Genomic DNA, 57,671 nt, shown 5'->3' with positions numbered 1-57,671 from the left:
CGCGCGGCCGGCGTAACCGGTAGATGCGTCAGCCGCGAAGCCCGCGATTGTACACGCGACCTGTCTAGACAAGCTTGGGCAGCGTCTCGGCGGTGGTATCGACGACGAGCAGACCGGCACGCAGGCCGGGCTTGACCGCCGGGTTCGGAAACACGATGCGCTCTTCGTCGCGCTGGACCGTGTATTGATAGTCGCCGTCGCGCGCGAGCAGGGTGCCCTTGGCGAGCGGTGTGAAGTTCGGCACGTCGGGCGCGAGCAGCAACTCGAATGCGTCGCTTTGCTTGGTCAGCTGATCGACGACGGTGAACACGCGCGGCAGCGCAGCTTGCGCGTCGCCTCGTGCGTTCATTCGCGTGCCGGCGAGCAGCGCGCGCACCGCGAGATCCGCGCCCTCGAAGCGCGTCAGGTCGTTCTGGCCGAACGGCCGCACCTTGCCGAGTTCGAGCGTGCACGCATCAGCGCCGCACGCTTGCGCGGTGAAGTGCGAATAGGTGTTGCCCTTCGTCGTGTGCAGCAGCACCGCACTGATGCGCGCGTCGCCGAGCCATTCGAACATCGCGCGCGAAAAGGGCTTGCCGGTATGCGGCAACAGCGCGAAGCGCTCGAATACCGACGCGCGGATCGCTGTATGCATGTCGATATGCCAGCGCGCGCCGGGCGCGTCGGACGCGTCCGCGAAAAAGCGCGTCGCGGCCTGTTCGAGCGCGGCCGCGCGCGGCGCTTCGTGACTGTGCGGCAGTTGCAGATGACGGCCGCTGAACAGCCGGTTCAGATCGTCGTCGCGATAGCGGCCGCCGTCGCGCATCGCATCGATGTTGCCGAGAATCACGAGCAGCCGGCACGCGAGCGCCGCGCGGCCCTGTGCGATATCGGCGACGATGCGCGACAGCAGTTCGATCGGCGCGGTCTCGTCGCCGTGCACGCCGGCCGAGACGAGCACGCTGCGGACGCCCGCATGCTGCTGCGCGGGCTCGATGACGAGCACGCCGTCGCCCTGCCACGTCCAGCGCACACCGTTCGCACACGTGCCTTGCGCGTGATGCGCGGCAGGCCGCGAACCCGCGAGCGTCCACGCGAGAAAATCGTCGAGCATCGCGCTCGGGGCGGACATCGCGTAATCAGCGCTGGAAGTCATACAGCGAGCCCAGAGCGAGGATTTGCGTCAGCTCATCGAGCGCGGTGCGCGATTCGACCAGCAGTTGGGGATCGCTGAGATCGGCCGGCGCGAGCCGATCGCGATAGTGCTTTTCGATCCACGCATCGAGTCGGCCGAACAGCGTGTCGTCGATCCACACGCCCGGCGCGACCGCCGCGCGCTCGGTGTCGTCGAGTACGACGCGCAGGCGCAGACAGGCGGGGCCGCCACCGTTCTTCATGCTCTCGCGCAGATCGAACACGAGCACTTCGTCGATCGGACCGCTGTGCGAAGTCAGCTCATCCAGGTACGCGGCGACGCGCGGATTTTCGCGGCACTCCTGCGGCACGACCAGCACCTGCTTGCCATCGGGCCGAGTCAGCAGCTGGCTGTTGAACAGATACGACGTCACCGCATCGGCGACGCTGACCTGCGCGTCGGGCACTTCGATTACGTTAAAGCTCGCGTGAAGGCTCGCTAGCTTCGAGCGCAACTCGTCGTACACCGCTTGCTGATCGACGAACGCGAGCTGATGGCAGAACAGCGTGTTGCGATTGCCGACCGCGATCACGTCGTTATGGAACACGCCGGCGTCGATCACTTCCGGGTTCTGCTGTGCATAGACGGTCGCCGCGTCCTGCAAGCCATGACGATGCGCGACCGCGCGGCTCGCCTCGAACGTCTGACGCGCCGGATAGCGCTTCGGCTCCGGCCCGCGACGATACTCGCTGCGGCCATACACGAAGAATTCGACGCCGCGCGCCCGGTATTGCTCGCAAAAGCGCGTGTGATTCGCCGCGCCCTCGTCGCCGAGCGCGGGCGTGCCGGGCAGCGCCTCGTGCACGACGAAGCGGTCGGTGTCGCTGAACATCGCCCGCAGCGTCCGGCGCGTCGATTCATGCTCGATCGCGCGATGCAGCTTGCTGCACAGATTGGCCGGCGTGAAATGCACGCGGCCGTCGTGCGTATCCGCGGACGGGCTCACCGTCGCCGCGTTCGCGGTCCACATCGCGGATGCTGAACTTGCCGCCGCGAGCAGTTCGGGCGCGTTCTTCGCGACGCGCTCGATCACCGAAGCGTCGTCGCCGGAAAAACCGAGCTCGCGCAACAGACGCATCGACGGACGCTCTTGCGGCGGCAGCACGCCCTGATGAAAGCCGAGGTCCGCCAACTGCTTCATCTTGCGCAGACCCTGGCGCGCGGCGGCCTTCGGATTCGCGACCGACTTCTCGTTGCTCTGCGACGCGACGTTGCCGAACGACAGGCCCGCGTAGTTGTGAGTCGGGCCGACCAGGCCGTCGAAATTGGCTTCAGTGGCTTGCAGCATCGTCGATCCTTAGAATTGAAGACCCGGCGAGACGCTCGCGGGCATGTTCAGTTGCGCGCTTTCGACAGAGGCCATCGGGTACGCGCAGTAATCCGCCGCATAGTACGCGCTCGGCCGATGATTACCCGAGCGGCCTGGCCCGCCGAACGGCGCACCCGACGAAGCGCCATTGGTCGGCCGGTTCCAGTTGACGATGCCCGCGCGGATCGTGCGCTGGAAATGCGTCCACAGCGCTTCGTCGTCGGCGAGCAGGCCCGCGGACAGACCGAACTGCGTATCGTTCGCCTGTTCGAGCGCGTCGTCGAAGTTGCGGTAGCGGATGATCTGCGCGAGCGGGCCGAAGTGCTCCTCGTCGGGCAGGTCCTTCACGTCGGTCACGTCGAGAATCGCGGGCGTCACGAAGCCGAGTTGCGGATCGCGCTGCTCCATCTTCAACAGCGCCTTCGCGCCGCTCGCGAGCAGACGTTGCTGCGCGCTGATCAAACGCGAGGCCGCGCGCGCCGACACCACCGCGCCCATGAACGGCTGCGGCTCGGCGTTGTATTCGCCGACGCCGATGCGCGCGGTGACTTCCGTCAGGCGCGCGAGGAAACGCTCGCCGAACGCATCGTCGGGCACGAAGATGCGGCGCGCGCAGGTGCAGCGCTGCCCCGCCGACAGAAACGCCGATTGAATCGTGTGGTGCACGGCGGCGTCGAGGTCAGCGACCGGGCCGATCACGAGCGGGTTGTTGCCGCCCATCTCGAGTGCGAGCACGATCTCCGGACGGCCGCCGAACTGTTTGTGCAGCAATGTTCCCGTATCCGAACTACCGGTAAAGAACAGTCCATCGATCTGCCAGTGATTCGCGAGCGCGACGCCGGTGTCCTTCTCACCCTGCACCAGATTCAGCACGCCGGCGGGCAGCCCCGCATCGCGCCAGATTTGCACCGTGAGCGCCGCGACGCCGGGCGCCAGTTCGGACGGCTTGAACACGACCGCGTTACCGGCGATCAGCGCGGGCACGATATGCCCGTTCGGCAGATGGCCCGGGAAGTTGTACGGCCCGAACACCGCCACCACGCCATGCGGACGATGCCGCAGCACGGCGGTGCCGTCCGCCATCGCCGAGCGCTTTTCGCCGGTGCGCTCGTTGTACGACTGGATCGAGATCTCGACCTTCGCGGCCATCGACGCCGCTTCGGTGCGCGCTTCCCACAGCGGCTTGCCGGTCTCGCGGCCGATCGCTTCGGCGAGCGCTTCCTTGCGCTCGGTCACGAGCGCGGCGAAGCGGCGCACCACCGCGCAACGCGCGTCGAGCGTCAGCGCCGACCATGCGGCGAACGCGCGGCGCGCGCTGCGTACCGCGCGATCGACGTCGTCCGCCGATGCGCTATTGCCTTGCCACACCACCGCGCCCGTGCCGGGATTGTGCGACGCGAATACCGGTCCTGTGCCGGCGACCCATTCGCCGGCGATGAAAAGCTCGCTCATGATCATCCTTGTTTGTGTTTCACCGGCAGCACCCGCAGCGGATCGCCTGCCTTTACCCGAAGCGCGTCGGCTTCGGCCGCGCTGAGGCGGAACACACCGTTGCGCGCCACGCCCGCCACGACGCCGACACGAAAATCGCCGAGCGACGTATTCGATACCATCGACTTCAGTCCGTCCTGCGCGGCCGGCTCTGCCGCGTCGCCGATCTCAGCCGCGACCAGCACGCTCTCGCGAACGGTACGCAAGTCGGCGATATGGCATTCGAGCACCGGACCCGCATCGAAAATATCGACGTGGTTCTCGTAGCGCAGCCCTTCGGCTTCGAGCATCCGGCGCGCGGGAATCGTGTCGCTATGCGTGAGGCCGACGCAGCGCTGCGCCTCTTCCGGCAACAGCTCCACGTACACCGGATAGCGCGGCATCAGTTCGGCGAGAAACGCCTTGCGGCCGTGCGAGCTCAGATAGTCGGCGGCGTTGAAATCGATCTGGTAAAAGTGCGAGCCGACCGCGCGCCAGAACGGCGACGTGCCCTGCTCGTCGAAATGGCCGCGCAGCTCCGCGCACAGACGCTGCGGAAAGCGCTCGCGAAACTGCGCGAGAAACATGAAGCGCGAGCGCGACAGCAAGCCGCCGACGCCGCTCGTGCGGTAACGCGGGCTCAGGAACAGCGAGCACACTTCCGCATAACCGGTGAGGTCGTGCGAGATATTCAGCGCGTGCATGCGGGTCCAGATGCCGAGATCCTGGCTCGCGTGCACGACCGTGCTCACGCGATAGTTGTAGAACGGCTGCTGCAGTCCCACCTCCGCTTCGATCCCGCAGACACCCGCCACGTCGCCGGTGGCCGTGTCTTCCATCACGAAGAAATAGCCGGCCTCGTGCGGTTCGGCCCGATCTTCCATCGTGCGGCGCGCGCGCTCGACCCGCGCCGCGAGCGCATCGCGATCCGGCTTGAACGTGGTCAGGCCCGGCCCGGTTTCCTGCGCGAGCCGCATCAGCGCATCCACATCGCCTCGTTGCACTACGCGAACGACGATCATTGCGCGTCTCCCGATTGTTCGTCCTGCGGCTGATGCAGCGGCACGCAGCGCACCGTATCGCCTTCCCGTACCCCGAGCGCGGCGAGCGCCGCCTGCGACAACGCGGCGCCCGATTCCTTGCCCGGCGCGAGCTCGCCGAGCACGCAACGGAACTCGCCGGCGGCGCCGTTGTGCGCGATCAGGTACGTTGCACCGTGCGGCGCGGGTGCCTCGCGCACGACGCGCGTCTCGTTGTGCTTTACGCTGACACTGCGATCCATCTGCGCGGTCAGCACGGGACCCGCGTCGAAGATGTCGACGTAGCGATCGGTCTCGAAGCCTTCCTCGAGATGAATCTCGTACGCGAGCAGCGCGTTCGCATCCGGCTCGCCCAGCACGCGCTGCGCCGCTTCGGGCAACAGCGGCACATACACGGGATAGGTCGGCATCACTTCGGCGATGAACGTGCGGCTGCGGCCGCCCGATTCGACTTCGATGTCAGCGAAATCGCGGCCGAAGAACTTGCGGCCCACCGCTTCCCAGAACGGCGACATGCCGTTTTCGTCGGTGACGCCGAGCAGCAGCGAGAACACCTCGGGCGTGAAGCGCTTGCGATTCGCGGCGATGTACATCATCCGCGCGCGCGACATCAGCTGCGCGGCCGCGTCGCCGCGCAGCGACGGGTCGATGTAGTAGCCCGCGAGCCGGCTCTTGCCGGTCAGCTCGTGCGACATCGTCAGCGCGTGAATCTTGCGATTCACATGTAGCTCGCGCGACGCATGAATCAGCGCGTCATTGCGAAACACGTAGAACGGGTCCGCGTAACCGGCCGCCGCGACGATGCTCGCGGTGCCCATCAGCTTGCCGGTGTCCGAATCTTCGAGCACGAACAGATAGAACTCCTCGCCCGGAAAGTCGACCTCCGCGCGAAACGAGTCTTCCGACAACGCGACGCGCGCTTCGAGCGCGCGCCGGTCGTGCGGCAGGGAATGCAGCACCGGTTGCGCGGTGCGCGCCATATGCTCGAGCGCATCGAGATCGGCAAGGCGGGCGGGACGTACGAAGTACATCATCGTTCCTGTTGAATGTGACGCGTGAATCGCCGCATCGGCGTGGGCGTGCGGAGCTGTCCGAACATCAATGCGACGCCGCCTGCGCATTCGCGCCGACGAGTTCGCCGAACGCCTTCTCGAGACGCGCGAAGCCTTCGGCCATATCGTCGAGCGGCATGATCAGCGACGGCACGAAGCGCAGCACGTCCGGGCCTGCCATCAGCATGATCACGCCGTGCTGGCCGGCCGCGGTGACGAAGTCCTTCGCGCGTCCCCGATACGCGTCGTTCAGTTCGGCGCCGATCAGCAGACCCTTGCCGCGCACTTCGCTGAAAAGCCCTAACCGCTGGTTCAACTTCGCGAGATGGCCTTTCAGCACTTCGCTGCGCGAGCGCACGCCTTCTAGCAGCTTCGGGTCGCTGACGAGTTCGACCACTTTTTCGGCGATCGCCGAGCCGAGAGGATTGCCGCCGTAGGTCGTGCCGTGCACGCCGACCTTGAAGTGCGCGGCGAGCTCTTTGGTGGTCAGCATCGCGCCGATCGGGAAGCCGTTGCCGAGCGCCTTAGCGGTGGTCAGGATGTCGGGCGTCACGCCGGTGTCCTGGTACGCGTAGAAGTAGCCGCTGCGGCCCACGCCGGTTTGCACTTCGTCGAAAATCAGCACCGCGTTGTGCTGATCGCACGCTTCGCGCAGTGCTTTGAGGAACGCCGGATCCGCCGGGATCACGCCGCCCTCGCCCTGGATCGGCTCGACGATCACCGCGCAGGTCTGCGCGCCGATCGCCTTCTTCGCCGCTGCGATGTCGTTGTACGGCAGATGCGTGATGCCGGCCGGCACCGGGCCGAAGCCTTCCGAATATTTCGGCTGGCCGCCGACGCTGACGGTAAACAGCGTGCGGCCGTGGAACGACTGCGTAAACGAAATGATTTCGTCTTTCTGCGCGCCGTAACGGTCGAACGCGACGCGGCGCGCGAGCTTCAACGCGGCCTCGTTCGCTTCGGCGCCCGAGTTTGCGAAGAATGCGCGATCGGCGAACGTGAGGCTTTCGAGGCGCTTCGCGAGACGCAGCACCGGCTCGTTCGTGTAGCCATTGCCGATGTGCCACAGCTTGCTGCCCTGCTCATGCAGTACCTTCATTAGCTCCGGATGCGCATGACCGAGCGCGGTGACGGCGATGCCGCCGGCGAAGTCGATATAGTCGCGGCCTTGCGTGTCCCACACGCGCGAGCCGAGACCGCGGTCCGGTACGAAGGCGGCGGGGGCAAACACCGGCACCATGACTTCGTCGAAGGTCTGGCGTGTCACAGTCAGGTCGTTCATGGCTAATCCTTTTACGGGTGACAGGTAATACAGCTAGTGTAGGAAACCGTGCGCGGCGCGTCTTGCGCATACGCGACGCTTTCTATGAGGTTCCGCGCGTCGTCGCGCCACGGCGGGTACTGCGGGTACTTTTCGAGCAGGCGTCTCGTTCGTACTCTGTGAGCGGTTCATGTCGGGTTTGTGTCGCGCTCGTGTCGGGCTTGGGCGGTGCAGCCGCGCAGCCCGCGCCGGACGTGCCTCGGCTTCGCTTTCAGACGGCTTCCAGCTCACGCACGAGCCATGCCCGATTGCTCGCGCCGCTTTGCATCAATCGAGCTCGGGCCGCTCGATCAGCGCGGCCGGCCGGGGCTCGCTCGCGCCGCCGTGCGCGCCGGTCTGCCGCTCGATCCAGTTGCGGCGATCCTCGCGCGGCGTGACGCCGAAGCGCTCCCGATAAGCATTCGAAAAATGCGCCGCCGACGAAAACCCGCAGGCGAGGCTGATCTGCACGACCGATTTGCTGGTGCGCTGCAATTGCATGCGCGCCTTCGACAGCCGCAGCCCCAGATAGTATTTGGACGGCATCGAGCCGAGATACTGGCGAAACAGGCGTTCGAGCTGCCGCCGCGAGACGCCGACGAGGCCGGCGATTTCATCGGTGGTCAGCGGGTCCTCGATATTGGCTTCCATCAGCAGCAGCGCGTCGTTCAGGCGCGGATGACGCTCGCCCGGCGCGGTCACGAACGGAATGCGCTGGCGCTCCTCGCCGGCGCGCAACGTCCCGACGCCGAGCGTATCGGCGATCCGCTCCGCGAGTTCGGGCCCGTGCTCGCGGCCGATCATCGCGAGCATGAAGTCGACGGTCGCCTGACCGCCCGCGCAGGTCGCGCGATCGCGGTCGATTTCGAAGATCTGCTGCGTGACGATCGAGCGTTCGAACTGTTCGGAGAACTGCTGATAGGTTTCCCAGTTCACGCTGACGCGATAGCCGGACAGCTGCCCCGCCATCGCGAGCCACCACACGCCGTGATGAATGCCGGTGACGAGCGGCGTGCGCTGGCCGACGCGCGCGAGGCTCGCGAGAAACAGACGGTAGTCGGCGAACTGCTGGAACCGCTCGCTGACGATGATCAGCCAGTCGCACGCGATCGCGTCGCCGAACGCGGCATCGGCCGGCCATTGCGCGCCGCCTGACAGCGGCACCGCGCGGCCGTCCCACGAACAGACCTGCACGCGATACAGCGCGCGGCCGTCGATTTCATTGGCGAGATTGAGCGCGTCGACGATCGGCCCGACGCCCGACATCGACACGGGCGGCAATGCGACGATCGCGACCTGGGTCGTGCGAGCCGGGCTGGACGTGCGGGCCATCGGGTGTCCGTGAAAGCGGGCCGCGCGTTACTTCAGGCTGCCGGACAGGAACTGCTTCAGGCGCTCGCTGCGCGGCGCGCTCAGCACCTCGGCCGGATTGCCCTCCTCCTCGGTGCGGCCCTGGTGCAGGAACATCACGTGATTCGACACGTTGCGCGCGAAGCCCATTTCGTGTGTGACGACGATCATCGTGCGGCCTTCCTCGGCGAGCTTCTGCATCACCTTCAGCACTTCGCCGACGAGTTCGGGGTCGAGCGCGGAAGTCGGTTCGTCGAACAGCATCACGTCGGGATGCATCGCGAGAGCCCGCGCAATCGCCACCCGCTGCTGCTGGCCGCCCGACAGATGCGACGGATACTGCTTCTCGAGACGCGGCGCGAGACCGACCTTCTCCAGATATTCGCGCGCGCGATCTTCGGCTTCCTTGCGCTTCAGACCGAGCACATGAATCGGTGCCTCGATGATGTTCTCGAGCACGTTCATGTGCGACCACAGATTGAAGTGCTGGAACACCATCGCGAGCTTCGTGCGGATGCGCTGCAACTGTTTGTGGTCAGCGACTTCGAGATTGCCGGCGCGATCGGTCTTCGTCTTCACCGCCTCGCCATCGACGATGATCTGGCCGGCGTTCGGCCGCTCAAGAAAATTGATGCAACGCAGGAAGGTGCTCTTGCCCGAGCCGCTCGCGCCGATGATGCTGATCACGTCGCCCTTGTTCGCGTTCAGCGACACGCCCTTGAGCACCTCGTTGTCGCCATAGCGCTTGTGGATGTCCTGTACGGCGAGCTTGCAAGCTTCGGTTTGCGTGGTATGGAGCAAGATGCTCTCCCAGTGAAGATACGGATCGGTCTGGTGCGCACGCCGCCGTGCGCAAGCGCGCGGCGCCCGCTGCAATGTCGACGCGCGCTCAATGCGTGCGCACCGCGAGATGCGCGAGCCAACGGCGCTCGGCGCGCCGGAACAACGCAACCAGCGCAAACGACACCACGAGGTAAATTAACGCCGCGAGCCCGAACGCGTTGAACGACTGGTAGGTCGCCGAATTCGCATCGCGCGCGACCTTCAGGATGTCGGGCACCGTGGCCGTGAACGCGACCGTGGTCGCGTGCAGCATCAGGATCACTTCGTTACTGTACAACGGCAGCGCGCGACGCAGCGCGGACGGTATCACAATGCGCCGGTACATCGTGAACCAGCTCATGCCATAGGCGCGCGCCGCCTCGACTTCGCCATGCGAGGTCGAGCGGATCGCTCCCGCGAAAATCTCGGTCGTGTACGCGCAGGTGTTCAACGCGAACGCGAGGATCGCGCAGTGAAAGCCGCTGCGAAAGAACGCGTCGAGCAGACTGTGCGAGCGCACGAACGCGAGGCTGTACACGCCGGTGTAGATCAACAGCAGCTGCACGTAGAGCGGCGTGCCGCGAAATACGTAGGTGTACAGACGTACCGGCGTCGACAGCCAGCGCTTCTTCGACACGCGCGCGACCGCGAGCGGCACCGCGCACACGAAGCCGATCGCGATCGACGCGACCAGCAGCCACAGCGTGACCGCGAGACCCGACAGGCGCTGCCCGTCCCAGAACAGATACGCCTTCCAGAATTGATTGAGGATATCGATCATGACGTTCAGAGCTCCGCGTGTCGCACGCCGATCGAATAGCGGCGGTTCAGCCAGATCAGCGCGACGTTCGAGACGGTGGTGATCGCCAGATAGATCAGCGCGGCGACGAGGATGAAGAAGAACATGTTGAAGGTGCTCTTGCCGGCGTCCTGCGCGGCTTTGACGACGTCGGCGAGACCGATGATCGACACGAGCGCGGTGGCCTTCACGAGCACCTGCCAGTTGTTGCCGATGCCGGGCAGCGCGAAGCGCATCATCTGCGGAAACAGGATGCGGGTGAACACGCGCACGCCGCTCATCCCGTACGCGCTGCCCGCTTCGAGCTGGCCGCGCGGCACCGCGAGAAAGGCGCCGCGGAAGGTTTCGGTGAAGTACGCGCCGTAGATGAAGCCGAGCGTCAGCACGCCGGCCACGAATGGATCGATGTCGAACTGCGGCAGATCGAGCGCGTCGGTCAGATCGTTGACCGCCATCTGGATGCTGTAGAACAGCAGCAGCATCAGCACGAGGTCGGGCACCGAGCGGATCAGCGTCGTGTAGCCGGTCGCGATGGCCCGCAGGGGCCGGTTGAACGAGAGTTTCGCCGCCGCGCCCGCGAGGCCGAGCAACACAGCGGCCGCCAGCGACAGGACGGACAGCTCGATCGTCTGCAGCGTGCCGGCGAGCAGCACGGGACCAAAGCCGTATAGGAACACGCGTGTCTCCATCCAGGTTCGTTGAATTGGCGCGGATGGCGGCAGCTTCGTGGGCGGCTCGCTGCTCCGGCATGGCGCGGAGTCTCGCAAGCGAAAATCAATTTCTCAAATACCGGGCGGATGGCTTGCTGCGACGCAGCATGGCGCTGTCGGCGCGCGCGGAACGCTCGTAGCGCTTGGTATCACGAGGGTTATCGTTTTGTCAGGTGTGCGGCGCGCGCCTGGCCGCGCCGCGATTTCGCAAAGTTCGGGTCGCTTTTTCGATAGGCCGCGGCGACGAACAAGCCGCTCATTCGAGCGCGAGCCGAGCGCGAATCGCCGGCAGCATGTGTTCGACCGCCGCGCGCCCCTCCTCGATGGCCGGCGCCGCGCGATGAAAATCGAAGATGCCCATGCCGCCCAGACGCGGCTGGATCAGGATATCGGCCGGTTCGCCCGCGAGCCGGCTGCGCGTGATGCGCACCTGCATGATGTCGATGCTTTGCGCGATCGAGCTCAACATCGACGGCACGTGCGCGCTCGGCTTCGGCGGCACGCGCACGTCGTCGGTGGCGCTCGCTTCGGCTGGCGCCAACCAGCGCGGCCACGGCTTGCCGTTGCGGCGCAGCGCGACCGGCGGCGGCGCGGTGGGATCGAGCGCGGGCGTTTCGATGACCGGGCCGCCGAAGTCGCGGCCGTTCAGGATGTCGTTGTTCAGATCGATCGCGATCACGCAGTCCGCGCGCATGCCGCGCGCGACCGACACCGGCACCGGGTTGCACAGCCCACCGTCGACGAGCCACACGCCGTTGTGCCACACCGGCGTGAAGATGCCCGGAATCGCAATCGACGCGCGCACCGAGTCGACCGTGCTGCCGTCCTGCAGCCAGATTTCGCGGCCCGTGTCGAGCTCGGTCGCGACTGCCGCGAACGGCATGTTCAGTTGCGCGATCGAGCGGCCGGCGAATTTGTCGGCGAATAGCTGGATCACCTTGCGCCCGCCGAGCAGGCCGCCCGAGATGCGCAGATCGAGCAGCCGCACCACGGTCTGCCACGTGAGACGCGACACCCACTCCTCGAGCCAGTCGAGATCGCCGTTCGCATAGACCGCGCCGACCAGCGCGCCGATCGACGTGCCGCAAACGACGTCGGGCTTGATTCCCGCGTCTTGCAGCGCGCGAATCGCGCCGATATGCGCCCAGCCGCGCGCGGCGCCGCCCCCCAACACCAGCCCGATCCGGCTGTATCGACGTCGACGTATCATGCCTACCCCGCTCTTTCGGCCCGCTTGTCCGGCCGTCTTCTATTCGACATTCTTCCCACCTATCGCCCACGGATCACGTCCGAGCGTGACGTGGTGTACACCCTCTCGTTCCGGTCGAAGTGAACGTTGAAGATGCCTTCCTCGGTCACGCCGCGCTCGCGCCATTTCCAGCTCCACACGGTTTCCGGCTTCAGCGGAAACACCGCGACCTCTCCCGGCTTACCAAGCAATCGACGCACCTCGTCCTCGGTCATGCCGGAGCGGATTTTCGCGAAGTTGTCCGCGGTGAGCACCTGCGTAATCGCCTGCAGCTTGCCGTCGCGATCGATGTCGACCATGTAGGTGGTGAGGCCTTGCGGGCCGCGCGGATACTCGAAGCGCTTCGAGCCGTCGGTGAAGGTGCGGGTGGTTTCGGGCTTGCCCATCTGCGCGAGAACTTGCGCTTCGGTCGTGACACCCGGCGTCATGTTCTTGAGCAACAACGCGTCCGGTTTGACCGCGTTGAAGAAGTCCTTGAGTTTTTGCACGGCTTGATCGCTCTGCTGTTGGTCGCAGCCGGTCAGCGCAACGCACGCTATTAGCAGCGTGACGCCCAGCGGTTTGAGGCTCACTTCGATTCCTGTCCGGATGCGCGGCATCTAAAGTTGCTGCGCATGGCCGGTCTGTAGTGTGTACTACAAGGATAACCGCGCGCGGAGAAAACCGCGAGCAACGCAGGCGCGACGAGTGCGGCTACGCACGCAACGTGTTGCGCGCAGCGCTAAAAGATCGGCTGGGATCGTTCGAAATGGGCAAGCCAGAAGCAAAAAGGCGACGCTGAGTGCAGCGTCGCCATGTCGGTCGATACGATCAACCGGAAGTGACGGCGGCTCATCAGCCGCCTTGCGCGAAGCACCGCGGACGACGCGCAGCGGCCTGATCCAGACGAAGCGATGAGCAACCTTGGCTACTCACCTTGCGCCATCGCCGAATGACAAACCGCTGCCTTTTACGGCCGCCCTGGTCCCTCGATAAGCCTTCCAGATGCCGATAATCTAAACGCATCGGAGGCTTTCGACGAGAGCGCGTTTACACCGAATTGGCAGAAGATTCGCGCGGTGCGAAAGGGGCGCAGGCTGGCCGGCCCCTGGATAGCCGGCCTCCGGCAGGCCGGCCCCTTCAAATCACCCGGAAGCCGTGCGTGCCGTCGCGCGCCAGTTGCACGACGAGCCCATGCTCCCACTCCAGATACGCGCTCATCGCTTCGCGCGCGTTCTCCGTGCCCTCATATGGCCGCTGATAACGATCGATCCGCGGCGACGCCATCCGCGTGCCGCCCGACTCTACCGGCAAGCCCGCGTCGATCCACGCGCGCGTGCCGCCGCGCAGCACCTGCACCGGCCGCTCGGTCGCCGCGGCGAGTTCCGGTGCGACGAAGCGCGCGAGCACGTCGCTGCCGCACGTCACCACATAGCGCTTCGCATCGGGCAGCGTGCGCAGCGCGTCGGCGAGCTGGCTGCGGATCACGAACCATGCGCCCGGAATGTGCCGCTTCAGATAATTCGTGCTGCTCGTGAAGTCGAGCACGACGGTTCCCGGCGACTGCAGCAGCGCCGCAAGCTCGGCCGGCTCGATGTCGTCGACGTCGGGTGGTGTGACCGCGTTGCGCGCAAGCGGCGCCACGCCCTTCTCGGCGAAATCGCCCGCCGTCAGGCCGTCGACCACGAACACCTCGATGTTCATCTGGGCGAGCCACGATGCGGTCATGTTCGCGCGCACGCCGTCGCTGTCCGCGAGGATCACACGCGCGCCGCGCACCGTCACGAACAGGTCGGTTTCCTGCACGAGCTGGCCGCCAGGCGCGCTGCGAAAGCCGGGCACGTGGCCCGCCTCGTATTCCTCGGGCGTGCGCACATCGAAGCGATACACGGTGCGCACCGCCTCGTCGGCCCAGCGGCGCGCTTCGTCGCGCGAGGTGCGACGCACGCGCGCCCGGTCGGCAAGCGCGCGCGCGCCGTCGGCCGCCGCGAGACGGGATACGTCGTCGACCGCGCCTTCGACGCGCCGCGTGCTGCCATGCGCGAGCGGCTGGCCGGCGAGCGTCCAGCCCATCGTGCCGTTGCGCAGCGCGGCCACCGGATTGGGTACGCCCGCGTTGATCAGCGACTGCGCGCCGATGATGCTTCGCGTGCGTCCCGCGCAATTGACGATGATGCGCGTGGCCGGATCCGGCGCGAGCTGCCGCGCGCGCAACACCAGCTCCGCGCCCGGCACGCTGATGCTGCCGGGGATGTTCATGGTCTGAAACTCGTCGAAGCGACGCGCGTCGAGCACCACGACATCGGCCTCGCGATCGAGCAGCGCCTGCACCTGCTGCGCGGACAGCGACGGCGTATGACGCACGCTTTCGACCAGTTCGCCGAACGCCTTGCTCGGCACGTTGACATCCTTGAACAACTCGCCGCCCGCTTCGCGCCAGCCCTGCAGACCGCCCTCGAGCAATGCGACGTTGCTATAGCCGAGCTCGTCGAGGCGCTCGGCCGCGCGCCTCGCGAGCCCTTCGCCGGCATCGAACACGACGATCGGCACGGCGAGGCGCGGCAGCCGCAGCGGCGCATCGAGTTCGAGCCGCGACAGTGGCAGATTGGCGGCGAACAACGGATGACTGCGCGCGTGCGGATCTTCCTCACGCACGTCGACGAGCGCGATCTCCTCGCGGTCGAGCAATGCGTGGCACACGTCCTGGAACGACCGGGTACGAAACTCTTTGACGACATTCATGGGATCGGGAACTCCTTCGCTACATTCCAGATTTCGGGCGACGCGTCGCGTCACCGTACCGAATACTTAAACCGTACACTCGAATTCCGATCGGCGCACGGTCACTCGTGGGATTGCTTATTCGACCGCACTGCGAATGCGAAGCACCGCCGCGCGAACACGCTACGCAAGCGCAATTTCCGCGCCACGCATCGCCTCTCGTCGCGGCTCGTCGCGCCTCACCAGCGCTGGCGACCCTTCGGCCGTCAGGGACATCGCCGCGCCGCCAGCAGAAAAGCCGCCGCTTTGCCACAATGCCCCATCGCGCGAAAGCGCCGCCCATCGCTATGAATAGACAATGATCCCCTTCTCGGTTCTCGATCTTTCGCCGGTCACCGCGGGTGCCACGCCCGCTGATGCGTTCAGGAACACACTGTCACTCGCGCAGCACGCGGAAAAACTGAATTACAAGCGTTACTGGCTCGCCGAGCATCACAACATGACCGGCATCGCGAGCGCGGCGACCTCGGTCGTGATCGGCTACGTGGCCGGCGGCACGAAGACGATTCGTGTCGGCTCCGGCGGCATCATGCTGCCGAACCATGCGCCGCTCGTGATCGCCGAACAGTTCGGCACGCTCGCGTCGCTGTATCCGGGCCGGATCGATCTCGGCCTTGGCCGCGCGCCCGGCACCGATCAGACCACCGCCCGCGCGCTGCGCCGCGACCTGCAGGCGAGCGCCGAAACCTTCCCCGACGATGTCGTCGAATTGCAACGCTACTTTGCCGAACCGGTCGCGGGCCAGCGCATTCGCGCGGTGCCGGGCGCGGGCCTGAATGTGCCGCTGTGGCTGCTCGGCTCGTCGCTGTACAGCGCGCAACTGGCCGCGGCGCTCGGGCTGCCGTTCGCGTTCGCGTCGCACTTCGCGCCCGATTACATGATGAGCGCGCTACAGGTGTATCGCTCGCAGTTCCGGCCGTCCGCGACGCTGGCGAAACCGTATGCGATGGTCGGCGTCAATCTGTTCGCCGCCGACACGAACGACGAAGCCGCGCGCCTCTTTACGTCGCTGCAGCAGCAGTTCATCAATCTGCGGCGCGGCACGCCGGGGCAATTGCAGCCGCCGGTCGAGCGGCTCGACGCATCGGAGATGGAGCTGAACAACGTCGCGCGAGCGCTCGCGTGCACGGTGCTCGGCGATCGCGACGCGATCCGCGAAGGTCTGCAATCGATCATCGAGCAGACCGGCGCGAACGAGTTGATGCTGACCGCGCAGATTTACGATCACGAAGCGCGGCTGCGCTCGTTCGAGATCGGCGCCGAGGTGCGCGATGAATTGATGGCGGTCGAATAAACGCTTCGCGAACCGATCGGCCGACACGGCCACGCACGAAAAAAGGGCGGCTCATGGCGAGCCGCCCTTGTCTTTTGCACTGAGTTGGACCAGTCCCAGGAGAAGCCGGCCCCGGCGCCGGCGTGGCTCTAGAAGGCGCTCTTCACAACGCCCCCGTCGGCCCGCAACGCAGCTCCCGTGGTGGCCGACGAAAGCGGACTCGCGATATAGGCCACCAGCGACGCGACTTCCTGCGGCGAACCAAATCGCTTGATCAGCGAAGTGGGACGGACCTTCTCGAAGAACTCTTTTTCGAACGCTTCGAACGTTTTGCCGTCGGCCTTGGCAAGGGTCTCCACGAATTCTCCCACTCCCCGCGATTTCGTTGGCCCCGGCAGCACGCTATTGACCGTAATGCCGGTGCCGGCAACGGCTTCGGCGAGTCCGCGCGCGACCGCCAGCTGCGCGGTTTTCGTCATCCCGTAGTGGATCATTTCAGCTGGGATCTGCACCGCGCTTTCGCTCGAAATGAAAATGATGCGCCCCCAGTTGGCCTGCCTCATCGCAGGCAGATACAGGCGAGCGAGGCGTACCCCGCTCAACACGTTGACATCGAAGAACCGCTGCCAGTCCGCGTCGGGTATCTCTTCAAACGGCTTGGGCTCGAAGATGCCGAGGTTGTTGACCAGAATTTCCACGCCGGGGTAGCGTCGCGCGAGTTCTTCTGCTGAAGCGGCGGTACTGAGATCGCCGGCAAATCCCTGCACGTCGCCGCCCGTCTGCGCTTTGAGCTGCGCGACTACCTCATCCACGGATGACTGCAAGCGGCCGTTCACGATTACACGAGCGCCCTCCTGCGCCAACGTGCTGGCGATAGCGAGACCGATGCCGGCTGTGCTGCCGCTCACCAGTGCGAGTTTGCCTGTCAGGTTCAAGTCCATGGGTGATTTCCTTTCAATGGATGAATTCAAAATCGCGACGTCGGGTACCACCTCGCTTTCGAACAGCAAAAAGACTAGATGATCTGACGGAAATGGCAACGCACATGAGTGACAGGCGGACAGTGACGCAGGCAGGCCCGAAGTACCGTGTACGAGCAGGAAAACGAGGCCATGTCAGCGATTTTCCGACTTCGTTTGGCCAAGTGATGGTCGCGCCCAAGCGCTCGTCACCTGTCGTGCAGATGACTCACCAGGTAATCGATCAACGCACGTGCTCGAGACGGCAAAAATCGATTCGGCGGATAAAGCAGCCAAACCGGGCCCATATAGGGACGTGCCTCGAACTCCCAGTCGCTCAGCACCTGGACGATGTCGCCCGCGGAAATCGCCTGCGCAGCGACAAAATCGGGCAAGCTCGCAATGCCCAGGCCATGCAGCGCGGCATCCAATCGCGCACTCGTATCATTGGCAACGTAGCGCCCCTTCACTTCGACCATCCGTGTTTCGGAGTCGCGGCGGAAATGCCATCGATTGTCGTCGACCGTCTCTCCCAGATAAATGCATAAATGCCGCGCAAGGTCGCGCGGCTCGGCCGGCGTCCCCCGCTCCGCCAGATAAGCAGGCGACGCGCACAGAACCCATTTGACCGCGCCGAGTCGCCGGGCAGCAAGACCCGGCGGAGGCGAACGCGTGAGCCGGATCACCAGATCGACATCGTCACGCAGCGGATCGACGTCGTGGTCGGCGAAGACCAGATGGACATCCACGTCGGGCCACATGCGCAGAAACTCCGGAACAAGCGGATGGATGACAGATCTCGCATATGAAATCGGCGCACTGATGCTGACCTTGCCTCGCGGATCACCCGCCCCTTGTCCAGCGACGTCGACGGCGCCCGAGGCCGCGCCGACCATATCCCGGCAGTACCGGTAAATCTGCGCGCCCGAATCCGTCAACCGGATGCTACGGGTCGAGCGCTCGAGCAGGCGTGTGCCCAACGCATCCTCGAGGCGTTTGATCTGCCGACTGACTGTCGACGGTGTACTGCCCAGTTGCCGCGCGGCGATGGAGAAGTTGCCGGCGTCGACGACCCTCGCAAACATCGCCATGTCGGGTAGCAACGCAAAAAGCTCATTCGGATTCATCGCGATCCTCGGACTGCCTTGGACATTCGTGCATTTCAAACATAAAAGATGTTCCGCCGCCATGGATTATAGTTTTGGGCGCAATACCGGACAATTCGGACCGTGCGAGTGAAAACACAAGGTCCGTCATGTCGAAGCAAAAGAGCGCGTTATGGATATCCGACCTGATGCTGCTTGCGGTCGCGATGGTGTGGGGCACGAGTTATGGGGTCGTTAAAGGCGCGCTCGCGATCTATCCGGTGCTCGGTCTGCTGGCGTTGCGCTTCGGACTAACGTTCGTCGTGTTGTCGCCTGCGTTGCGCCCGCTTCGACACGTTAAAGCGTCCGCCTTGCTGGGCGCGCTCGGTTCCAGCGCAATCCTGCTCAGCATCTTCCTGGCCGAGACGTTCGGGATCGCGCACACACGCGCGTCGAATGCGGCGTTCCTTATCAGTCTGTGTGTCGCGCTGACGCCGCTGGTCGAATGGGTGTTGCTGCGACGAAAGCCGTCGAGTGGCGAATGGATTGCCGTGGCTTTGTCGCTGACGGGCGCCGCGTTCGTCAGCGGAGGCGCGATCATTCCGACCGCAGGCGATGCGCTGATTCTTCTTGCGGCATTGCTGCGCGCGCTGATGGTGTGCGTGACCAAGCGCGTGATGCGCGAATCGAATCTTGCCCCGCTGTCGGTAACGGCGGTCCAGGCAGGCGTCGTTGCACTGGGCAGTGTGCTGGTGGCGTTCGTGTTGCCGTCACAGCATTGGCAGGCGCTGCCGTCGCTCAATGGGCACAGTGACTTCTGGGCGAGCATTGCTTACCTCGTGCTCGCCTGTACGTTGTTCGCATTTTTCGCACAGAATTTTGCCGTCAAGCGCAGTAACCCGACGCGAGTCGCTTTGCTGATGGGCAGCGAGCCCGCGTTCGGTGCGCTATTCGCCTACGTATGGCTCGGGGAGCACGTTTCGACCTCGGCATGGTTTGGCGGAGGTCTGATGGTACTTGCATCGGTGCTGGCGGCGGTGCCACTCAAAAGGGACGCCAACGCGAGGCTCGACATGCATCCCGCCACTTCGGTCGAGAGTTAGCCGATTATTCAGGCCAAGCCTTGTTTCGATGCCTGCGCTCGCCTCGGCTCATGGCCCGGCTCGAGTGACAGATTTCGCACAGCACGCACCGGCCTCTTGCACGGACGGGCACTTGACCGAGCCATACGAACAGAAGACGCAGCAGTCGCCGGACTTCGGAGCAAGCAAGGCTTTGCACCGCGGGCATTCATAGAAGTAGACGCAGGCACCCGCAGTGCGGACAGGTCAACGCGGACTCCAGGATCGGTGAGGTTTGCATTGATCGCGTCTACATCCATATTCCTTGCACCTGTCAATGTTAGGGCCGGCAAACGGTCGCGGGGGGGCTTGCGCAAGGTCCGTGCCGCATTGAAGGCAAGTATCCCGACGCGATACGTGTCACAAATAACCCATTGCGGTGGAATAAAGGCGAGCCGTTGGCGTTCGTAGATTAGGCGTCGCGTGAACGAGCGCGTAGCCGTGGAACCGCGAAACGGAATCGTCGGCCGCGCACAGCGGTTGCTTGCCCGTTTTGCAGAAGGTTTGCCTGTCCTTTTTTGTAACCGCCGCCGGCGTCGCGGGACTTGCCGCTAGCGATCCGCGACTCCCCGGCTCAACGCGTGGCCGCGCGGCAAGTCAGTCGCGTTGGCCGTGCAGGAGAGTTCTACATGAAAGTATCAAGACTGTTATCGGCCGTATCCGTGATCATCGCGCTAGGAGTCGCATCGTTACCGTTGGCCGCGTGCCAGTCCACGGGCGGCGACATGGGCTCGTCGGGGAGCAGCAGCGGCGCCACCAGCAGCGGCGGCTATTGATGCGCGCTCGCGCGGCCGTCAGCGTCGCGTGAACTTCGATACGGAAGTGATATCGCGGCTCCCGTGGCCGCGGCGCTATGCGCGTGCGCTGACGTGCCCTCGGTCAGGGCGGTCAGCCTGACCGGAATAGCCCGATTGGCTTACGCTGATCGGGCTGCTTCCTTTTTGGGAGATCGTCATGGACACGGGACAAAAATCCGCTCGAACCCTCAGCGGTTCGTCGGCACCGCGGCCAACCCGTCCAACAGCGCCTTGTCAAACGTATCCGGGTCCTGCATCTGCGGTGCGTGACCGAGCGCCGCAAACTCCACGAGCGTCGCGTGCGGAATCGCCTTCGCGGCCGCGCGGCCCAGTTCAGGATAATGGCCGAGCTTCGCGCACTTCGGGCGGCGCGTCATCCTTGCCGATCGCGGTCGTGTCCTTCTGACCGATCAGCAGCAGCGTCGGCATGCTGAGTTGCCCCAGTTCATAGAAAACCGGCTGCGTGCAACTGATGGCGCCATAAACTTTTCGCCGACGCCGTCCAAATCCTTATCCGATAAAGGGTTGAGCGCAATTCAGTTGTGCCGGAGGCAGCAAAATGGTTGTTCGCGGACTTCTAGGGAACTCCGCGTGTCTCATTGCGCCAGTTGCCAGCGGAGCACCGGATGCGTCGCGCCAGCAGGCATCGCCCACACCCCCGTCGGGCTGAAGTCGTACCCCACGAACGATGTCGGCGTGCTCATCTGAGTGATGGTCAGCCCGTTCGCCGCGGGAATCGGCGTACCGTATACGACGCCGATTGTGGCGCCCGTGGTGTCGCTGTTCCAATACACATCGTTCGTAATCGCGCCTCCATTGGTCCGCGCGATGCCGGTCGGTCCATACTCCGGCTGGCTCACCGGACCGGTCGCGAATGACTGGGTGATCGTTCGTAAGTTAAAAACGACGAGAGCGGCCCCGCCGCATGGCGCACCGGGAGCCCCTGCGCACAAGCCCGCAAACATCGTAGAGCCGGTAGCATAAGACTGGCTGATCGTGCCACTGTTAGTGCTGACGAGGCCGCCACCACCGTAAGCGAAATAACCCGACGATATGACAGGACCCGTGGCGAACGACTGGCTGATCAGGCCGCTATTCGTGCCCACCAGACCACCGAGCACATACCCGCCGGTCACGGCGGCGCTGCTCGAAGAACGCAGGATCGAGCCGGCGTCGGCGTTGAAGCCCACCAGCCCACCGGCTCCCGAGGTGTCGGGTACAGAGCTTGAGCCAGATCCGCCGTCAAGAACCGTGCCGGACGTGTTCACCCGCAAGACCGTGCCGTTGTTCATGCCGGCCAGCAAGCCCATATCGACAGTCGCCGCCGGGTTGGGAGCCTTGATCGCCGTACCCGCAATGTTGAGGTTGCGTACGACGCCCTCGGTGCCGATCACGCCGAACAGGCCCATCACCTGGAAGAACGGATAAACCACCAACGGCCCGAGCGTTAGCGAGCTGATCGTATTGTCTTGTCCGTCGAATTGCCCCGTGAACGGTGTGCTGATGTTGCCGATTGGAACGAAGGGGCTGTTGCTCGTCGCGCTCGCATCGATGTTCCTGCCGAGCGCGTAATTGCCGGTGGGATCGTTGGCGACGTTCGTCAGGTCGGTCAGGGAGTTGACCAGCCTGTACGGGGTGATCTGCGTAACGAGGCCAGTGAATGCGGGGGCTGTCCACGCCGGGTTGTTCAACTGGTTACCGGCAACGTAGGTGCCGTTCATGTCGTAGAAAGCGCTCAGCGCACCGGTGCTTTTCGACCAGTCGAGCGTGCCATTGTTCGCGACGCTGCCGCCGTTATTGATGCCGGTTGCGTCGGCGCGCAAGGTCAGATTGCCCGCGCCGTTGTTCGCAACCGTCGCGCCGCTCGCGACCGACACGTTGCGGTACGCGTCGAGCGTCAGCGAAGCGGGGCCGCGCCAGCTCAGGTTCGATGCGATGTCGATGTCGCCCGTCGCGCCCATCGCGCCTGTCGTGGTGACATCTACAGATGTGTCCGCATTCAGGCTGCGGCGCAGTGCGCGAGCAGCGGATTGATCGATCGTGAACGCGGGGGTCGACAGATTCCATTCGCCGGCGTGGACGGCGGCCTTGGCGCCGAACGCCAGTTGCGCCGCGTCAGTGTCGACCGTGCCGCCGCTGCCGTCCGCGTTGGTGGCCGTGATCAGGCCCGACTGCTCGACCCGACCTCTGTCGGCGACGAGCCACACGTGGCCTTCACGATTCGCCGTGCCCGTCGCGCGGATGCGCGTGCCGCCGCCTGCGAGCGCATACACGTTCCCATCGGCGGCCTGCAGGCTGACCTGTGCGGCCGTTATTTGCCCCTTGTTGACGACCGTGCCCTGACTGCCCGTCTGCACGAACACCTGCCGGCTGCTCGCCGAGTCGTGCAACAGCACGTCGCCACCGGCGGCCAGTTCCGCCGTGCCGTTGGGCGCCGCCACGGTGCCGGCGTTGATGACTGCGTCTCGCGCAATCAGCAACACATCGCCGCCGCTCGAACTGATCCTGCCGAGATTGATCACGGCTGCGTTCGAGTTGCCCGACAGCGTGAGCGAGCCGCTGTCCCGCATAAACGCGTCGTTGCAGATGTCCAGCGTCGACGCGACGAAACGTCCGCCCGTTGCGATTACGCCCGAAGACCCCACGACGATGCCCTGCGGATTGATCACATAGAGGCTCCCCGTTGCACTGAGCCTGCCGAGAATGGCCGAGGGCGAGCCACCCGTCACCCGGTTCAGCGTCGCGCCCGAACCGTTGTCGAACGTCACGCTGTTGTGCCTGCCGATCGAGAAACTGTTCCAGTCGATCACGCCGCGCGTCGAACCTGGTTGCGTGATCACGAGACCATTCCCCTGACTGGCTATCGTGCCCGCGCCGGCGACGTATGTGCCGCCGTGCGGAAGGACACCCGCCGCGAGCGCCACGGGTGTCAGGGACAGTCCAGTCAGCGAAACGCCGATGGCGAGCCAGATGTGTCTGCGCGACTGCTGTCGACGCAGTGCGCGTCGCGGGGGCCGAGGCAGTTCCGGACGTGACATACAGCCTCCTTTCCGCATGCATGCGGAATGGCCGCCAGCGACCCGCAGAGCCGACCGGAGACGCGTGAGTCGCCGTGTCTGAAGAATAGTCCTCGCGTGGTCTCCCACCAGTCCACGCTGAGCGCGGTAATCATCCGGTCGATGGTAGGCGACCGTCTGCGCTTGCGAGGCTCTTCAAACTTATCGAAAGAGAGCCTAAGGTGCCCCGGCGCGCGCCGGGGCAGCAACATTCACTGCGCGGTGACCTGCCAGCGCAGAACCGGTTGCGTGGCCCCGCTCGGCATCACCCACGGGCCGTTCGGGCTGAAGTCCCAGCCCACAAAGCTGGCTGGATTGCTCATCTGCGCGGACGTGAGCCCGTTTGCCGGGGGCAAATTGCCGCCGCTCGAATTTTGCCCGGTTGTCTCCACGTTCCAATAGACATCGTTATCAGGCGCGCAGCCTATGCAAATGCCGCCGATGAAGCCGGCCAACGAATGCACGGGGCCGGACGCGTACGACTGCGTGATCGTGCCGTTGCCCGCTGCGATCAGTCCTCCCGCGCCGCCGTGCGTCGCGAAACTGGTGACCGGCCCTGTCGAGTACGACTCGGCGATGGCACCCGGATTCGTGAGGACGAGTCCGGCGGCAGTACCGTCGGCGGTGACCGTGGCATTACTTCCCGAGCGGGCGACCAGACCGTAGTTAGTGCCGACGAGGCCCGCGAACGCGTCTCCGGAATCACTGGAGGTCGCGACTATTGACCCGGACGTGAAGACATTCGCAATCGTGCCGTGACTGGCGGCCGCCAACATCCCGGCGCCGGTGGTGAAGGGCTCGTCCGCCGTAACATTCTCTTCCAGTTTCAGATTGCGGACGACACCCGTTGAGCCGATATCTGCAAATACCGCGTCCTCACTCGGGGACAGATGCGAGATCATATTGAATCTACCGTCGAACTGGCCGGTGAACGGCGTCCCCGGATCGGAGCCGAAATGGGGATAGAAGCCAAGCGTGGTGAAAGCTGCGTTGCTCGCGTCGATGTTTTTGCCAAGCGCGTAGCTGCCTGCGAGATTGTTAACGATGTTCTGCAGGTCTGCGACCGAATTGACGAGCTGGTAGCCGGTTATCTGCGTCACGAGCCCGCTGTAGAGCGGCGCGCTCCAGGCCGCATTGGCGATGAGCGTGCCGGGGCTGTAGCTACCGTTCATGTCGTAGAGCGTGCTGACGATGCCCGTACTCTTCGACCAGTCGATGGTCCCAGCGTTGGTCACGCTGCCGCCGTTGTCGATGCCTGATGCGTCGGCGCGCAAGGTCAGATTACCCGTACCGTTGTTTCCCATCGTCGTGCCGTTCGCGACCGAGACATCGCGGTATGCGCCAAGCGTCAGCGAAGCGGGACCCTGCCAGCGCAGGCTCGACGCGACGCCGAGGTCGCCCGTTGCGCCCATCGCGCCTGTCGTGGTGACATCTACAGATGTGTCCGCATTCAGGCTGCGGCGCAGTGCGCGAGCAGCGGATTGATCGATCGTGAACGCGGGGGTCGACAGATTCCATTCGCCGGCGTGGACGGCGGCCTTGGCGCCGAACGCCAGTTGCGCCGCGTCAGTGTCGACCGTGCCGCCGCTGCCGTCCGCGTTGGTGGCCGAGATCAGGCCCGACTGCTCGACCCGACCTCTGTCGGCGACGAGCCACACGTGGCCGTCACGATTCGCCGTGCCCGTCGCGCGGATGCGCGTGCCGCCGCCTGCGAGCGCATACACGTTCCCATCGGCGGCCTGCAGGCTGACCTGTGCGGCCGTTATCCTCCCCTTGTTGACGACCGTGCCCTGACTGCCCGTCTGCACGAACACCTGCCGGCTGCTCGCCGAGTCGTGCAGCAGCACCTGCCCGCCTGCGGCCAGTTCCGCCGTGCCGTTGGGCGCCGCCACGGTGCCGGCGTTGATGACTGCGTCTCGCGCAATCAGCAACACATCGCCGCCGCTCGAACTGATCCTGCCGAGATTGATCACGGCTGCGTTCGAGTTGCCCGACAGCGTGAGCGAGCCGCTGTCCCGCATAAACGCGTCGTTGCAGATGTCCAGCGTCGACGCGACGAAACGTCCGCCCGTTGTGATTACGCCCGAAGACCCCACGACGATGCCCTGCGGATTGATCACATAGAGGCTCCCCGTTGCACTGAGCCTGCCGAGAATGGCCGAGGGCGAGCCACCCGTCACCCGGTTCAGCGTCGCGCCGGCGCCGTTCTCGAACGTCACGCTGTTGTGCCTGCCGATCGAGAAACTGTTCCAGTCGATCACGCCGCGCGTCGAACCCGGTTGCGTGATCAAGAGACCATTCCCCTGGCTGGCTATGGTGCCCGCGCCGGCCACGTAAGTGCCGCCTTGTGGAAGGACGCCCCCTGCGAGCGTCGCATGGACAAAGAACAGCCCGGTGACAGAAATACCGATGGCGAGCCACAAGCGCCCGTCTGACTGCCCACGATGAAGTGCGCGTCGCGCGCTCCGAGTTAGCTTTGGACGCGACATACAGCCCCCTTTCCGCGTGGGGCGCGGGATGGCCGACGACGATCTGCAGAGCCGACCTTAACTGCGTTAGTCGTAGCGTCTGAAGAATAGCTGCTGGACTTGCGGGCGCATGCCGATACCTCTGCTTTTTGCGCCTACTTGACTCGGCGTTAGTGGCCGCTTCTCTTATGGGGTCCCCTGACGCGCCTGAAATCGACGCGAAACTGCTCGACGGGCAGTGTGTTCTCGGCGGCGGTCGATGACCGTTCGCAGTGCGGATGCGACGTCTGGATGTCCGCCCGACGGAGGAGGCGAGTGACGCTTCATGTCCGACTACAGCCTGTCCGCCAGCGTCCTCCCTGGAAATCCGCGAAAAACTATAAAGTAGCTGCCAGGAAGTTTCGCCTGGCGATGTAGGACGCAGGAGTACGGTAGCGGGACAGCAAGCCGGTTTGACGCTCAACGATCGGTCTGTACCGCCGCGAGTCCATCGAGCAGCGCCTTATGAAACGCGTCCGGATCTTGCATCTGCGGCGCGTGCCCAAGCTCTGCAAACTCCACGAGCGTCGCGTGCGGAATTGCCTTCGCGGCCGCGCGGCCCAGTTCCGGATAATGGCCGAGCTTCGCGCGCACTTCGGGCGGCGCGGCATCCTTGCCGATCGCGGTCGTGTCCTTCTGACCGATCAGCAGCAGCGTCGGCATGCTGAGTTGCCCCAGTTCATAGAAAACCGGCTGCGTGTAAATCATGTCATCCAGCAGCGCGGAATTCCACGCAACGATCTGCTTGCCCGGCCCGCGATACATGCCCGCGAGCATCTGCACCCACGGTTCATAGTCCGCGCGCCATTGCCCCGCGTAGTAGGTCGCCTGTTCGTAGCGGCGAATACCGTCGGCGCTGGACTTCAGCTCACGCTGATACCATTGGTCGACCGATAGCGACGGCACGCCCTTCGCCTTCCAGTCCTCGAGTCCAATCGGGTTCACCAGCACCAGCTGCTGCGTTTCACGCGGATACATCAGCCCATAGCGAACCGCGAGCATGCCGCCCGTCGAATGGCCGACCACCGTCACGTCGCTGATGCCGAGCGACTCGAGCAGCGCATGCGTATTGCGCGCGAGCTGCTGGAAGCTGTACTGGTAATGCTCGGGCTTGCTCGATTTGCAAAAACCGATCTGATCCGGTGCGATCACGCGATAGCCGGCGTCACTTAGCCGGCGAATCGTCGTATCCCATGTCGCAGAACAAAAATTCTTGCCGTGCAGCAACACCACGGTGCGGCCGTTCGCATGCGCGGGCTTCACGTCCAGGTAGGCCATCTGCAAAGGCACCCCCTGCGACGTGAATTCGAAGCGCTCGACCGGCGCTGGATAGCTGAAGCCCTGCAGTTCCGGACCGTAGGCCGGGCCGGAATCGTCCAGTGAAGACGCGGCCGCGGCGCTCGCGGCGCCCGGGCTCGCCTCGCTCGCCGGCGTGGCGGCCACGGCAACAGACGCGGCGCCCAGCACGGCACAGGCGCAGACACTCGACAGGGCAAGCAGGAATGGGTGGCGAAGATTCATCGGCATGGTCTGGAAAAAACGCAACAGGGATGCACGAGGCGTGGAGCGCACGATTCTACGATGCACCGCCGAACTCTGGCGCCAGTCGCGCAGCGCGGACACGGCACGCAGCAGCACCGCTGTGGCATGCATATTGCGCCGCCGTGCTCGAGCCTCGTCCGGACACGACCTCGTGGCCAATGTGCTGCGCCGCACCGAAAAATGCGCCATAACAGGCGATCGTTACAGGATGGTCGGCCACGCGGCCCCCGCAATAAACATTTATTCACTCGAGTCCAATCGGTGCTAGAACTGACAAACCGACTCGCGAAAAACAGGCAGCAAAGAACGGCAATGCGGTACGACTGCCAGGCAGCCCAAATCATCAGCGGAGAGGACGCGGCCAGATCATTCCCGGGGGTATACCAATCAGGCAACCATCTTGCATGAGGTCGGCGTGAGTGCTGAAGGGCTCGCGCCGATCGACAGGAGACAAATATGAATACTCCGGCACGGCTGAACGACTTACAGCGCACTACCCTGGCGATCGTCCTCGCCGGCGGACGCGGCACCCGGCTCGGGCCGCTGACGAACAAGCGTGTGAAGCCGGCGGTGCACTTCGGCGGCAAATACCGGATCATCGACTTTGCGCTTTCCAATTGCCTGAATTCCGGCATCCGCCGCATCGCGGTGGTCACGCAGTACAAGGCGCATTCGCTGCTGCGGCATCTGCAGCGCGGCTGGAGCTTCCTGCGCGGCGAGATGGGCGAGTTCATCGATCTGTGGCCCGCGCAGCAGCGCGTCGAAGGCGCGCACTGGTATCGCGGCACCGCCGACGCGGTGTTCCAGAACCTCGACATCATCCGCTCGATCCGTCCGAAGTATGTGGTCGTGCTCGCGGGCGACCACATCTACAAGATGGACTACACGCGCATGATCGCCGATCACGCGGACAGCGGCGCCGACTGCACGGTCGGCTGCATCGAGGTGCCGCGCATGGACGCGGTCGCGTTCGGCGTGATGGCGGTCGACGAAAACCGCCGCGTGACCGGCTTCGTCGAAAAACCGGCCGACCCGCCCGCGATACCCGGCCGTCCCGACACGGCGCTCGCGAGCATGGGCATCTACGTGTTCAACGCCGACTACCTCTACAAGCAGCTCGAGGAGAACATCGCCGCGATCGATACCGACCACGACTTCGGCAAGGACATCCTGCCGCGCGTGGTCACCCAGGGCGTGGCGATCGCGCATCCATTCAGCATGTCGTGCGTGTCGTCGGACCCGAGCGTCGAGCCGTACTGGCGCGACGTCGGCACGATCGACGCGTACTGGGCCGCGAACCTCGACCTCGCCTCGACGATCCCGACCCTCGACCTGTACGACGAGTCGTGGCCGATCTGGACCTACCAGGAGCAGTTGCCGCCTGCGAAGTTCGTACGCGACATGAAGGGGCTGCAGGGTTCGGGCAACAACCTGCTCGTCTGCGGCGGCTGCGTGATCTCGGGCTCGCAGATTTCGCGCTCGGTGCTGTCGTCGAACGTGAAAGTGAGTTCGTTCTGTAATATCAATGAGGCAGTCTTGCTGCCGCAGGTCACAGTCGGCGCGAGTTGCCGCCTGCAAAAGGTGGTGATCGACCGCGGCTGCACGATTCCGGAAGGCACCGTGATCGGCGAAGACCCGGCGCGCGACGCCGAGCGCTTCTATCGCACGGACGATGGCGTCGTGCTGGTCACGCAGGAAGCGCTGCGCAAGCATCCGAAGTAGCGCGCCCGCGGCATGCATGCACCGGCGGCCACGGCGCCGCCGGCCATGCCTTTCCTCGCTTCATCCGGCTTCACCCGCAAACACCGCTGACCTTTGACCAACCCGAGCAACCCTGCCAACCCGACAGAGACCCGGTCTATGACGATTCGCGCCCTGCACGTCGCAAGCGAGCTGTATCCCCTTCTCAAAACGGGCGGTCTCGCCGACGTCGCGGGTGCGCTGCCGTCCGCGCTGATCGAGCGCGGCGCCGACGTGCGCGTGCTGCTGCCCGGCTTTCCGGCGGTACTCGCCGGCTTGCACGATCTTCAACCGGTCGCGCAACTGGGCAACCGCTTCGGCGCGCCGAACGTGACGCTCGAACGCGGCACGCTGCCCACCAACGGGCTCGCGGTCTACGTGATCCGGGCCGCGTCGCTGTACGACCGCCCCGGCAACCCGTATCTGAACGACGAACACGTGCCGTACGGCGACAACGCGCAGCGTTTCGCGCTGCTCGGCTGGGTCGCCGCGCAACTCGCGCAGCAGATGGACCCGACGTGGTCGCCGCAGATCGTCCACGCGCACGATTGGCACGCTGGGCTCGCGCCTGCCTACCTGAAAGCCGCCGAACGCGAGCACGGCCGCGCGCCGGCGCACAGCGTGTTCACGATCCATAACCTCGCGTACCAGGGGATCTTTCCCGCGCATCAGTTCGGCCTGCTCGGCCTGCCGCACGATTTCTTCAACATGCACGGCGTCGAATTCTACGGACAGCTGTCGTTCCTGAAGGCGGGGCTCTATTACGCCGACCGCATCACGACCGTCAGCCCGAACTATGCGCGCGAAATCCAGACGCTCGCGCACGGCGGCGGGCTCGATGCGCTGCTGCGCCATCGCGCGCACGATCTGAGCGGGATTCTGAACGGCGTCGACTACACGGTGTGGAATCCCGCCAGCGATACGCTGCTCGCGACGCGCTTCAGCTCGTCGCGGCTGGCCGGCAAGCTCGCCTGCAAGGAAGCGCTGCAAAAGCGCTTCGGCCTCGCGCATCGAAGCGACGCGCTGCTGTTCGGCGTGGTGAGCCGGCTGACCGAACAGAAAGGCCTCGATCTGCTGCTCGGCGCGGTGCCCGAGATCGTCAAGCGCGGAGGCCAACTGGTCGTATTCGGCACCGGCGATCCGGCGCTCGAGAATGGCCTGAGGATGGTCGCGCAGGCGCATCCGGAATCGGTCGCGGTCGAACTCGGTTTCGACGAAGCGCTCGCGCATACGATCATCGCCGGCAGCGACGTGGTCGCGGTGCCGTCACGCTTCGAGCCGTGCGGGCTCACGCAACTCTATGCGCTCGCCTACGGGTCGCTGCCGCTCGTGCATAGCGTCGGCGGTCTCGCCGATACGGTCGCCGACGCATCGCTCGAAAACCTCGCCGACGATCTCGCCACCGGCTTCGTATTCGACCGCTTCGATCCGGCCGGACTCGCCGCAGCGATCCGCCGCGCATTTGCGCTGTACGGACGCCGCACGGAATGGAAAGCCGCGCAGCGGCGCGCAATGCGCCAGGACTTCGGCTGGGGCGCCTCGGCAGACCGCTATCTGGCTTTGTATCGCGAACTCGTCTGAAGCATCGGCCACGCGGGAAACTGTCAGATTTCGTTAATGTTCAGGCGCGTTTGATGGTTCGGCGCAACAGCACGGGGACGGATCAACTCGCGGCTGTCAAACTCCTGTATCGTTTGCTGACTTGCCGGCTATGCAGTTTGTGCGTTTTTCCTGCACCATCTGTATCAAGCATGTCTGCCGCGCGGCGCCGGGGCCATCGGCCCACCCGCGCGAGACTCCCTTCCCGCTTTGTTGATCGCGCATGACCGGTTGCGCGAGCCTGACCATGACGAAAAACGTTCTGAGCATCCAGTCCCATGTCGTGTTCGGTCACGCCGGCAACAGCGCGGCCGTGTTTCCGATGTGCCGGCTCGGCGTCAACGTGTGGCCGCTCAATACGGTGCAGCTATCGAATCACACGCAATACGGGCACTGGAGCGGCAGCGCGATCGACGCATCGAAGATGGAAGATCTCGTCGACAGCATCGGCGCGATCGGCATGCTGCCGCGCTGCGACGCGGTGCTCTCCGGCTATCTCGGCACGACGGAACAGGCGCAGGCGGTGATCGACATCGTCAAGGCCGTGAAGGCGGCCAATCCCCGCGCCTGGTACTTTTGCGATCCGGTGATGGGCGCCATGGGCGGCTACAAGGTCGATCCCGGCATCCAGGAATTCCTCGTCAACGAAATGCCGCAGGTCGCCGACGGGATCGCGCCGAACCACATCGAATTGCAGCGCCTCGTCGGCCGCGAGATCGAGACGCTCGAGGAAGCCGTCACCGCGTGCCGCGAGGTGCTCGCGCGCGGGCCGAAGCTCGTGCTCGTCAAGCATCTGCTCGATCGCAACAGTCCCGCCGACCGCTTCAACATGCTCGTCGTCACCGAACGCGAAGCGTGGATGGGACAGCGCCCGCTCTATCCGTTCGCGCGCCAGCCGGTCGGCGTCGGCGATCTGACGAGCGCGGTCTTCGTCGCGCGCACGCTGCTCGGCGATTCGATCCGCTCGGCCTTCGAGCACACGCTCGCCGCGGTCAACGCGGTGGTCAAGGCGACCTGGCAGGCCGGGCGCTATGAACTCGAACTCGTGGCGATGCAAAATGAAATCGCCCAGCCGCGCGAGTGGTTCGATGCATGGGTTGCGGAGACGGCTTAGGTCGAGCTCAGGTCACTGACGCGAGTCACCCGTTGCTGGGCGCCGCCACCAGCGTCGCGCCAGCAGCCGTCCTATAATGCGTGCCGCGTGGAACGGGGCTTGCGCCCGCATTCCACGGGATTTTTCAGCATTCGGCATTCAGCAGACGAGGCATTCGATGGACGGTCATATCCGCAGCGAGCGGGAAGAATTTTTTGAGCAGTTGTGCATCAGCGTCGACGCTGACGAAGCGCACGAACAGGAAGCGATCGAGTACTTCGAGAACCAGTTCGACCAGCCCGACTTCGATCCCGCGCAATGGCTCGATATCGCGCTCTACTACTCGCCTGCCGTCGCGCGCGGCATCGTCGAGATGGTGACGGCCGACGACAAGGCACGCAGCAACATCGCCGAAATCATCGCCGACAATCTCGACATCTCGTACGGCGAGGACGAGTGCCAGCAATTCGCCGAGACGATCGAATTCGCACTGAACAACGGCGTGCCGGTCGATCTGGACGTGGTGCTCGACGGCTGCCAGCGCGCCATCGACGATCTCGACACGTGGGCCGACGAAGACACGAAGGCGCCGCTCCTGCGTCTGCGTGAGGAATTGCTGCGTCAGCAAGGCGAGCGCTAGGCGAAAGGCTCGAATCTCTCCGCCCCAACGCTAACTCCGCAACACCGGCCGGCGCGCTTCCGCCGGTTTCTTAAGCATATGCCGTAATCCGCAGCCGCAGCGGAACTTCTCGCGGCAAGCCAGCCTGGATGCCTCACGCACGCTCCTTGTGGACGTGATGCGCACACGGCCCGCTATGCCGAAATGCTCATCCAAAACGCCACGAATTGCCAAGACGACGGCAATTTGGCTTTCTATATTCGCCCCAGATTGACCCGCGAACACGCTGCGAAGCGCAACGCCACTGCGTGTATTCCAGCATTGTGAGCGGCGACCGATCCTTCGTAGCCTTGCGATGCGCGAGGGCTTCCCTCGGCCTCACGTGTCGTATCGCTTTTGTCGCACCGCTTTCATAACAACCGTCGATGCAAGGAGAGACCATGAGTCTTCGCAACACGCTGAAACCGCTGGCCATGCTCGTGGGTGCGATGTTTGCCGTCGCGCCTGTTGCCAGTTTCGCCGACGACCTGCCGGTCAAGATCGGTTTTGCCGCGCCGCTGACGGGCGCCAATGCCGGCTACGGCAAGGATCTGGAAAACGGTGTGCGGCTCGCGATCGACGAGGCCAACGCACAGAAGATCAAGATCGGCGACAAGGTCGCACACTTCGAGATCGTCTCGCAGGACGACCAGGCCGACCCGCGCGTCGGCGTGCAGGCCGCGCAGAAGCTGGTCGACTCCGGCGTCGCGGTGGTGGTCGGCCACTTCAACTCGGGCACGACGATCCCGGCCTCGCAGGTCTACGAGCAGGCCGGCATTCCGGTGCTCGATCCCGCCGCGACGAATCCGATCATCACGGGCCGCGGCTTCGCGAACACCTTCATGGTGATTTCGACCGATGCGCAGAACGCCGGCAACGCAGGCATTTATGCGGTCGAGGTAACGAAGGCCAAGCGCATCGCGATCATCGACGATCGCACCGCGTTCGGCCAGGGCGAAGCCGACGAGTTCGAGAAGGCCGTGAAGGCGCACGGCGGCACGATCGTCGCGCGCGACTACACCGACAACCACGCGGTCGACTTCAGCACGCAGATCACCAAGTTCAAGGGCGCCAATGCGGACCTCGTGTTCTTCGCCGGCCTCGACAGCCAGGCGGCGGGCTTCGCGCGGCGCATGAAGCAGCTCGGCCTGAACGCGCAACTGGTCGGCGGCGGCGGAGTGATGGACGAAGACTTCATCAAGCTCGCCGGCGATGCGTCCGACGGCGCGATGGCCTGGGAATACGGCCGCCCGCTCGCGCAACTGCCGGGTGGCAAGGACTTCAACGCGAAGTTCAAGAAGCGCTTCGGCGCGGATGTGCTGTCGTATGCGCCGTTCGGCTATGACGGCGCATGGGTCGCGATCAAGGCGATGCAGCAGGCCAAATCCGACTCGCCGAACGTGTACCGCCCGGTGCTCAAGTCGATCGACTACGACGGCGTGACCGGCAAGATCTCGTTCGACAACACCGGCGCGTTGAAGAGCGGCGCCTCGACGCTGTATCAGGTGAAGAACGGCGCATGGGTGCCGGTCGTCACGAAGAGCGGCACCTGAGTTCGCCGTCCAGTGAATCGTAGCGGCCCTGCCCGGCTAACGGCCGGCGCGGGGCGCGCTACTGCCTCGCGGCCGCCGCCCTGACGACCACCTCGGCATCCAGATCGCGCTCGATGCGCACGAGGTCGTCGCGAATCGCCGCGAACTCGTTAGCCGTACACATCTGGTGGCCAAACGCGGCGCGCAGATGCCGGTTGACCTGCAACGTGCGCGTCGCCGGATCGAACACGTAGCGCGACGCAAATAAGAGCAACGGGTCCTCGACCGTGCTGTCGGTCGGCAGGTCCGTCACGTGCACGAAGCGCGGCAAACTCATTTCCAGCGTTTCATCGAACTCCCCGCCGATGCATGCCCACGGCTGCGTTCTGACGGGTTCCGCGAGCCACGCCTCGACCTGTGAGTTCATGCCGCCGGCGAGACTCGTCAGCGCCGGCACGGCGGTCGTGCCGTCTGGCCAGATCAGATGCGGCACGCTGCCCTGCATCGACGTCGCGAACGGTCCGCCGGTCACGGCGACGTCGTCGGTCTGCAACTGCGCGGTGCCATGCAAGCCCGTTTTCAGCAGACGGCTCGCGGCAATCTGCTGCGCGCCCTCGCGCGTCGCGCGTCGGAACGTGTTGCGTTCGATCTCCGCGGGATAGCCCCGGTCTTCGACGCGGTACGCGTAATGCGCGGTGCCGTTTTCATCGATGTCGATCTGCACGCGCGCGTTGCGTTCGTGCCGTTGAGTGGCGGGCGTGCGCGCGAGCACGCCGGCGTCGACGAGCAGCACCGGCCGGTCCATCACGCCGCCAGGCAGATAGCCGAACGCGGTGCCGCCCGCCGTCGTGTCCGCGAATTGCGCCAACTCGGGAATCCAGATGATCGCGTGATTGATCGCGCTCGCGCCGTAGCCCGGCACCTCGGGCAACGTGTAGTACGGGCCAAGATTCAGCAGCACCGGCTCGCTGCGAATGCCGACCGCCGCGAGCAACGCACCGTATAGCGCGACGTGGTCCTTGCAGTCGCCATAGCGGTTGCGCAGGATATCGGCCGCCTTGTGCGGAATCGCCGCCGTCTCGCCGAGGAAAAGCGCGACGTAGCGGATGTTCAGACGCATCCAGTCGTATAAAGCGCGGGCTTTGTCGTGCGGATCGCTGAGGCTGGCCGTCAGTTGCTGAGCAAGACTGACGATCGCGGGATCGTCGCGGGTCGCGTCGTTATCGGCGGGACCGCGATAGCGCTCGGCGAAGCTCGCGAAGTCCGCTACCGTCGACACCATCAGCCGGTCGCCCCAGTTCGCATAGCCGACCGCGCCCGCTTCCACGCGCGGATAGGGGCCGTGCCGATAGTCGAACTCGTAGCGGGTGCGGCCGTTCGCGGTGACGGGCGGCACCGCGACGTAGCCGCGCGCGTCCGCGTAGAGCGGCACGTCTGCGGGCAGATCGAAGATCAGACGCTGGTCGTCGACGGGTTCGAGCGACGGCTCGACCAGATAACCGAAAGTGCCCGCCTGCAGCGGCTTCGCGCGGGTCTTGCGAAACGCCAGATGCACGCGCGAGCCGCTCGTGACGCCGGGGAAGATCACGGTGCGCAACACTCCGTCCTCGAAGCTCGGCGCACCGGACGAACGCGGCTCCTGCACGTCGCGGATCGCCTCGGGACCGACGGCATGCGCGGTGCCGTCGGGATCGATCGTTTCGGCGGCCAGCAGTTGCACCTGCTCGATATCCTTGTTGAACCACACGTAGCGTTGCGCGATTGCGTCGACACCGCTGGCCGTGTCCGCGCGCATCACCGTGTCGTCGTGTTCCTCGATGGAGCCGTCTTTCTGGATCACGAACAAATGGACGTCGCGCTCGATCGTCGCAGGGGCGCGTTCGTTGGGGGAGGTGGCGATTTCGGCGGCGCTCGCGCGAAGGGGGAAGGCGATGCCGCTCGCGGCAGTTAGCGCCGCAAGCAGCGCCGCGGCGCGCACGCTTCGCGCGAGCGACGCGTGCGCCAACCTGACGACGATGTTCCCCAAGATCCACCTCGGCAAGATTCGTGTCGTCGTTGTAGCACATCGCCGGCCCGCGCGTTTCCGACCGGGGCCGCCGTCAGTCCCGATCACTCGCCGTCGTCGAGCTGGCTCAGCAGCGCCTGCAGTTTTTCCACGTGCCGCAGCAGCATGTGCCGGTGCTTGTCGATCTGTTCGAGCCGCCCCTCGAGATCGGCCTGAATGCGGTCATCGAGCTCGGCCGCGGCCATCACGTCCTCGACCTTCGCACGCATCGACGCGAGTTCGACCGGCGCATGCAACAGATGCCGCTCGAAGCGCCGCACTTCCTGCGTCGCGACATCGCGTACCTTGCGAAAATGCACATGCCGGCGGTGCGCTTCGACATCGAGCGTTTCTTCCTCGACGCGACGCGCGGGCCCCGGTTGCCCAAAAATCGGCTCGGGCCGCAGCACCGTCTTCTTGCGCACCGGATGCGCGGTGCCGCGAAAGCGCGCGAGCGGCTGCTCGTTGTCGATCGCCTCGCGCGCATTCGGCGGAATCTCGTGACCGCTGTGCGGCACGTTCATCCAGCCGCCCGGCAAACCAGTGACCGCCTCGACGCCGCGCACGAATTCCTCGCTGAATTCGCGTTGGCCGGACAGCATCAGCTTCAGATAGCTCGCGGAAAACGTCATCATGCGCGCGAGCCGGGTCGCGGCGCCAACCTCGCTGGTCAGCAACACCAGGTTCGCGCGCCAGACTGGCAGCAGCAATTCGTCGGAATCTTCCATCGCTGGGTCTTCCATCTTTTTGCCTGATGAGTCGATGACCGCGTCGCGCATGTCATCGTTTTGAAAGGGTAGTCGTCTCGCGGTGTCGCGTGCAATGCAGCTATGCCGCACTGCGTGCGGTGGGGCCCATATGCCGAAGGTACACGCACGACATGGTACGCACCGGCCAATTCAGCGCAAAGCGCGCTAAAACAGGGCTTACAACACATCGCATGTGCATTGACACACGTATTTGCGCACCGTTCCTATTCGCGGGCGCTCGATGTGGCATGCTTACACGCCGATGCGGCACGGGTCGTGCTGCATGGGTCGCTCCACAACATTGACTTAAGGGTTTTGTAATGAAGAAAATCATTCTCGCCATCGCCGCAGCCGTCGCCACCCTGAGCGCGATCGCTCCCGCTCAAGCTTATGAACATCACCACGAGTGCCATAAGGTGAAGGTTCATCATCATTGGGAAAAGCGCTGCCACTAATGGCGGTGAGACCGTGTCCAACGGACGCGGTGCACATAAAAAGCCCCGCTTTCGCGGGGCTTTTTTTCATGGCGCGCCGCGTCGTGAAACAGCCGGCGCACGATACGCTGTGCGCGCTCGACGCCCAAACCATTCCATATGATCGCGCCGATATGCAATCACGGACACATGCTGTTACACCTTCGCGATGCACGCCGACGCCGTCCTCACGGCACCCGTCAGGTCACCTCGGCGTCAGGCTGCTTTCACGCGAGCGAGAGCCGTCGTCAGCAGCGCTTCGAGCAACGGCGCGACCTTCGTGGCGAGGTCTTCATCGTATGCATAAGGCAAGCGCTCTTCCATGTACGTGATTTGCGACAGTTCGAGTTGCACCGCATGCACGCCCTGCTCGGGCTGACCATATTGGCGCGTGATATAGCCGCCCTTGAAGCGGCCATTCGCGACCGCCGTATAGCCACCGTGGCGCTCGACCAGCGCGGCCAGTTCGTCGCCTAGTCCCGGCGCCGCGCTCGCACCGTTCGACGTGCCGAAGTTGAAGTCCGGCAGACGTCCGTCGAAAAATCGCGGCACGCGCGAGCGGATCGAATGCGCTTCCCACAGCAGCACCTTGCCGTGCTTCGCCTTCAGCGCCGCGATCTCGCCGGTGAGCGCGCCGTGATACGGCTTCCAGTACGCATCGCGCCGGCGCGCGACTTCGGCGTCGTCGGGCAGATGGCCGTCGCGATAGAGCGGCTCCTTGTCGAACGTATCGACCGGCAAGAGACCCGTGGTGTCCTGCCCCGGGTACAGGTTCGCGCCGTCGGGCGGACGGTTCAGGTCGATCACGTAGCGCGCGTAGGTCGGCGTCAGGAACGACGCGCCGAGAACCTTCGCGAATGCGTACAGGCGATCGAGATGCCAGTCGCAATCGTCGGTGCGTTGCGCGACCGGCGTCATCGTCGCGGCGATGTCCCCGGGGATTTGCGTGCCCAGATGCGGGATCGAGATCAGCAGCGGCAGGCTTCCCTGATGCAGCGAGAAAACCGGCGTGAGGTTCGAAGCAGTCATGTCAGTCCGGAATCAGTGGGATCGGAGAATCGGTTCGGCGCTCATCGCCGTTATTTGAGCAGTTCCGCGAGCGCCGCGCGATAGCGCGCATATGCGCGCTCTTCGTCGCGATGCCGGCGATCGTCGACGACCTTGATGCCGCCCGCATAGACGTCGCGGATCGGCGTATCGCCGTGCTCGCAGAATACGACGCCCGACAGCCACGCTTCTCGCTCGTGCTCGGCGATGCTCGAATGAGCGGCGTCGAGCACGAGCCAGTCCGCGCGATGGCCGGGCTGCAACGCGCCGACCGCGCGGCCGGTCGCGCGCGCGCCGCCGTCGAGCGCGGCCGCATACAGGCGGTCCGCGACATGCGGAGCCTGCGCCGACGCCAGCACGTTGCGCTGCCGGCGCGTCAGACGCTGGCCGTATTCGAGCAGACGCAATTCGGCGCGCCAGTCGACGCCGATATGGCTATCCGAGCCGACGCCGATGCGGCCGTGCGCGTCCAGATAGTCGTGCGCGGGGAAAATGCCGTCGCCGAGATTGGCCTCGGTGGTCAGACACAAGCCCGCGACCGCGCCGCTTTTCGCGAGCGCTAGCGTTTCATGCGGATCGACATGGGTCGCGTGCACGAGACACCAGCGGCTATCCACCTCGAAACGATCGAGCAGCCATTGCACCGGCCGCGCGCCTTCGGTTTCGATGCACGCGTCCACCTCGGCGGTTTGCTCGGCGATATGGATATGCACGGGCGCGCTCGCATCGATGCCGCCAAGCAGCGCGCGCAACGATGCTTCCGATACCGCGCGCAGCGAATGCGGCGCCACACCGTAACGCAGTGCCGCATGTTCGGGGCGCGCGGCGCGCAGCGTGCCGAGCAGATCGAGCAGGCTCTCCGGCGTATTGATGAAGCGCCGTTGATCCTCGCGCGGCGCGCGCGCGCCGAAGCCGCTGTACTGATACAGCACCGGCAGCATCGTGATGCCGATGCCGCTCGCCGCCGCCGCATCGACCACGCACTGAGCAAGCTCGGCCCGATTCGCGTAGCGCTGGCCGTCCTGCGCGTGATGCACGTAGTGGAACTCGCACACCGACGTGTAGCCCGCCTTCAGCATTTCGATGTAGAGCCACTGCGCGACGCTCGCGAGGCCCTCCGGCGTGATGCGCGCGGCGAAGCGATACATCAGGTCGCGCCACGACCAGAAGTTATCGGTCGCGTTGGCGCGATATTCGGTGAGCCCCGCCATCGCGCGCTGAAACGCGTGCGAGTGAAGGTTGGGCATGCCAGGCATCAGCGGGCCAGCCGCTTTCGGCACACCGGCCGGCCCTTCGGGTCGATCCGGCGTGACGGCGCTCAGCGTGCCGCGCGCGTCCCATTCGAGCAGCACGTTGCGGCGCCAGCCCTCGGGCAGATACGCGTCGGCGGCGAACAGCGATTGATTGGATTGCGTCATCTGTCAGGTTCCGGTTCGGTTCAGGTCACACTCGACCCGCGCCGCGTATAAACGGTTTCACCCGCGCGCACGACGCGCGCGCACAACGGCCGGCCAATCCAGTAAGCGAGCTCGGCCAGCGAATCGACCGACCACACCGCGAAGTCGGCCGCGCGACCCACCTTCAGCGCGCCGTGCCGATCGCTGCTGCCGAGCGCGCGCGCCGCATGCGTGGTGACGCCCTGCAGCACCTCGGGCACGGTCATGCGAAACAGCGTGCTCGCCATGTTCATCATCAGCAGCAACGAAGTTGCCGGCGACGTGCCCGGGTTGCTGTCGGTCGAAATCGCAATCGGCACCTCGTAGCGCCGCAGCAGTTCGAGCGGCGGCAACTGCGTCTCGCGGATGAAGTAGTACGCGCCCGGCAGCAGCACCGCGACGGTGCCCGCTTCCTTCATCGCGGCGACGCCGGCTTCGTCGAGAAACTCCAGGTGATCCGCCGACAGCGCGCGATGCCGCGCCGCGAGCGCGGTGCCGCCGCCGTTCGACAACTGCTCGGCGTGCATCTTGACCGGCAGCGCGTAGTGCGCGGCCGCGTTGAACACTCGCTCGCTTTGCTCCAGCGAAAAACCGATGCGCTCGCAGAACACGTCGACCGCATCGACGAGGCCTTCGTCCGCTAGCGCGGGCAGCATCGTGTTGCAGACTTCGTCGATATACGCGTCGGCGCGGCCCGCGAATTCGGGCGGCAGCGCGTGCGCGCCGAGAAACGTCGTATAGACCGTGACCGGATAGCGCTCGCCGAGTTGTCGCGCGACGCGCAGCATCTTGCGCTCGCTCGCGAGATCGAGACCGTAGCCCGATTTGATTTCGATCGCCGTCACGCCTTCGGCGAGCAGCGGTTCGAGCCGCGCCGCCGCCTGCGTGAACAGCGACGCTTCGTCCGCCGCGCGCGTGGCCCGCACCGTCGATACGATGCCGCCGCCCTGTCGCGCGATTTCTTCGTAGCTGACGCCCGCGAGCCGTTGCGCGAATTCGTCGGCACGCTGGCCGCCATACACGAGGTGCGTATGACAATCGATCAGGCCCGGCGTCACCCACGCGCCGCGCAGGTCTTCGCGCGGCCATCCGGCATATTGCGCGGGTAACTCTGCGAACCCGCCGAGCCACGCGATGCGGCCGTCTTCTACGGCGATCGCGGCATCGGCGAGCGTGTGGCGAGGATCGCCCTGCGGGCACAAATTAAGGTGATGCCAGACGGTTTGCTTCATCGCGTGCTCTTTGCCGCTCGTTGCGTGTCTGTGGATGGGTTGGCCGTGATGGAGCGCATGCAATGCCTCATCACGCATGAATCGTCATCGCGTATAGCGGATCGTAATGGCGAGCACCGCGCCGTCGCCCGTTAGCGTGCATGCGAGCGCGTTCGGCCCGTCGACGCGCAGCGTGTCGCCGGTGTCGAGACGCACGGCTTGCGCGTGGTCCGCCGCCAGCGCGACCGTGACCGCGCCGCCCGCGCAAAACAGCAGCGCCGCGTCGCCGTCGAGCACGCGCGGCGCGTCCTGCTTCGCGCCGACACGCCACACGTCCAGCTCGCCCTGCGCCACGTCGCGCCGCACCATCAGGTTGAAGTCGCGCGTCGCGCCAGCGACGAGACGCGCGTCGATGCGCGTCTCGCCGTTAAAGCGCGCGACGTCGAGCGGCTGCCGCAGCACATGCGTCGACATGACGCCCGCGTCGCCCAGCTCATCGAGCAGCATGCCCGCGCCAGACAGCAGCACGAGCGTCCGGTCGACGCCGTCGAAGCGCGAGAACGGCCCGGCCTGCGCGACATCGGCGACGCTCACACGCCACACGAAGTCGGCGCCCGCACCCTGCCCGCCGACCGGCGACGGAAACGCCGCGACTTCGCGCGTAACGCCGCCGCCGTTTTTCCACGGCGCCGCCACGAGCTCGGCGCCGCGAATCAGCGTGACGCTTGCCATATCGCCCGCGTGGTGGGCCTGGGTCACGATCAGCGTCCCAGCATCGGCAGATTGAGACCCGCCTCGCGTGCGGTCTGCTGCGCGAGTTCATAGCCGGCATCCGCGTGACGCATCACGCCGGTGGCCGGATCGTTCAGCAGCACACGGCCGAGGCGCTGGTGCGCGGCTTCGGTGCCGTCCGCGACGATCACGACGCCCGAGTGCTGCGAGAAGCCCATGCCGACGCCGCCGCCGTGATGCAGCGACACCCACGACGCACCGCCCGCGGTATTGAGCAGCGCGTTCAGCAACGGCCAGTCGCTGACCGCATCCGAGCCGTCCTTCATCGATTCGGTTTCGCGGTTCGGGCTCGCGACCGAGCCCGTGTCGAGATGATCGCGGCCGATCACGATCGGCGCCTTCAGCTCGCCGTTCTTGACCATTTCGTTGAACGCCTGGCCGAGACGATAACGATCCTTCACGCCGACCCAGCAGATGCGCGCCGGCAGGCCCTGGAACGCGATGCGTTCGCGCGCCATGTCGAGCCAGTTGTGCAGATGCGGATCGTCGGAGATCAGCTCCTTGACCTTCGCATCGGTCTTGTAGATGTCCTCGGGGTCTCCCGACAGCGCGACCCAGCGGAACGGGCCCTTGCCTTCGCAGAACAGCGGGCGGATATACGCCGGCACGAAACCGGGGAAATCGAACGCGTTTTCCACGCCCATTTCGAGCGCCATCTGACGGATGTTGTTGCCGTAGTCGAGCGTGGCCGCGCCGCGTTCCTGCAGCGTCAGCATCGCCTGCACCTGCCTCGCCATCGACTGCTTGGCCGGCGTGACGATGCTGTCCGGCGCGGTCTTCTGACGCTCGCGCCAGTCTTCCACCGTCCAGCCCTGCGGCAGGTAGCCGTGGATCGGATCGTGCGCGCTGGTCTGGTCGGTCACGCAATCCGGCGTGATGCCGCGCGCGACGCACTCGGCGAACACGTCGGCCGCGTTGCCGAGCAGGCCGACCGAGATCGGCTTGCCGGCCTTTTTCGCTTCGTCGAGCATCGCGAGCGCTTCATCGAGCGTCTTCGCTTTCCTGTCGACGTAGCGCGTCTTCAGACGGAAGTCGATGCGCGTCTCGTCGCATTCGACCGCGATCATCGAGAAGCCCGCCATCGTCGCCGCGAGCGGCTGCGCGCCGCCCATGCCGCCGAGACCGCCGGTCAGAATCCAGCGGCCCGCAGGCTCCCCGTCGAAGTGCTGGTTCGCGACCGCGAAGAAGGTCTCGTAGGTGCCCTGCACGATGCCCTGGCTGCCGATATAGATCCAGCTGCCCGCCGTCATCTGGCCGTACATCATCAGGCCCTTGCGGTCGAGTTCGTGGAAGTGTTCCCAGGTCGCCCAATGCGGCACCAGATTCGAATTCGCGAGCAGCACGCGCGGCGCGTCCGCATGCGTGCGAAACACGCCGACCGGCTTGCCCGATTGAATCAGCAGCGTTTCGTCTTCGTTCAGGTCCTTCAGCGACGCGAGGATCTGGTCGAAGCAATCCCAGTTGCGCGCGGCGCGGCCGATGCCGCCGTACACGACGAGCGCGTGCGGGTGCTCGGCGACCTCGGGGTCCAGATTGTTCTGGATCATCCGGTACGCGGCTTCCGCGATCCAGGTCTTGCAGGTCTTTTCCGCGCCGCGCGGTGCGCGGATCGTGCGAGTCGGATCAAGACGCGGATCGATGTGTTTCGGATTGTTCATGGTGTGCCTCGGAATGCGTGACGATGTTCGATAAAGATTCGGCGGAAACGAAAAGGCGCGAGAAAGGCGCGAAAAAGCGAATTCAGAAATGCCCAGTGAAGCGGTAACGGGTGCCCGGATGCCACAGATTCGCGATCGAGGCGACCTCGCCTTGCGACCACGTACGCCGGTGCAGCACCAGACACGGCTCGCGTTCACTCATGTTCAACAGCTCGCGCGTGATGTCGTCGGCGGCGAGCGCCTCGATGCGGTACTCGACGCGCTGCAGCGGCGCGACGCGCACGAGGTACTGGTTCGGCGTGGTGTTCGTGAAGTCCTGCAGCCCGTATTCGGGCGCGACGGCCGGATTGACCCAGCGTTGCTCCAACTGCACTGGCTCGTCGTTTTCGAAATGCAGCAGACGCGAATGAAACACGGGGCTACCCGCGCTCACCTGCATCTCTTCGGCGAGCGCCGCATCGGCGATGCTGGCGCCGATGTTCAGCACCTTCGCCTGATAGCGGTGACCGCGCGCGACGATTTCATCGGAGATGCTGCGGATCGCCACCAGGGTCGACTCGTACTTGGGCCGGGCGACGAACGTGCCCGAGCCTTGTACGCGTGTGAGCACCTGCTCCGAGGTCAGCTCGCGCAACGCGCGGTTGACCGTCATGCGCGCGACGCTGAACTCGCGCGCAAGCTCGTTTTCGGAGGGCACCTGGTCGCCTTCGGCCCACTCGCCCGCATGAATGCGCGCGAGGATGAAGTCCTTGATGCCCTGATAAGCGGGTGCGTTCATTGTCGTGATCCGCGCTCTCGACGACTCATTGTTCCGACACGAACGAGAACGGGCTCAGCTTCGCGACCGCGCCGGCCTGCACGAGCTTCGTGACCGCCGCGATATCCGGTGCGAAGTAGTGATCGAGCTCGTAGTGCGCGACGTCCTTGCGCACGAGGTCCATCACCTTCTGCAAGCTCGGGCTGGTCTTGTGCGGCGCGCGCAGATCGACGCCCTGGGCGGCGGCGAGCAATTCGATCGACAGGATGTTCGCGGTGTTCTCGGCGATATCGCCGAGCTTGCGTGCGGCGAACGTCGCCATCGACACATGGTCTTCCTGGTTCGCCGATGTCGGCAGCGAATCGACGGAGGCCGGATGCGCGAGCGTCTTGTTCTCCGACGCGAGCGCGGCAGCCGTCACGTGCGCGATCATGAAGCCGGAGTTCACGCCGCCATCCTTGACGAGGAACGGCGGCAGGCCCGACAGCGTCGCGTCGATGAGGAGCGCGATGCGGCGCTCGGCGAGCGCGCCGATTTCCGCCGCGGCGAGCGCGAGGTTGTCCGCCGCGAACGCGACCGGCTCGGCGTGGAAGTTGCCGCCCGACAGCACTTCGCCGGTGTCCGGGAAAATCAGCGGATTGTCGGAAACCGCGTTCGCTTCCCTCAGCAGCGTTTCGGCGGCCTGACGCATCTGGTCGAGACACGCGCCCATCACCTGCGGCTGGCAGCGCAGGCTGTACGGGTCCTGCACCTTGTCGCAATCGGCGTGCGACACGTTGATCGCCGAGCCTTGCAGCAGCGAGCGATATGCGGCCGCCGCGTCGATCTGGCCTTGATGGCCGCGCAGTTCGTGGATGCGCGCATCGAACGGCTTGACCGAGCCCATCGCGGCATCGACCGACAGCGCGCCGGCGACGAGCGCCGTGCGGAACAGGTCTTCGATCGCGAACATGTTGTAGAGCGCGAGCGCGGCCGACGCCTGGGTGCCGTTCAGCAGCGCGAGACCTTCCTTCGCCTGCAGCGTGAGCGGCTTCAGGCCGACGAGCGCGAGGCCTTCGGTGGCCGGCATGCGCTCGCCCTTCGCGAACACTTCGCCGACGCCGAGCAGGATCGCCGACATATGCGCGAGCGGCGCGAGGTCGCCCGATGCGCCGACCGAACCCTTGACCGGGATCACCGGCAGCACGTCGGCGTTGAACAGCGCGATCAGCGCTTCCATCACTTCACGGCGGATGCCCGAGTGGCCGCGGCCGAGGCTCGAGAGCTTAAGCGCCATCAGCAGACGCACGACCGGGCGCGACATCGGCTCGCCGACGCCGACGGCGTGCGACAGCACCAGATTGCGTTGCAGCAATTCGAGCTGATCGCGCGGGATGTGGGTGCTGGCCAGGCGGCCAAAGCCCGTGTTGATGCCATAAGCCGGCTCGCCCTTGGCGGTGATGTCGGCGACGGCCTGCGCACACGCGTCGATGGCGGCGTGGCTCGCGGGATCGAGTTGCAGGGTGACCTGCTCGCGTGCGATCTGGCGCAGTTGCGGGAGGGTCAGGTGGCCGGGCTTCAGAATCATGGTTGTCGTCCTGTCTATACAAGTTCAAATAAGTCTAGCCGGCGGGTCTTGTATATACAACTTATTTTTCGAGATTCCGTGCCTGGGGATTTCCATTATTTGCCGCAGGATTCCGCGTAAGGTCAGCAGGTTTGGCCGCGCGTCGGCATGCGGCGGATGCAGGACGCGTGGGCCGGCGTGGGCCCTGTGGCTTAACCTACAGTTGTATATACACCTTTGCGGCGCGGCTCAGCCGATATCTGAGTTATAGGAGAGAAGGCGCCGCGACGCGGATCAGAGCTTGACCCGCGCCGCGATGAAATCGAGGAAGCACTGCACGCGCCCCGCGAGCGATGCGCTCTGGTAGTACACCGCATGCACGGGTTGCCGTTCGTCGACGAGCAGGTTGCCGAGAATCGGCACGAGGCGGTTGTCACGCACGTCGGAGGCGGTCATGAAGTCGGCCAGACAGGCGATGCCCCAGCCGGACAGCGCCAGTTGCCGCAAGGTTTCGCCGCTCGATGCGGTGAGCGACGGTTCGATCTTCAGCAGCGCGGCTTCGTTCCGTTGCCCCTTGACGCGCTTCGTTCCCCGGCCCCTTTCCCTCAACGGCCAGCGATTCAGATGCTCAGGCGCCGTAAAGCCGATCAGCCGATGCGTGCGCAACGCATCGAGCGTGGCCGGCTCGCCGTGCTCGGCCAGATACGCGGGGCTCGCAAGCACGCGCAGCCTGCTCTCGCCGAGCGCGCGCGCATGCAGCGTCGAATCCTGCAGCGCGCCGATCCGAATCGCGATGTCGACCTTCTGTTCGAGCAGATCGACGATCCGCTCGTTGCTGGTCAGTTCGAGCCGGATCTCCGGATACAGCGCCGAAAACGCGGTCATATGCGGCGCCACGCAATGCAGCATGAACGGCGACGCCGCATCGACGCGCAAGCGCCCCGACGGCCGTTGGCGGCCGCGCGCGACCGACTCCTCGGCCTCTTCGAGCGCGTCGAGAATCGCGCGGGCGCGCCGCAGGAACGCGTCGCCCTCTTCGGTCAGATGCAGACGCCGCGTCGTACGCCGCACCAGCGCGGTGTCGAGCTTCTGTTCGAGGCGCGTGAGCGCGCGGCTCACGCCGGAGACGGTCTGCCCCAGCTTCTCGGCCGCCGCCGTGATCGAACCGCTGTCGATCACGGTGACGAACACCAGCAATTCGTCGGTGGAGGTTTTCATTGTTGATTTCAAATCAAGATTGATTTGAGACTAACACGCTTTTTGCGAGAATCCGCGCGAGCGATACTGCGCACCTGTCCCAGCATTTCCCTCAGGAGAACGTCTTGAAGATTTTCGTTACTGGCGCAAGCGGTTTTATCGGCGGCTCGATCGCGGCGCATCTGGCGCGCGTCGGCCATCAGGTGCGCGGGCTGATCCGCAAGCCCGAACACAGCGCCGAGCTGCAACGGCTCGGTGTCGAGCCGGTCATCGGCACGCTCGACGACCGCGCGTTGCTGATCGCCGAAGCGCAAGCGGCCGACGCGGTAATCAACGCCGCGAGCAGCGATCACGAAGGCGCGGTGCGCGCGCTGATCGACGGACTCGCGGGTTCGGGCAAGGTGTTCCTGCACACGAGCGGGTCGAGCATCGTCGGCGATGCGTCGGGCGGCGAAGCCGGTGAAGCACGCATCTATCACGAAGACGCGCTGCCCACCCCGAGCGCCGACAAGGCCGCGCGCGTCGCGATCGATCAGCTGGTACTCGACGCCGCGCAACGCAACGTGCGCTCGGCCGTGCTGTGCAACACGCTGATCTACGGTCACGGCGCGGTGGCCGGCAGCGCGAGCGTGCAGTTGCCGCGGCTCGTGCGCCAGGCGCAAAAGAGCGGCGTCGTGCGTCATGTGGGCAGCGGCGGCAACATCTGGTCGAACGTGCATATCGACGACGTCGCCGAGCTGTATCGTCTCGCGCTCGATAAAACCCCTGCCGGCACGTTCTATTTCGTCGAAAGCGGCGAAGCGTCGTTTAGCGACATGAGCACCGCGATCGCGCGCGCGATGAAGCTCGGCGCGCCGCAAAACTGGCCGCTCGAAGACGCGAAACAGGAATGGGGCTACGAAATGGCCTCGTACGGTCTCGGCTCGAATAGCCGCGTGCGCGGCGAGCGCGCGCGCAGGCTGCTTGGCTGGCAGCCGCGGCGCACGTCGGTGATCGAATGGATCGAACGCGACATGATGGTGCCGCAAGCTGTGTAAGCGCGGCCGTTGCGAATCCGTAAGCTCGTTTCGATAGAATCGCGTCGACCCGACGGCGCGATTCGTACCGTCGCCCATGAGCCTGGATTCGACCGATGACGCTCGCGCTGAACTTCTACTGGCTGACGAATTTCCTGGCGATTCTGTTCGTCGTCGCGTGCCTGTACGACACGCGCTACGACGAATACGGCGTATTGACGCTCTCCGCCGCGGCGATGAGTCTCATCGTGATGGCGATCGAGGTGTTTCTCAAACCCGCCTTCGAGATGGCGCTGTAGCGCGCCCCCGCCGTTCTCTCTGCGTCACCTTCGCCACTTCACACCGTAAACGAGCCGGACTCCGCGCAGCCGCCGTGCGCCTCGTCGCCATAGCGGTCGTGAAGCCTGACCCAGTCGGTCAGATTGCTCTTCTCGTTGCGGCCTTTCGGCGTGATGTCCAAGAGCGCGTAGGTGTTCACGAAGCGCTCGTCGCCGCGCGCGTAGCATGAGTACGTGTGGTACACGTCGCCGTTTTCGTCCTTGTAGAACACGCTGTGACCATGCTGTTCGTCGATGCCGACGTCCTGTTCGGTGAAGTTGTAGAACGCCTTTTTGCTCGCCAGCTGCTCGGGCGTGAACGACACGTGGTAGTCGAAATTGAAATCGCTGCCGCTCGACGACACCCACGGAAAGGTCCATCCCATGCGCCGCTTGAACGCGTCGATTTTCTCGAGCGGCGCGTGCGATACGGTCACATAGCTGACGTCGTGATGGACGAGATGCGTGAGAATCCCGCTCATATGGTCCGACAGGAACGAGCAGCCGACGCAGCCCTCCTGCCAGTCCGGCCCCAGCATGAAGTGATAAACGATCAGCTGGCTGCGGCCGTCGAACAGCTCCGCGAGCGTTTTGCGGCCGTCCGGCGTGTCGAACGTATAAAGCTTCTCGACCTTGACCCACGGCAATTCGCGACGCCTGCGCGCGAGTTCGTCGCCAGCGCGCATATGCGCTTTTTCGTCGGCGAGCAGCGCGCGGCTCGCGGCGAGCCACTCCTGCTCGCTGGCGATACGATGTTGCGGTTCCATCTGCGTCTCCTTTCCTGCGGATGCAGGGCTTGACCATACAGCTACGGTTTAGAAACGCGGTGGGGAAAGTCAAGGACAAACACTCAGATCGCCCAGCCGCCGAGATAAAACCCGACCAGCACCACCGCGATCGCCACGGTGCCGACGTTGAGCTTGCGATACTCGCCACTGACCACGCGTCCGATCACGAGCGTCGCGAAGCCGAGCATGATGCCGGTCACGATGTTCGCGGTCAGCACGATGAACACCGCGCACACGAGCCCCGCCATCGCGTCGACCATGTCGTCCATATGCAGCTTGCCGACGTTCGACAGCATCAGCAGCCCCACGTACATCAGCGCGGGCGCGGTCGCGTACGAAGGCACCAGCGCGGCGAGCGGCGAGAAGAACATCACGACCAGAAACAGCAGACCGACGACCGCCGCCGCCATCCCGGTCTTCGCGCCCGCCGCGACCCCGACCGTCGATTCGATATACGCGGCCGCCGGCGCGCCGCCGAGCAGGCCCGAGAAGATCGAACTCAGCGAATCGGCGGTCAGCGCGCGGCCGCCGTTGATGATGCGGCCGTTCTCGTCGAGTTGCCCCGCCTGGCCGGCGACCGCGCGGATCGTGCCGGTCGCGTCGAACACCGCGGTCATCACGAGCGCGAGCACGCTCGGCAGCACCGCCATCGACAGCGCGCCCTTCACGTCCATCGCGCCGATCAGCGACGCATGCCCCGGCGCGCTCAACGACGGCACCGCGAACACGCCGTGAAACGCCACGGCCGGATCGATCGCGAGCCCGATCGCCGAGATCGCGACGATCACGATCAGGATCGAGCCCGGCACGCGCCGCCGCACCAGCCCGAAGATCGCGGCGAGTCCGGCCACCGACATCAGCGCCGGCAACGCCGTGATATTGCCGAGCGACACCGGCAGCCCCGCGCCCGGATTCTTGACGACGAGGCCGACGTCGTTCGCGGCGATCAGCAGCAGGAACAGGCCGATGCCGATGCCGGTGCCGTGCGCGATGCCGGTCGGCAGATTGCGCAGGATCCACGAGCGTACGCCGGTCACCGAAATCGTCGTGAACACGACGCCCATCAGGAACACCGCGCCGAGCGCGACGTTCGGATGCAGGCCCTTGCCGAGCACGAGGCCGAACGCGGTGAACGCGGTCAGCGAGATCGCGCAGCCGATCGCGATCGGCAGACGCGCCCACACGCCCATCAGCAGCGAGCCGAACGCCGTGGTCAGACACACGGCGACGAACACCGCGCTGGTATCGAAGCCCGCCTTGCCGAACATGCCCGGCACGACGAATACCGAATAAACCATCGCGAGGAAGGTCGTGATGCCCGCGACGATCTCCTGGCGCTGCGTGCTGCCGCGCGTGGAAATGTCGAAGTAGCGGTCGATAAAGCCCTTACCGCGGAATGATTCGATGTCGAAGGATTCGCTCGCGACGTCGGAATTCGCGAGGGCCTGGGGTTCCATCATGATGAGTGCCTCCTTTATCAGCGCGCTGAAACGGCCGCCAGCGCGGCCGTCGTCAGGTTCGTCTCGTGGATTTGTTGGTGTGGGTAATGCTTTTCTGAGTCGAAATGTAGGTGAAGAGAACTATGCGTCCAATCGCATGTATGGCATGCCGGACATGTCGCGCGACTTATAACTTTTGCGCGACGGTCGCTCGCGCCAGCACTGCGCGCGTTTACACCTAGGGCATTCGAGCGGCCGCGAACCGCGCCGAACCCACTTCGGCGATCGCGTTGCAGGCACGCGGCGTGCAGCGCAATTTCGCCAGAGCATCGGCGAAACGCCTGCAAGCCAGTCCGTGAAAGCCTGCCCGCGCGGCAGCGCAGGTTAAACTCTGGGCCGTACCCCATTCCAACCGCGGCGGCTCATCGCGCCCGTCCGCACCTGCCCGTGGAGTTTTTCCTGATGACTGGCGGTTTTCCGCGCCCCGCCGGGCGCCTGCCGATTGTCCCGTTCGGACCGCTTGGATCGCCTGGATCGCTTCGCCCGCTCGATTCGCCTGATTCGCTGGAGATGCTTCGACTGTTTCGCTGGCTATGCACCGTGGCCGCGCTGTTCGCGCTCGCCGCGCTGTCCGGTTGCAGCAGCCTGCTGTGGGGTACGCAGCAGGCGCCGATCGTCGACGCGCGGGTGATGCCGGTCGAGCCGGCGAGCCCGCCGGTCGCCGCATCCGCGCCCGAGCCGGTCGAGACCGAGGCGAACGAGGGGCCGGAGGAGCCGAAGAAGCCGAAGAAGCCGGTCGTCAAGCCACACAAGGTCGAACCGCCGCCGCCCGTCGTCGTGCCGGCTCCTCCGCCGCCGCCCCCGCCACCGCCGCCGCTGATCGTGCTGCGCACGATCGAGCGCAGCGACGCGCGCGCGCTGCTCGACAGCCCGGTGCAGAAGCCCGACGGCAAGGTGGTCGGCCGCGCGATCGACATGACCGCCGACGCGGCCGGCAAGCCGCGCGAGATGGTCGTCAATCTGCAGGGCTTCCTCGGCGTGGGCGATCGCAAGGTGAACTTCCCGTGGGGCGCGTTCCACTTCACGCCGACCGCGAAGGGCGCGCCGATCACGCTGACCGCGACGGCGGTGCCGGCCGCCGCGAACAAAACGAACGCACTGGAGCTGGCGCTGCTCGATGCGACCGTCGAGCGCGCGAACGGCGCCAAGGTGGGCCGCGTGGTCGACGTGCTGATCGACGGCAACGCGCAGCCGCAGGCGGTCGTGCTCGACGTCAGCGGCATCGTCAGCACCGACCGGCGCACGATCGCCGCGAACTGGTCGGCGCTGCGCTTCGTCACGCGCGACAAGGAGCTGCATCCGCAGATCGAGCTGAGCGATGCGCAGATCAACGCGACGCCGCCCTATGTGGCCGACAAGCCGATCCGCGCGGTGTCGCCCGCGCCGCCACCCGCCCCGCCTGCGCAGCCTGCCGCGAGCGCCGCGCCGGCGGCCTCGGCGCCGCCGGCCGCTTCGGCCGTCGCGGTTTCCAACGCACGGGCGGTCCGATGACGGTCCGCACTCAGGTCACGGCGCGAAGTCTGCGCGCGCTCGATTGGCTCAACTTCTTCGTCGCCAACGTGCAGACGGGCTTCGGGCCGTTCATCGCGTCGTACCTCGCGTCGCACAAGTGGACCCAGGGCGAGATCGGCATGGTGCTGTCGGTCGGCACGATCAGCGCGATGGTCAGCCAGGTGCCCGGCGGCGCCGCGGTCGACGCCCTGCGCAACAAGAAAGCGGCGGCCGCATGGGCGATCACCGCGATCATCCTGAGCGCGATGCTGCTCGCAATGAGCCCGACCCTGCTGCCGGTGATCGCCGCCGAGGTGTTCCACGGCTTCGCGAGCTGCATGCTGACGCCGGCGCTCGCGGCGATCTCGTTCGCGCTGGTGGGTCGCGCGAATCTCGGCGACCGGCTCGGCCGCAATGCGCGCTGGGCGTCGATCGGCAGCGCGGTCGCGGCCGGTCTGATGGGTCTGTTCGGCGAGTACTACTCGCCGCGCGCGGTGTTCTTTCTGACCGCCGGTCTCGCGGTTCCCGCGCTGATCGCGCTCTCTATGATCCAGCGCACCGACACCATCGAGCTGCCGCAAACGCTGCCCACCCCTGAGCAGCTCGAGCGGCGCGAAAGCCTACGCGAGCTGCTGCGCGACCGGCGCATGCTGCTGTTCGCCGCGTGCATCGTGCTGTTTCATCTGTCGAACGCGGCGATGCTGAACCTCGCAGCCGGCGAAGTGACGGCCGGCATGGGCGACAACGTGCAGCTCGTGATCGCGGCGTGCATCATCGTGCCGCAGGCGATCGTCGCGATTTTGTCGCCGTGGGTCGGACGCTCGGCCGAACGCTGGGGCCGCCGGCCGATCCTGCTGCTCGGCTTCTCCGCACTGCCGATCCGCGCGCTGCTGTTCGCGGGCATCAGCAGCCCTTATCTGCTGGTACCGGTCCAAATGCTCGACGGCTTGAGCGCCGCGGTATTCGGCGTGATGCTGCCGCTGATCGCCGCCGACGTCGCCGGCGACAAGGGCCGCTACAACCTGTGTATCGGCCTGTTCGGACTCGCGGCCGGCATCGGCGCGACGCTGAGCACGACGGCGGCGGGCTTCGTCGCCGATCGTTTCGGCAACATGGTGAGCTTCTTCTGCCTCGCGGCGGCCGGTGCCCTCGCGGTGCTGCTGGTGTGGGCGGCGATGCCCGAGACGCGCGTGGCGGCGGCTAGCAACGGCGATGGCAATGGCGCGGCGGTGCCCGGGCGTGGGAAGTCGGCGGCGCGGTGAGGCGCGTCAGGTGTATCAGTCGGGGCGTGAGCTGACTGTCACAGTCAGTTCGCGCCGCAAGCGGCTGAACCATTCCGAAGGCGTCGTGCCGTCACACTGGGGGTCAGCGTCGCCGTGTTCGTGAGCTGGAACGATTCGGTCTGCGGTTTGTAGATTTTTTTGTGTCGGCTGCAAGGGGCACCGATGGCCTCGTCTCGACTGCTTCTCAGGGGAAGATCGGGGTCGTCGGCTCCGCACCCTCGAGATCGGCCTTCGGAAAATGATGCGCGACCATCTGCTCGATCTCCTGTTCGCGCGATCCAGGCACGTCGGCCATGATCAGGATCTGGCCGTCACTTATGGCGCCGCGAAAGCGCTCGAGTCGTGCGTTCGGTTCGTCGACGCCGATCATCGTGGCCGTCCAGGCCCCGAAGCCGGCACCTGTCAACGTCAATGCGACGACGGCTCCGCCCGCAATCGTGAGCCCCGCGGGAGGAAACACCAGTGCCACGAGGCCGAGAAGCGCGCCGGTCGCACCGCCGAGCGCCACGCCGCGTTCGAGCGAGTGCACGACGTCGCTGCTTTGCAGTAAGGATGCCTCGGGTAACTGTTCGAGTACGACACTGTGATTCGCGAGGACATGGATATGTCGCCATGTGATCCGCGCCCGCAGCAAGTCGTCTACGATCGCCTTCGCCGTCGTCGTGTCAGGTACGAGGAAATAAAGACGTCTCATGTCGGCTCTCCATCAATCAAGGAGTCCCCCAACGGGTCGATGCTGTTTATCGTACCCCTGCCGCGTGCCATCAGGAGGCGTAGGTGGCGTGGGAAATCGATGCAGGAGGCGGCCGTTTTGCATTGCATCGCAGCAAGCGGCTCCTCCATTCATCCGCCTATACATGGGGCGCACTTCCCCCTTGCGCAGCCTTGCACGATGCAGACGAGAGGACTACCTTTGGTCTAAAGACGTGCCGGCGCGGACAGTACCGAAGTACGGCAAGGCGGCGCCGACGCCTGGAGCCTTTTGTTGGCGGCTGCCAGCGAGTGACGCGCAGCGAGGTGACCTATGTCGCTTGCGATTGCCCTGTTCCTGATCATCGTATTGGCGGTGGGGTTTCACTTTGCCAGCCCGTGGTGGACCACACCGATCGCCTCGAACTGGGTGCGCATGGACGACATGCTGACGATCACGCTCGTCATTACCGGCGTGTTCTTCATCGCGATCAACCTGTTCATCGTGATCGCATTGCTGCGCTACCGCCACCGCAGGGGTCATCGCGCTGTTTACGAGCCGCACAACAGGCGCCTGGAATGGTGGCTGATCGGCCTGACCTCGGTAGGCGTGGCAGCGTTGCTGGCACCGGGACTCTTCGTCTACGCGGACTACATACGGCCGCCGTCCAACGTGCTGCAGATGGAAGTGTTCGCCCAGCAATGGCAATGGCGCTTCCGCTTTGCCGGCCCCGGTGGCAAGCTGGGCACGACGGACGTGCGCTACATCAGCAACGACAACCCCTTCGGCATGAACCCCGGCGACCCCAACGGCCGTGACAACTACCTGATCGAGACACCCGAGGTGCACCTGCCGTTGAACCGGCCGATCCAGGTCCTGACACGGTCGCGCGACGTGCTGCATGACTTCTACGTACCGCCGTTCCGCGCGCGCATGAACATAGTGCCCGGCATGGTGACCACCTTCTGGTTCACGCCGACCAAGGCCGGGCGTTACGACATTCTGTGCGCGCAGCTTTGCGGTCTCGGGCACGCCAACATGCGCGGCGTGGTGGTGGTAGAAGACGAAGCATCGTTCTCACGCTGGCTGGCGCAGCAGAGCACGTTCGCGCAGCAGCAGGCCAGGGTTCAGGCCGCAGCCGCCGCTGCAGGCGGCGGCGCCCAGGCGCTCGCTAACCAGGGCAAGACGCTCGCAGAGGCCAAGGGATGCTTCGCCTGCCATACCGTGGACGGCAGTCCGCGCGTGGGCCCCACCTGGAAGGGCCTGTACGGCAAGACCGAAACGATGGCCGACGGCAGCACCGCGAAGGTGGACGAAGCCTATCTGCGCGCCTTCATCCGCAACCCGACGGCCCGCGTCGTGAAGGGCTTCGCACCCATCATGCCGAAGTTCGACCTGAGCGAGCAGGAGCTGACCACGCTGGTGACCTACATCCAATCGCTGGGCGGCTCGGCCGCCACCAGCGCAGCCCAACCCTAGCGGAGCAGACGCAATGACCTACGCGCACCCCGAACACGGCCCGCAAAGCTTCTGGACCCGCTATGTCTGGAGCCAGGACCACAAGGTCATCGCCGTGCAGTACTCGCTGACGGCCATCGCCATCGGCCTCGTCGGCCTTGTCCTGTCCAACTTGATGCGCTTGCAGCTCGGCTTTCCGGGCAAGTTCAGCTTCATCGACGCCAACCACTACTATCAGTTCGTCACCATGCACGGGATGATCATGGTGATCTACCTGCTGACGGCGCTGTTTCTGGGCGGCTTCGGCAACTACCTGATCCCGCTGATGCTGGGCGCGCGCGACATGGTGTTCCCGTTTCTCAACATGCTGAGCTATTGGGTCTACCTGCTGGCCGTGCTGGTGCTGGTGTCGAGCTTCTTCGTGCCAGGCGGGCCGACCGGCGCGGGCTGGACGCTGTATCCACCCCAGGCGATCCTGCCGGGCACGCCGGGCGTGGAATGGGGCATCGTGTTGATGCTGGTGTCGCTGGCGATCTTCATCGTCGCGGCAACGATGGGCGGCTTGAATTACGTCACCACCACGCTGCAGGCGCGCACGCGTGGCATGACGCTCATGCGCATGCCGCTCACGGTGTGGGGCATCTTCACCGCGACCATCCTGGCGCTGCTGGCGTTTCCGGCGCTGTTCGTGTCGGCGGTGATGATGCTGCTCGACAGGACACTCGGCACCAGCTTCTTTGTGCCGGCCGTGGTATCGATGGGGCAGACGCTCAAGCATGCCGGCGGCAGCCCGCTGCTGTTCCAGCACCTGTTCTGGTTCTTCGGGCATCCGGAGGTCTACATCGTCGCGCTGCCAGCCTTTGGCATCGCATCGGACCTGATCAGCACGCACGCGCGCAAGAGCATCTTCGGCTACAAGATGATGGTGTGGGCGATCGTCGCCATCGGTGCGCTGAGCTTCGTGGTCTGGGCGCACCACATGTTCATCGCCGGCATGAATCCGTACTTCGGCTTCTTCTTTGCCACGACCACGCTCATCATCGCCGTTCCGACCGCTCTCAAAGTCTACAACTGGGTGCTGACGCTGTGGCGCGGCGATATCCACCTGACTGTGCCGATGCTGTTTGCCATCGGCTTCATCAGCACCTTCGTGCTGGGTGGGCTGACCGGGCTCTATCTCGGCAACGTGAGCGTGGACATTCCGCTGTCGAACACGTACTTCGTGGTGGCGCACTTCCATATGGTGATGGCCGTGTCGCCGATCCTGGTGGTGTTTGGCGGCATCTACCATTGGTATCCGAAGGTGACGGGCCGCATGCTCAACGACACGATCGGGCGCGTGCACTTCTGGGTTACCTTCGTCGGCACCTATGCGATCTACTTCCCGATGCACTATCTCGGCATCCTCGGCATGCCGCGGCGGTATTACCAGTATGAGGGCTACAGCTTCATTCCACATTCGGCGCAGACGCTCAACACGTTCATCACCGTCGTTGCGCTGATCGTTGCGGCGGCGCAGTTGCTGTTCCTGTACAACCTGGCGTGGAGCCTCGCGCGCGGCAAGCGTGCCGATGGCAACCCGTGGCGAGCCACCACGCTGGAATGGCAGACGCCGCAAACGCCGCCCGTGCACGGCAACTGGGGCCCCGCGCTGCCCGTCGTCTACCGCTGGGCGTACGAATACAGCCCGGCGGGGCACGAGGAAGACTTCGTCCCGCAAAACCAGCCGCCTGAGACGGCGCCTGAACCGGCACCGGCCCACCCGACGCTGCAACCCGGCGAGGCAAGCGAATGACTACACTGCGCCGCTCCTTCGTTCCTGACGCGCCACCTGTCTTGCCGAATGCGAGCCGCATCGGCCTGATCATCTTCATGGCGGTGGCAACGACATTGTTTTCACTGCTCCTGCTCGCCTATGCGATGCGCATGCGCGAGCCCGACTGGCAGCCGATCCCGCATCCGGCTCTGCTGTGGTGGAACACCGGCGCGCTGGTGCTGGCAAGCATCGCCATGCAGCGCGCCCGGCGAATTACCATGCACCGCGCGGCGTGGCTGCTGTCCGGCGGTGTGCTCGCGGCCGTGTTCGTGATCGGACAACTGAGCGCGTGGCGCATGCTGTCGGCGGCGGGGCAGACTGTCACCGTCAATCCTTCCAATAGCTTCCTCTACCTGCTCACCGGCCTGCACGGGTTGCATGTGCTGGGCGGGCTGGGGGCCTGGG

At 65.2% G+C, this 57,671-nt stretch carries 47 protein-coding genes and 2 pseudogenes (1 of these 49 cut by a window edge); 16 read left to right on the top strand and 33 right to left on the bottom strand.

Translation table 11 applies throughout. The features are described from left to right. Window positions 1-64 precede the first annotated feature (64 nt). The 13 genes from astE to AB4Y34_RS16900 all read right to left on the bottom strand — a co-directional run bounded on the left by astE (window position 65) and on the right by AB4Y34_RS16900 (window position 14,996). The gene (gene astE, locus AB4Y34_RS16960) at window positions 65-1,135 is read right to left on the bottom strand and encodes a succinylglutamate desuccinylase (RefSeq protein WP_368716675.1); all 1,071 of its coding nucleotides are present in this window, start codon (window positions 1,133-1,135) and stop codon (window positions 65-67) included. After that, the gene (gene astB, locus AB4Y34_RS16955; RefSeq protein ID WP_176120124.1) at window positions 1,119-2,459 is read right to left on the bottom strand and encodes an N-succinylarginine dihydrolase; all 1,341 of its coding nucleotides are present in this window, start codon (window positions 2,457-2,459) and stop codon (window positions 1,119-1,121) included. The genes astE and astB overlap by 17 nt, the downstream gene beginning before the upstream one ends. A gap of 12 nt (window positions 2,460-2,471) precedes the next feature. Then, a complete protein-coding gene (astD, locus tag AB4Y34_RS16950; RefSeq protein ID WP_368716674.1) occupies window positions 2,472-3,935 on the bottom strand; it encodes a succinylglutamate-semialdehyde dehydrogenase in 1,464 nt (487 codons plus the stop codon). A 2-nt stretch (window positions 3,936-3,937) separates the two neighbouring features. Continuing rightward, the gene (astA, locus tag AB4Y34_RS16945) at window positions 3,938-4,975 is read right to left on the bottom strand and encodes an arginine N-succinyltransferase (protein ID WP_176108957.1); all 1,038 of its coding nucleotides are present in this window, start codon (window positions 4,973-4,975) and stop codon (window positions 3,938-3,940) included. Beyond that, window positions 4,972-6,024: an arginine/ornithine succinyltransferase subunit alpha gene (aruF, locus tag AB4Y34_RS16940; RefSeq protein WP_176378036.1), complete on the bottom strand. Its 1,053-nt coding sequence runs from the start codon at window positions 6,022-6,024 to the stop codon at window positions 4,972-4,974. Before aruF ends, astA begins: the two co-directional genes overlap by 4 nt. A gap of 67 nt (window positions 6,025-6,091) precedes the next feature. Beyond that, window positions 6,092-7,327 carry an aspartate aminotransferase family protein gene (locus tag AB4Y34_RS16935; protein WP_184225575.1) on the bottom strand — a complete coding sequence of 412 codons (1,236 nt, stop codon included), beginning with the start codon at window positions 7,325-7,327 and terminating at the stop codon, window positions 6,092-6,094. 306 nt (window positions 7,328-7,633) lie between these two features. Continuing rightward, window positions 7,634-8,677, bottom strand: a complete 1,044-nt coding sequence (locus tag AB4Y34_RS16930; RefSeq protein ID WP_176108960.1) for a GlxA family transcriptional regulator — start codon at window positions 8,675-8,677, stop codon at window positions 7,634-7,636. Between the two features lie 27 nt (window positions 8,678-8,704). After that, window positions 8,705-9,496: an ABC transporter ATP-binding protein gene (locus AB4Y34_RS16925; RefSeq protein WP_176120081.1), complete on the bottom strand. Its 792-nt coding sequence runs from the start codon at window positions 9,494-9,496 to the stop codon at window positions 8,705-8,707. An 88-nt stretch (window positions 9,497-9,584) separates the two neighbouring features. After that, entirely contained in the window at window positions 9,585-10,298 is a 714-nt protein-coding gene (locus AB4Y34_RS16920) for an ABC transporter permease (RefSeq protein WP_176378038.1), read from the bottom strand. 5 nt (window positions 10,299-10,303) lie between these two features. Further along, on the bottom strand, window positions 10,304-10,993 hold the full coding sequence (locus tag AB4Y34_RS16915) for an ABC transporter permease (protein ID WP_176110610.1): 690 nt from the start codon (window positions 10,991-10,993) through the stop codon (window positions 10,304-10,306). A gap of 289 nt (window positions 10,994-11,282) precedes the next feature. After that, on the bottom strand, window positions 11,283-12,236 hold the full coding sequence (locus AB4Y34_RS16910; RefSeq protein ID WP_176120083.1) for a patatin-like phospholipase family protein: 954 nt from the start codon (window positions 12,234-12,236) through the stop codon (window positions 11,283-11,285). A 59-nt stretch (window positions 12,237-12,295) separates the two neighbouring features. Further along, window positions 12,296-12,847 carry an outer membrane protein assembly factor BamE gene (gene bamE, locus AB4Y34_RS16905; protein ID WP_176378039.1) on the bottom strand — a complete coding sequence of 184 codons (552 nt, stop codon included), beginning with the start codon at window positions 12,845-12,847 and terminating at the stop codon, window positions 12,296-12,298. Window positions 12,848-13,394: 547 nt separating this feature from the next. Continuing rightward, entirely contained in the window at window positions 13,395-14,996 is a 1,602-nt protein-coding gene (locus AB4Y34_RS16900; protein WP_368716673.1) for a rhodanese-related sulfurtransferase, read from the bottom strand. A gap of 337 nt (window positions 14,997-15,333) precedes the next feature. On the opposite strand from AB4Y34_RS16900, the gene AB4Y34_RS16895 reads away from it, so the two are divergent. After that, on the top strand, window positions 15,334-16,329 hold the full coding sequence (locus AB4Y34_RS16895) for an LLM class flavin-dependent oxidoreductase (RefSeq protein ID WP_176108966.1): 996 nt from the start codon (window positions 15,334-15,336) through the stop codon (window positions 16,327-16,329). A gap of 128 nt (window positions 16,330-16,457) precedes the next feature. Here AB4Y34_RS16895 and AB4Y34_RS16890 read toward each other — a convergent pair whose 3' ends face one another. Beyond that, window positions 16,458-17,249, bottom strand: coding sequence for an SDR family NAD(P)-dependent oxidoreductase (locus AB4Y34_RS16890; RefSeq protein ID WP_368716698.1), 792 nt, complete (start codon window positions 17,247-17,249; stop codon window positions 16,458-16,460). A 227-nt stretch (window positions 17,250-17,476) separates the two neighbouring features. Then, window positions 17,477-18,394 (bottom strand): LysR family transcriptional regulator, encoded by a 918-nt coding sequence (locus AB4Y34_RS16885; protein ID WP_176378042.1) that lies wholly within the window; start codon window positions 18,392-18,394, stop codon window positions 17,477-17,479. Between the two features lie 128 nt (window positions 18,395-18,522). Between AB4Y34_RS16885 and AB4Y34_RS16880 the strand changes: the two genes are divergently transcribed. Beyond that, on the top strand, window positions 18,523-19,455 hold the full coding sequence (locus AB4Y34_RS16880) for a DMT family transporter (protein ID WP_368716672.1): 933 nt from the start codon (window positions 18,523-18,525) through the stop codon (window positions 19,453-19,455). A 48-nt stretch (window positions 19,456-19,503) separates the two neighbouring features. Here AB4Y34_RS16880 and AB4Y34_RS16875 read toward each other — a convergent pair. Continuing rightward, window positions 19,504-19,714 (bottom strand): annotated as a pseudogene (locus tag AB4Y34_RS16875) (GDCCVxC domain-containing (seleno)protein). Between the two features lie 388 nt (window positions 19,715-20,102). Here AB4Y34_RS16875 and AB4Y34_RS16870 point away from each other — a divergent pair. Further along, complete coding sequence (locus tag AB4Y34_RS16870) at window positions 20,103-20,249, top strand: hypothetical protein (RefSeq protein WP_176378044.1); 147 nt, start codon at window positions 20,103-20,105, stop codon at window positions 20,247-20,249. Window positions 20,250-20,458: 209 nt separating this feature from the next. On the opposite strand, the pseudogene AB4Y34_RS16865 reads toward AB4Y34_RS16870, so the two are convergent. From AB4Y34_RS16865 to AB4Y34_RS16850, 4 genes and pseudogenes are all read right to left on the bottom strand, one after another. After that, window positions 20,459-20,735: pseudogene (locus AB4Y34_RS16865) on the bottom strand (alpha/beta fold hydrolase); the annotation flags it as partial. Window positions 20,736-20,866: 131 nt separating this feature from the next. After that, a complete protein-coding gene (locus tag AB4Y34_RS16860) occupies window positions 20,867-23,308 on the bottom strand; it encodes a filamentous hemagglutinin N-terminal domain-containing protein (RefSeq protein WP_368716671.1) in 2,442 nt (813 codons plus the stop codon). 230 nt (window positions 23,309-23,538) lie between these two features. Then, the gene (locus AB4Y34_RS16855; protein WP_368716670.1) at window positions 23,539-25,815 is read right to left on the bottom strand and encodes a filamentous hemagglutinin N-terminal domain-containing protein; all 2,277 of its coding nucleotides are present in this window, start codon (window positions 25,813-25,815) and stop codon (window positions 23,539-23,541) included. Window positions 25,816-26,253: 438 nt separating this feature from the next. Then, a complete protein-coding gene (locus AB4Y34_RS16850; protein ID WP_368716697.1) occupies window positions 26,254-27,354 on the bottom strand; it encodes an alpha/beta fold hydrolase in 1,101 nt (366 codons plus the stop codon). A 477-nt stretch (window positions 27,355-27,831) separates the two neighbouring features. Between AB4Y34_RS16850 and glgC the strand changes: the two genes are divergently transcribed. The 5 genes from glgC (at window position 27,832) to AB4Y34_RS16825 (ending at window position 34,018) form a co-directional block, all read left to right on the top strand. Then, a complete protein-coding gene (gene glgC, locus AB4Y34_RS16845) occupies window positions 27,832-29,097 on the top strand; it encodes a glucose-1-phosphate adenylyltransferase (RefSeq protein ID WP_176378046.1) in 1,266 nt (421 codons plus the stop codon). Between the two features lie 138 nt (window positions 29,098-29,235). Then, window positions 29,236-30,696 carry a glycogen synthase GlgA gene (gene glgA / locus AB4Y34_RS16840; RefSeq protein WP_368716669.1) on the top strand — a complete coding sequence of 487 codons (1,461 nt, stop codon included), beginning with the start codon at window positions 29,236-29,238 and terminating at the stop codon, window positions 30,694-30,696. Between the two features lie 265 nt (window positions 30,697-30,961). Then, a complete protein-coding gene (pdxY, locus tag AB4Y34_RS16835) occupies window positions 30,962-31,828 on the top strand; it encodes a pyridoxal kinase PdxY (protein WP_176108975.1) in 867 nt (288 codons plus the stop codon). Window positions 31,829-31,985: 157 nt separating this feature from the next. Continuing rightward, on the top strand, window positions 31,986-32,447 hold the full coding sequence (locus AB4Y34_RS16830) for a hypothetical protein (protein ID WP_176108976.1): 462 nt from the start codon (window positions 31,986-31,988) through the stop codon (window positions 32,445-32,447). Window positions 32,448-32,866: 419 nt separating this feature from the next. Further along, the gene (locus tag AB4Y34_RS16825) at window positions 32,867-34,018 is read left to right on the top strand and encodes a branched-chain amino acid ABC transporter substrate-binding protein (protein WP_176378048.1); all 1,152 of its coding nucleotides are present in this window, start codon (window positions 32,867-32,869) and stop codon (window positions 34,016-34,018) included. A gap of 58 nt (window positions 34,019-34,076) precedes the next feature. On the opposite strand, the gene AB4Y34_RS16820 is transcribed toward AB4Y34_RS16825, so the two are convergent. After that, window positions 34,077-36,023 (bottom strand): DUF3857 domain-containing transglutaminase family protein, encoded by a 1,947-nt coding sequence (locus AB4Y34_RS16820; protein ID WP_368716668.1) that lies wholly within the window; start codon window positions 36,021-36,023, stop codon window positions 34,077-34,079. 83 nt (window positions 36,024-36,106) lie between these two features. Further along, window positions 36,107-36,769: a hypothetical protein gene (locus AB4Y34_RS16815; RefSeq protein ID WP_176108979.1), complete on the bottom strand. Its 663-nt coding sequence runs from the start codon at window positions 36,767-36,769 to the stop codon at window positions 36,107-36,109. Window positions 36,770-37,110: 341 nt separating this feature from the next. On the opposite strand from AB4Y34_RS16815, the gene AB4Y34_RS16810 reads away from it, so the two are divergent. Next, the gene (locus AB4Y34_RS16810) at window positions 37,111-37,245 is read left to right on the top strand and encodes a hypothetical protein (protein WP_255208659.1); all 135 of its coding nucleotides are present in this window, start codon (window positions 37,111-37,113) and stop codon (window positions 37,243-37,245) included. A gap of 234 nt (window positions 37,246-37,479) precedes the next feature. Here AB4Y34_RS16810 and hutG read toward each other — a convergent pair whose 3' ends face one another. From hutG to AB4Y34_RS16770, 8 genes are all read right to left on the bottom strand, one after another. Further along, on the bottom strand, window positions 37,480-38,292 hold the full coding sequence (gene hutG / locus AB4Y34_RS16805; RefSeq protein WP_368716667.1) for an N-formylglutamate deformylase: 813 nt from the start codon (window positions 38,290-38,292) through the stop codon (window positions 37,480-37,482). A gap of 50 nt (window positions 38,293-38,342) precedes the next feature. Next, the gene (locus tag AB4Y34_RS16800) at window positions 38,343-39,728 is read right to left on the bottom strand and encodes a formimidoylglutamate deiminase (protein WP_368716666.1); all 1,386 of its coding nucleotides are present in this window, start codon (window positions 39,726-39,728) and stop codon (window positions 38,343-38,345) included. Between the two features lie 20 nt (window positions 39,729-39,748). Continuing rightward, window positions 39,749-40,978, bottom strand: a complete 1,230-nt coding sequence (gene hutI, locus AB4Y34_RS16795; protein ID WP_176378052.1) for an imidazolonepropionase — start codon at window positions 40,976-40,978, stop codon at window positions 39,749-39,751. 84 nt (window positions 40,979-41,062) lie between these two features. Beyond that, window positions 41,063-41,689, bottom strand: a complete 627-nt coding sequence (locus tag AB4Y34_RS16790; RefSeq protein ID WP_368716696.1) for a HutD family protein — start codon at window positions 41,687-41,689, stop codon at window positions 41,063-41,065. Window positions 41,690-41,718: 29 nt separating this feature from the next. Further along, the gene (hutU, locus tag AB4Y34_RS16785; protein ID WP_368716665.1) at window positions 41,719-43,407 is read right to left on the bottom strand and encodes a urocanate hydratase; all 1,689 of its coding nucleotides are present in this window, start codon (window positions 43,405-43,407) and stop codon (window positions 41,719-41,721) included. 82 nt (window positions 43,408-43,489) lie between these two features. Beyond that, a complete protein-coding gene (gene hutC, locus AB4Y34_RS16780; RefSeq protein WP_176378054.1) occupies window positions 43,490-44,185 on the bottom strand; it encodes a histidine utilization repressor in 696 nt (231 codons plus the stop codon). A gap of 25 nt (window positions 44,186-44,210) precedes the next feature. Next, window positions 44,211-45,731, bottom strand: coding sequence for a histidine ammonia-lyase (hutH, locus tag AB4Y34_RS16775; RefSeq protein WP_368716664.1), 1,521 nt, complete (start codon window positions 45,729-45,731; stop codon window positions 44,211-44,213). Between the two features lie 273 nt (window positions 45,732-46,004). Further along, entirely contained in the window at window positions 46,005-46,928 is a 924-nt protein-coding gene (locus tag AB4Y34_RS16770) for a LysR substrate-binding domain-containing protein (protein WP_368716663.1), read from the bottom strand. A 104-nt stretch (window positions 46,929-47,032) separates the two neighbouring features. On the opposite strand from AB4Y34_RS16770, the gene AB4Y34_RS16765 reads away from it, so the two are divergent. Both AB4Y34_RS16765 and AB4Y34_RS16760 read left to right on the top strand, forming a co-directional pair. Beyond that, entirely contained in the window at window positions 47,033-47,944 is a 912-nt protein-coding gene (locus AB4Y34_RS16765; protein ID WP_368716662.1) for an NAD-dependent epimerase/dehydratase family protein, read from the top strand. Window positions 47,945-48,039: 95 nt separating this feature from the next. Further along, window positions 48,040-48,222, top strand: a complete 183-nt coding sequence (locus tag AB4Y34_RS16760; RefSeq protein WP_129956541.1) for a hypothetical protein — start codon at window positions 48,040-48,042, stop codon at window positions 48,220-48,222. Window positions 48,223-48,260: 38 nt separating this feature from the next. On the opposite strand, the gene AB4Y34_RS16755 is transcribed toward AB4Y34_RS16760, so the two are convergent. Both AB4Y34_RS16755 and AB4Y34_RS16750 read right to left on the bottom strand, forming a co-directional pair. Next, window positions 48,261-49,007 (bottom strand): DUF899 domain-containing protein, encoded by a 747-nt coding sequence (locus AB4Y34_RS16755; RefSeq protein ID WP_368716661.1) that lies wholly within the window; start codon window positions 49,005-49,007, stop codon window positions 48,261-48,263. A gap of 83 nt (window positions 49,008-49,090) precedes the next feature. Then, window positions 49,091-50,488, bottom strand: coding sequence for an NCS2 family permease (locus tag AB4Y34_RS16750; RefSeq protein ID WP_176378059.1), 1,398 nt, complete (start codon window positions 50,486-50,488; stop codon window positions 49,091-49,093). Between the two features lie 549 nt (window positions 50,489-51,037). Here AB4Y34_RS16750 and AB4Y34_RS16745 point away from each other — a divergent pair. Beyond that, window positions 51,038-52,018 (top strand): PRC-barrel domain-containing protein, encoded by a 981-nt coding sequence (locus AB4Y34_RS16745; protein ID WP_176378060.1) that lies wholly within the window; start codon window positions 51,038-51,040, stop codon window positions 52,016-52,018. Continuing rightward, complete coding sequence (locus AB4Y34_RS16740) at window positions 52,015-53,280, top strand: MFS transporter (RefSeq protein ID WP_176378061.1); 1,266 nt, start codon at window positions 52,015-52,017, stop codon at window positions 53,278-53,280. The genes AB4Y34_RS16745 and AB4Y34_RS16740 overlap by 4 nt, the downstream gene beginning before the upstream one ends. A gap of 205 nt (window positions 53,281-53,485) precedes the next feature. Here AB4Y34_RS16740 and AB4Y34_RS16735 read toward each other — a convergent pair whose 3' ends face one another. After that, window positions 53,486-53,995, bottom strand: a complete 510-nt coding sequence (locus tag AB4Y34_RS16735; protein WP_368716660.1) for a DUF1269 domain-containing protein — start codon at window positions 53,993-53,995, stop codon at window positions 53,486-53,488. A 330-nt stretch (window positions 53,996-54,325) separates the two neighbouring features. Between AB4Y34_RS16735 and AB4Y34_RS16730 the strand changes: the two genes are divergently transcribed. The 3 genes in view from AB4Y34_RS16730 to AB4Y34_RS16720 are tightly spaced (at most 13 nt apart) and all read left to right on the top strand, a layout consistent with a single transcriptional unit that may run on beyond the window. After that, window positions 54,326-55,471 carry a c-type cytochrome gene (locus tag AB4Y34_RS16730; protein ID WP_368716659.1) on the top strand — a complete coding sequence of 382 codons (1,146 nt, stop codon included), beginning with the start codon at window positions 54,326-54,328 and terminating at the stop codon, window positions 55,469-55,471. 13 nt (window positions 55,472-55,484) lie between these two features. Continuing rightward, the gene (ctaD, locus tag AB4Y34_RS16725) at window positions 55,485-57,245 is read left to right on the top strand and encodes a cytochrome c oxidase subunit I (RefSeq protein WP_176378064.1); all 1,761 of its coding nucleotides are present in this window, start codon (window positions 55,485-55,487) and stop codon (window positions 57,243-57,245) included. After that, on the top strand, window positions 57,242-57,671 hold the 5' portion of the coding sequence (locus AB4Y34_RS16720) for a cytochrome c oxidase subunit 3 (protein WP_368716658.1). 182 nt of this gene lie beyond the right edge of the window; only the first 430 of its 612 coding nucleotides appear in the window; it begins with the start codon at window positions 57,242-57,244; the stop codon falls past the right edge of the window. Before ctaD ends, AB4Y34_RS16720 begins: the two co-directional genes overlap by 4 nt.

Source organism: Paraburkholderia sp. BR10954 (assembly GCF_040965775.1).
Classification (GTDB): Bacteria; Pseudomonadota; Gammaproteobacteria; order Burkholderiales; family Burkholderiaceae; genus Paraburkholderia; species Paraburkholderia youngii.
Note: the sequence above shows the minus strand (reverse complement) of the source record. Positions and strands in the feature narration are given on the sequence as shown.

Bases quoted from the DNA above. Each gene is read 5' to 3' on its own strand.
- astD (WP_368716674.1), bottom strand. From the start codon at position 3,935: ATGAGCGAGCTTTTCATCGCCGGCGAATGGGTCGCCGGCACAGGACCG.
- AB4Y34_RS16770 (WP_368716663.1), bottom strand. From the start codon at position 46,928: ATGAAAACCTCCACCGACGAATTGCTGGTGTTCGTCACCGTGATCGAC.
- AB4Y34_RS16855 (WP_368716670.1), bottom strand. From the start codon at position 25,815: ATGTCGCGTCCAAAGCTAACTCGGAGCGCGCGACGCGCACTTCATCGT.
- AB4Y34_RS16860 (WP_368716671.1), bottom strand. From the start codon at position 23,308: ATGTCACGTCCGGAACTGCCTCGGCCCCCGCGACGCGCACTGCGTCGA.
- pdxY (WP_176108975.1), top strand. From the start codon at position 30,962: ATGACGAAAAACGTTCTGAGCATCCAGTCCCATGTCGTGTTCGGTCAC.
- hutH (WP_368716664.1), bottom strand. From the start codon at position 45,731: ATGATTCTGAAGCCCGGCCACCTGACCCTCCCGCAACTGCGCCAGATC.
- AB4Y34_RS16825 (WP_176378048.1), top strand. From the start codon at position 32,867: ATGAGTCTTCGCAACACGCTGAAACCGCTGGCCATGCTCGTGGGTGCG.
- hutI (WP_176378052.1), bottom strand. From the start codon at position 40,978: ATGAAGCAAACCGTCTGGCATCACCTTAATTTGTGCCCGCAGGGCGAT.
- AB4Y34_RS16880 (WP_368716672.1), top strand. From the start codon at position 18,523: ATGTCGAAGCAAAAGAGCGCGTTATGGATATCCGACCTGATGCTGCTT.
- astA (WP_176108957.1), bottom strand. From the start codon at position 4,975: ATGATCGTCGTTCGCGTAGTGCAACGAGGCGATGTGGATGCGCTGATG.
- ctaD (WP_176378064.1), top strand. From the start codon at position 55,485: ATGACCTACGCGCACCCCGAACACGGCCCGCAAAGCTTCTGGACCCGC.
- aruF (WP_176378036.1), bottom strand. From the start codon at position 6,024: ATGTACTTCGTACGTCCCGCCCGCCTTGCCGATCTCGATGCGCTCGAG.
- AB4Y34_RS16920 (WP_176378038.1), bottom strand. From the start codon at position 10,298: ATGATCGATATCCTCAATCAATTCTGGAAGGCGTATCTGTTCTGGGAC.
- AB4Y34_RS16830 (WP_176108976.1), top strand. From the start codon at position 31,986: ATGGACGGTCATATCCGCAGCGAGCGGGAAGAATTTTTTGAGCAGTTG.
- hutC (WP_176378054.1), bottom strand. From the start codon at position 44,185: ATGAACGCACCCGCTTATCAGGGCATCAAGGACTTCATCCTCGCGCGC.
- AB4Y34_RS16815 (WP_176108979.1), bottom strand. From the start codon at position 36,769: ATGGAAGATTCCGACGAATTGCTGCTGCCAGTCTGGCGCGCGAACCTG.
- AB4Y34_RS16890 (WP_368716698.1), bottom strand. From the start codon at position 17,249: ATGGACTTGAACCTGACAGGCAAACTCGCACTGGTGAGCGGCAGCACA.
- AB4Y34_RS16895 (WP_176108966.1), top strand. From the start codon at position 15,334: ATGATCCCCTTCTCGGTTCTCGATCTTTCGCCGGTCACCGCGGGTGCC.
- AB4Y34_RS16930 (WP_176108960.1), bottom strand. From the start codon at position 8,677: ATGGCCCGCACGTCCAGCCCGGCTCGCACGACCCAGGTCGCGATCGTC.
- AB4Y34_RS16885 (WP_176378042.1), bottom strand. From the start codon at position 18,394: ATGAATCCGAATGAGCTTTTTGCGTTGCTACCCGACATGGCGATGTTT.
- AB4Y34_RS16740 (WP_176378061.1), top strand. From the start codon at position 52,015: ATGACGGTCCGCACTCAGGTCACGGCGCGAAGTCTGCGCGCGCTCGAT.
- AB4Y34_RS16910 (WP_176120083.1), bottom strand. From the start codon at position 12,236: ATGATACGTCGACGTCGATACAGCCGGATCGGGCTGGTGTTGGGGGGC.
- hutG (WP_368716667.1), bottom strand. From the start codon at position 38,292: ATGACTGCTTCGAACCTCACGCCGGTTTTCTCGCTGCATCAGGGAAGC.
- AB4Y34_RS16735 (WP_368716660.1), bottom strand. From the start codon at position 53,995: ATGAGACGTCTTTATTTCCTCGTACCTGACACGACGACGGCGAAGGCG.
- AB4Y34_RS16900 (WP_368716673.1), bottom strand. From the start codon at position 14,996: ATGAATGTCGTCAAAGAGTTTCGTACCCGGTCGTTCCAGGACGTGTGC.
- AB4Y34_RS16745 (WP_176378060.1), top strand. From the start codon at position 51,038: ATGCTTCGACTGTTTCGCTGGCTATGCACCGTGGCCGCGCTGTTCGCG.
- AB4Y34_RS16750 (WP_176378059.1), bottom strand. From the start codon at position 50,488: ATGATGGAACCCCAGGCCCTCGCGAATTCCGACGTCGCGAGCGAATCC.
- AB4Y34_RS16790 (WP_368716696.1), bottom strand. From the start codon at position 41,689: ATGGCAAGCGTCACGCTGATTCGCGGCGCCGAGCTCGTGGCGGCGCCG.
- AB4Y34_RS16800 (WP_368716666.1), bottom strand. From the start codon at position 39,728: ATGACGCAATCCAATCAATCGCTGTTCGCCGCCGACGCGTATCTGCCC.
- AB4Y34_RS16730 (WP_368716659.1), top strand. From the start codon at position 54,326: ATGTCGCTTGCGATTGCCCTGTTCCTGATCATCGTATTGGCGGTGGGG.
- AB4Y34_RS16760 (WP_129956541.1), top strand. From the start codon at position 48,040: ATGACGCTCGCGCTGAACTTCTACTGGCTGACGAATTTCCTGGCGATT.
- glgA (WP_368716669.1), top strand. From the start codon at position 29,236: ATGACGATTCGCGCCCTGCACGTCGCAAGCGAGCTGTATCCCCTTCTC.
- glgC (WP_176378046.1), top strand. From the start codon at position 27,832: ATGAATACTCCGGCACGGCTGAACGACTTACAGCGCACTACCCTGGCG.
- AB4Y34_RS16850 (WP_368716697.1), bottom strand. From the start codon at position 27,354: ATGAATCTTCGCCACCCATTCCTGCTTGCCCTGTCGAGTGTCTGCGCC.
- AB4Y34_RS16810 (WP_255208659.1), top strand. From the start codon at position 37,111: ATGAAGAAAATCATTCTCGCCATCGCCGCAGCCGTCGCCACCCTGAGC.
- astE (WP_368716675.1), bottom strand. From the start codon at position 1,135: ATGACTTCCAGCGCTGATTACGCGATGTCCGCCCCGAGCGCGATGCTC.
- AB4Y34_RS16870 (WP_176378044.1), top strand. From the start codon at position 20,103: ATGAAAGTATCAAGACTGTTATCGGCCGTATCCGTGATCATCGCGCTA.
- AB4Y34_RS16755 (WP_368716661.1), bottom strand. From the start codon at position 49,007: ATGGAACCGCAACATCGTATCGCCAGCGAGCAGGAGTGGCTCGCCGCG.
- hutU (WP_368716665.1), bottom strand. From the start codon at position 43,407: ATGAACAATCCGAAACACATCGATCCGCGTCTTGATCCGACTCGCACG.
- AB4Y34_RS16935 (WP_184225575.1), bottom strand. From the start codon at position 7,327: ATGAACGACCTGACTGTGACACGCCAGACCTTCGACGAAGTCATGGTG.